Consider the following 57,671-nt stretch of genomic DNA (forward strand, 5'->3'; position numbering starts at 1 on the left):
GATATGGAGAGCTTGGTTGCGATCCCGGTGGTCTTTGCCGCTTGGTGCCGCTACCTGCTAGGAGTCGCCGACGACGGCGAGGCCTTCGAACCTTCCTCCGACCCGCTCCTGGAAGAACTCCAGGCGCTGCTTAAGGATGTCAAGCTGGGCCAGCCCGTGGATGCCCACGCGGTACTTCAGCCCATCCTCTCTAATGCCAATATCTTTGGCCTGGATCTCTACACCACTCCACTCGCGAGCAAGGTAGAGGCCCTGTTTACTCGCATGGTCGCCGGCCCCGGCGCTGTTCGCGCAACTATTCACGAGGAGATTAGCAAGTAATGAAAATGACGTTCCGTTGGTACGGTGAAGGAAACGACCCGATTCCGCTCCAGTACATCAAGCAGATCCCCGGTGTTTCCGGCATTATGGGAACTCTCGCCTACAAAGAAGCAGGTGAGAACTGGGAAAAGGACGAAATCAAGAAGCTGGTAGACGGCGTCCATGCCGCGGGCCTGGAATGCGAAGTTATCGAATCCGTCAACGTTCACGAAGATATTAAGCTCGGGCTTCCCAGCCGCGATGAATATATCGAGAACTATAAGACGACGATCGAAAATCTGGCCGAATTTGGCGTAAAGGTTATCGTCTACAACTTCATGCCCGTTTTCGACTGGCTGCGTACCGATCTGGCCCACGTGGATCCGGAAGATGGCTCCAATTCGCTCTTCTATGATGAAGACGAAATCCAGGGCATGACTCCGCATGACATTGTGGCCAAGACGGCGGAAGGCTCCGGCGGGCTCACCTTGCCGGGTTGGGAACCCGAACGTCTTTCCCACCTCGATGAGGTTATGGAAAAGTACCAGGGCATGACGGGGGAGAAGCTTCTAGAAAACTGGAAGTACTTCCTGGATGCCATTATTCCGACCTGTGAAAAGGTCGGTATCCGCATGGCTTGCCATCCTGACGATCCGGCATGGGATCTGTTTGGGATTCCGCGGGTGTACAAGAGCCTGGAAGATATTGATCGGATTCTCGATCTCAACGATTCGCCGGCGCACGGCCTGTGCGTTTGCATTGGCTCGCTGGGTTCGAATGTAAATAACGATGTGGCTGCGATCCTGCGTCATGTGGGTAAGCGTGGCCGGCTCGTCGCTTCGCACTTGCGTAATGTGAAGCACTTCTCGGAGCGTACCTTCAAGGAAGCTCCGCACCTTTCGCGTACCGGTGACCTTCCGATGGAAGAAGCCGTGGAAGCGATTTACGACGTCGAGAAGGCTGCGGCCGACGCTGGGCAACCCTATGAGGTGTACGTGCGGCCCGACCACGGCCGCATGATCTGGGGCGAAGAAGGCCGTCCGGGCTACCCGCTCTACGATCGTGCGCTCGGCACCCAGTACCTACTCGGGCTCTGGGACGCCACCAAGAAGCAAAAGGAGAAGGCGAGCAACTAATTATGGCGAAAAAACAACTTCCTGACGTACTACCGTTCTTGGAGGCCAATCCGGTTATCCCCGTCGTCGTCATCGATAATGCGGACGACGCCGTCGCCACCGGTGAGGCACTAGTTGCTGGCGGTATTCACTGCGCCGAGGTCACTTTCCGGACCGAAGCTGGCCGCGAAGCCGTCCAGAAAATGTCTGAAGTTGCGGGCATGACGGTGGGAGCCGGCACGGTTCTCAACCGGGAATGGGCCGAGGAAGCGGCCGATCTGGGGGCGAAGTTCTTCGTTAGCCCAGGTTGGAGCGAAGCCGTGGCCGAGGTTGCCATCGAACGCAATATTCCCTATCTTCCGGGCTTGCAGACAGCCACGGAAATCATGGCGGCTCTGGAATACGGCACGCGTGCCGTCAAGTTCTTCCCCGGTGGGGAAGCTGGTGGCCTGAAGATGGTTCGGGCCTTGCGCGGACCGTTCCCTGAGCTTCTCTTCGTCCCTTCGGGCGGAGTGAATGCCAACAACATCACCGAGTGGATTTCGGATCCGGCCATCGCGTCCGTTTCCGGATCCTGGACGGTCAAGCGCGCCCTCATCAACGAACACAAATTTGAGGAGATCACGCGCCTTTCTAAAGAAGCAATTGATAAAGTCAAGGAGACTGCGCAGTGAGCGAAGAACTTAAGGTTAAATCCGCTGAGGAGACGACTTATGACGTCGTCTCGCTTGGCGAGGTGATGCTGCGGCTAGATCCGGGCGATTACCGGATTCGTACGGCTCGCACTTTTGCGGCCTCCGAAGGTGGCGGCGAGTACAACGTGGCTCGCGGCTTCCGCCGGGCATTCCGCAAACGGGGTGCGATCCTCACGGCACTGGTCCGCAACGAAGTGGGCCTGCTGCTCGAAGATCTCATCCTGCAAGGTGGTCTGGATACCCAATTCATCCACTGGGTGGAAGACGATGGTATCGGCCAGGCCGCCCGTAATGGCCTGAACTTCACGGAACGTGGCTTCGGGGTCCGCGGGGCAGTGGGTTGCTCCGATCGCGGCCACACCGCGATTTCCCAGGCCAAGCCAGAAGATTTCGATCTGGATTACCTTTTCGGAGAACTGGGTGTACGGTGGCTACACACCGGCGGTATTTACACCGCTCTTTCGGAACAGACCGCCCAGACGGCCCGCGCTGTAATGGCCAAGGCGAAGGAATACGGAACGGTGATCTCTTATGATCTGAACTTCCGTTCTTCCCTGTGGAAGGACCACGGTGGCAAGGCCCGTGCCCAAGAGGTAAACCGGGATCTGGCCCAGTACGTAGACGTCATGATCGGCAACGAGGAAGACTTCACGGCTTCCCTCGGCCTGGAGATCGAAGGCGCCAACGAAAACCTGGATAACCTGCAGGTGGAATCCTTCCGCAAGATGATCGAGAAGGCCACGCAAACCTTCCCGAACTTCAAGGCAATTGGGACCACCATGCGTCAGGTACGTACCGCCTCCATCAATGATTGGGGAGCGGTGGCCTGGATGCAGGGCCAAGGCTTCGTGCAGGCACGCCAGCGCGACGGCCTGGAAATCTTTGACCGGGTAGGCGGCGGTGATTCCTTCGCTTCCGGCCTTATCTACGGGATCATGGAAACCGGCGATATCGAAAAGGCAGTAAACCTGGGCGCGGCCCACGGTGCGCTGGCTATGACCACGCCGGGTGACACCACGATGGCCTCCCTCGAGGAAATCGAAAACCTGGCAGCCGGTGGCTCGGCGCGCGTGAAGCGCTAGACTGTAGCTACCATATTTCCCAGCGGTGGGGTGTGAGGGCTACCTGCCCTCACACCCCACCGCCTATACTTTTGCCATGTTCACGGAACTTCGTAAGTAGACATAAAGGAGTGGCGATGACTTTTGTGAATATCTGTGCCCTGTCTTATCCGCAAGGTGCCGAGAAGATGATCGAGGAACGTTTCGCTCACCGGGCCGAAATGGTAGACACTATGGAAGGCTTCCGGGCGTTCAAGTTGTTGCGCCCGGTAGAAGGCGAAAACCGCTATTACGTGGTAACCGAATGGGAGAGCGAAGAGGCCTTCAATAAATACATGGAATGGCGCGATACTCGCCCAGATCCAGCAAAACAGCCGCAGAATACCGGCATGGAAATAACGCTCATGAATTTCGAGACCGTCGAAGATACGGAAGTGGCCGGCAAGTAACCCTGCCGGCGCGCGCTTTTGTTAGCTGCGTGGTTTTGTTTGCCGTACGGTTTCGTTAGCCGCGTGGTTTAGCCAGCCGTGTGGTTTTATCGGCAGAATAAAACCGCCTGCTTTACCAAATCTTTTCTCCCACTTTGTACCGCCGCCCCGAATTTTCTCACCACTGAGAATTAATTCGGAGCGGGTACCAAGTGAGCTGATCTGCAAAGCAGGCGGTGCTGACTATATTTCTAGTTAGCGTTGTATTTATTTTTGCAAGGGATAGTCACACCGGGACCGGATCCTCGAAATCACGCAACTTTGCGTGCGCGCAATACCTCGGAGTACGGTGTTGTTATTTATGCGTGCTCGTCAGCCCATTCCATAATGAGAGTGAGGAATCCGGGAGTTCCTTCCGGAGACTGCTGGGCAAGCTTCTCTACGTACGCCGCCGTGAGCGGAGTATCGCGTTCGAAGCGCGCCTGCGCATCCTCATCTACACTATCGGGAGCATTTGCCTGCAAGGCGTGGTACTGAGCGGTTTGGCCGGCAACCAGAGTGACCACGAAAGAGGCAACATCCTGGTCAAAACCATCATCCATCAAATTAGCGATGGCCGGTTCAATCGCATTGCAAGACCAAACCACGAGGCGGGGATCACCCACTAGCTCGTCTGCCAAGCCTTCATATTCGTCGAAGAGCTTGGTGTATTCTTTACTCAGTTCAATCAGTGTGGTCTTGTAATCCAAACCGCTTTCTACCGGCTGTAGTTGCCGAAGTGCGTGCTGAATTGCCACTTCTACGACTTCCTGACGGCCGGAGAAAATACGGTAAACGGCAGGTGCTGCCACGCCGATCTTCCCTGCAATGTCATTCATCGTGAACTCATGTACGCCAATCTCAAGAGCAGCCTTGACGACGTCGTCCGCATTAAAACGCTGCTTGCGGCCTACCTTTTTAGGTCTTGAATCTTTCACGCGTTCCATCCTAGCTATTTTTTCGGTTTTATAAGGTCTAACCTGCGCTATTTGAGAAAAATAGACAATCTCTCTCAGCATCTTCACAGGAAAACGATCTCGCGTCTCTATTCCCTTCTTTCTGCAGATTTTAGCCGAAATCGTTTATGGAAGATAGTTTTATTCAACCAGGAAAATAGATATCTTGATAGCGTAAATACCCCCGCAACGCTCGAAAAACTCTCCGTTTTGAAGCGTTGCGGGGGTGGCTACCGTATTCGCGGTAAGTGAAGGAGCTCTAGCCGGTATTGCGCATGCCAGCGGCAATACCGTTAATCGTGGTTAGGAGCGCCCGCGTATGGTACTGAACTTCTTCCGAATCCGGGTTTTCGTTGGCACGTACTCGCTTGAGCATTGCCACCTGCATGAAGTGGATCGGGTTGAGGTACCGATTTCGTACATCCAGGGTGCGCCGCAGCACGGGCTGGTTGCTCAGAAGCTTATTTTCGGATACGAGCCACTCGATTTGTTCCACGGTTAGCTCGTATTCCGCCCGAATCTTATCGAAGATATGGTGCAGTTTCGGATCGACCAAGGATTCTACGTAGTAACTCGTAATATCCAAATCGGTTTTCTTCAGCGTCATTTCGATATTCGAAATGGTGGCCGCGAAGAACACCCATTCGTCCTGCATTTTTCGCAGGGCGTCTCCATATCCGGCTTCTCGTGCGGCCTTGATACCAGATCCGGCCCCGTACCACCCGGGCACAATCTGCCGGGATTGCGTCCATCCGAATACCCAGGGGATAGCCCGCAGGCCATCCAGCCCTTTCTCCGACGTCGTCCGTTTGGAAGGTCGCGAACCGATCTTCATATCCCCGAGCTGTTCCACCGGGGTGGATTGCACGAAGTATTCCGGCAGGTCCGGATCTTGTGCCAGCTCCTGGTAGGCCTTGTATGCTTCATCGCTCACGTATTGCATGATTTCCGTATTGGAATCTTGCCGGGAGCGGGAGAGCCGGGCCGTCTTGTGAATGGTCGAACCTTCCATAACGGCGGCCACGGAAAGCGAAAGGTTTTCCAGTGCCAACTCGGGAAGCGTGTACTTATCCGAAATCACTTCACCTTGTTCGGTGAACTTGATCGTCCCGTCCAGTACACCCGCCGGTTCACCCAAGATGGATTCATATGTAGGCCCGCCACCGCGGCCCACGGAGCCACCGCGACCGTGGAAGAGGCGCAACTGGATTCCGTAACGCGCGGCAACATCACGCAGTTCGCGCTGCGCCCGGTGAATCTCCCATTGGGAGGTCACCACGCCGGCGTCCTTATTAGAATCCGAGTAGCCGAGCATGATTTCCTGCACGTCTCCGCGCATCCGCACAATCTCCCGATATTGCGGATTTTCTAGCAGTTCGGTGAGGATTTCTCCCGCGGCCTGCAGTTCCGGAATTTCTTCGAGGAGCGGCACGAAACCAATATCGGCATGCTTGCGGTCACCTTCCAAGCTCACCAGCCCAGCTTCCCGGGCAAGCAGGGCGACGGCGAGGATATCGTCTGCGCCGTGCGTCATGGAAACGATGTAGCTTTCGATGCAGTCCTTACCGTAGATTTCCTGGGATTCCTTAATCACCTGGAAAACTTCGAAAGTCTTGCGTGCTTCGGCTGAAATCGGGCTGTCTTCGCGGCCGATAGTGGAAGGTACGAGCGGGCGGCAGGTTGCCAATTCGTTTGCCAGGAATTCTGTACGTTCCTTGCGGGTTAGCTTCCCGTAAGGCTTGTCTTCCGGAGAAATGAACCGGTCGCATAGTTCTGCCAGCAAATCGTGATGCTTTTCAGAATGCTCCCGAATATCCAGCGTGACCAAGGAAAGGCCCATGCCTTCCGTGACTTGCTGGGCTACCAAAAGCTCCGAATCGGCGATCCGGTGGCCACCGTGGCGGCGTAAAGCATCCCGAATCAGCTGGAAATCAGCTTTAATTTCCGCGCCTTCGGCATAGTCATAGCCGGGCTCGTGCGGAGTTCCTTCGCGGATACGCTTGCCGGTGCGGCGCAGTTTTTCCCGCATAACGCCAAGCTTGATCCGGTACGGCTCTTCTTCATACATATCCCGCTGGATGGTATCAACCAGGCCCGGATATTCGTAATCCTTTTCCAAGGAAGCTCGCAGCTCCGGATCATCACCCGTCAAGGTCGAGGAAACCGAAAGCATCAGCATGGAACGATTGATCAGCTCAATCGCAATATCGATTGCGGTGATGGACTGCAGTTGCAAAACTTCCCGCGTAACCTGCGGGGTCACATACGGGTTGCCGTCTCGATCGCCGCCGATCCAGGATCCGAAACGTACCGGCTGGGCACCATCAGCTAATTGCACGCCGTATTTGGCAAGCTCATCGCGCAAGATCGTGAGCAGTTTCGGGAGCGTATCCAAGTACAGGCTCCGCAAGTACCACATCACATTGCGGGCTTCGTCCATCGGAGTGGGTTGGAAGCGGCGCAGTTCGTCCGTAAGCCAGATACTTTCAATCAGCGTGGCTAGTTCGCGGTCTTGCCGCATACGTGCTTCTGATTCCGGTTCCGTAGTCTCACCCACGATTTCGGAAATTCGCCGCAGCTTCGTAAGCAAAGCTCGGCGTTGTGCTTCAGTGGGGTGGGCGGTAAATACCAACCGCACGTCTAGTTTTTCGACGACGTCTTGCAGGGCTTCGGTTCCGCATTGCTCCACAATGCGGCGCACCGCCCGCGGAATCCAGGATTCCGGATCGTCTTGATCCGGAATGGAACGGACACGCATTACCTGTTCTGCGGCATTAGCGAACAGGAAATACTGCGAGAACGCACGGGTCAGGATAATCACTTGGTCTAGTGGCAAGGCATCGATCCCGCGCTGGAGCTCGGAGGCGGCTTCGTCCGCATCCAGATCCCGCGAAGCTGAACGTACCCGTTCCACTAGATTCAGTACGTCAACACCATGTTGCTCTTCGATTTCTTCGCCGAGAAGCGTAGTGAGCCGCCGTACCGCTGCGCGCAACGGGGCATCTACATCTTCTTCATTCTCGGAACTACCAAACGAAGTAACACTCATGAGCACCTCCTAGATATCTGACTTGTTCACCTTACCGCCCGAGCCAGAATTTTTTCTGGGCCGTCTCAGAAAAAAGTATCGTTCAGGCAAGCTTTAAGCCTCTAAATCTATTAATGGCGGCGGTGATTTCCAATACCCGCGGGCGGGCGAGGTTTCCCGGGTGGCCGCGATGGTTTGCAAGCGCGTCCAGGCCGCGTTCCGCAATGAGTTCTTCTACCTTTTCCGCAGCTTCCCGAATGGTCAGCTCGCCATCGGCTTTGTCCGCAATCAGGGTGATTGCGCGAGCAATTGCCTCGGTTTGGGAAGAATCGACCAGTTGGGTGAGGGCCGAAAGGTCAATCGTGATCTTTCCCATCTGGATGGCATCGAGGCCGCGTGCCCGCGGGGGCCGGGGCTTTCCGCCCGTGGCATAGGGCAAGGAATGCCGGCCCAACTTGCGCGGGTGCGAATCTCGCACGGGAGCCCCGTTTCCTGCGGATCCTGAAACGGAGAGCCCGCCGTCAGTATCCGGGCGCAGGGTGGTGGGGGAAGAGCCGCTAATTTCGTGGGCGCGGGCAGTTACGTCGGTCGGCCGGTAGGCATCCATGGCAATTACCACATCGGCGACGTCGAAGAAGGCTCCAGATCCACCGGCCACCAAAACTGTGGAAACGCCGCTGCGCGCATACAATTCGCGCACGCGAGCCACGAAAGGCGTGATCGGCTCCCGATTATCGGGAATCAGTTCGCGCATTCTTTCATCCCGAATCATGAAATTAGTGGCCGAAGTATCTTCGTCAATAAGCAGGGCACTGGCCCCGGCTTCTACCGCTTCCGCCAAGTTCGCGGCCTGGGAAGTAGAACCGGAGGCGTTCGGCGTCGAAAAATGTTTCGTATCGGCCCCGCTGGGCAGATTGTTGATAAACATCGAAATATCGGTACCGGTGGTGGCACGGCCATCTTCAGCGCGGATCGCCGCCGCATCGGCGCGGGTGATGACCCATTCGCGCCCATCGCCGGCAACGTGGGCATAAACGCCGCGTTCCAGGGCACGCAAGAGGGTCGATTTGCCGTGATAACCCCCGCCTACAATCAGCGTGATTCCTTCCGGTATGCCCATGCCGGTAACGGTGCCGCCAGAAGGAAGCTCGAAACTAACGCGTAAAGATTCCGGGCTGGCAAAGGCAATCGCTCCCGCATCGGCGGGTAAAGGTAGATCGGAGGCGCCAGACCAGCGCGGTAAAATCGCCCCATCACCCACAAAGGCTACGAGTTGGCGGGAAGCGAGCTGATCGCGTACAGCTTCCTGATCGCGATACAAAGTAACAGCGTGGCGCAGGGCAGCGCCGTCGATCCGGTCGTAGCGCAGAAAATCTTCGGCCAGATCCGGAAGATCTTCGGCGAGCAGGCGCGCCGCTTCCCGCCCGCGTACGCGCCGCCCGGAGGCCGGCAAACCTACATAGAGGCGGGCTTCCACCGCGCCCGCGGGCGTGATTACCAGGCTTGCTCTTTCGAGAACTTCTTGGCCGGGCCGGTCAATTTCTACTTTTCCGGAGCTTCCGGTGCCGCTGGGCCGGTCAAAACCGGCGCGCCGAATCCCCTCCCAGAAAGAGCGCGTGAGGAAATCGGCTGTGGCTACCCGCCCGCGCCGGTCACTTATGAGTTCGGCAGGGATTTGTGCTACTTCGGGCGTCAGGCAGATCCTCACGGGGGAAGGGGGAGCGAATGGGTCCCGCTGTGCCTTGTCTAGGCAGATCGTCACCCCGCCTCCGACGTCGTACCGGCCTACCGCATCCCGGTAGGCACCGTATGGTTTGCCATCAATAAGGCGTAGGGTATCTGCAAGGTCATGAGCTCTGGGCATGAGTCTATTGTAGGGGTGCCGGCCCGCCCCAAAAACAGAAAACCCGCAGGTGTGAAAATAGGTACCGCAGGATTTTTATCGGTGCCGCAAGATGCGGGTAGCGGTGGGGCGGTCCGTAACGAGGTGCGTAGCGAGCCCCATTTTTAGTGCCGTGTATATCGCTTCCACCTTGCGCATCCCACCGGCCACCAAGAGCCGTAGCGGTCGTTTAGCAAGTTCCTCCAAGGTGATCCCCACCGTTACCTTGTCAATCGAAGGCACGGCTATTTCGCCGGTGCGAGTGTAGAAACGTGAACAGGCATCCCCGACCGCGCGGCTAAGCAGTTCTTCTTTTTGTTTCTCCGTAAAGTAGCCCAGATTTAGAAGCAAAGACGAAGGCTGCACCGATCCCACAGTGAAAACTACGAGGTCTGTGTTGCGGCCCATATCGAGGATTTCGGCAATGTGCCGGTCTGCTTCCACAACGTTTTTCGTGCGTACGTCATCGAAAACTACGGGGAGGGGGAGAGGGTGGGCGGTGCCGTTCAGGGCCTGGCAAAACAGGTACAGGGTTTCGAAATCTAGAGTGGAGTGATCGGAGTGAGACGATCCGCCTTTTAGTTGCACGACGTCGATATCACAGAGTGTGCGCGGTTTGAGATGCTCGGCAATCGAGTACATGGTTTGGCCCCAGGAAATCCCCACGGACATTCCATCGCGGACCAGGTGGGAGAGTAGCTCAGCTCCGGCCCGCCCAATCTCTTCCAACACGTCTGCGCAGGCCGTAGTGGAACGGTACGTGACCACGGCTTCTTGCAACCCGAATCTTTCCTGCAAACGATCACCGAGTTCAGAGCTGGTTTCACGCGGATCATGAATTTCAATCGAAACGAAACCTTTGGCTCTACCGTGTTGAATAAGTTTGGCAACAGTGGGCCGGGAGACCCCGAGTTCTTTCGCAACTTGAGCCTGACTCAACCCGTTCCGGTAGTAAAGCTTTACAGCCTCAAGCGCATCTTCATCACGCTTATCCACGTATCGTTCCCCTCCGACACCGCCCATAACGTTCTCTTCGAAATGGCACCACCTCGTTGAGGCGCCGATCTTGTTTTAAAGACAATGTGCTTTAGGGATAATCTTACCGGTTTCCCTAGGGAAACCGGGGATCTGCTCTGTATTTGATCCACCACTAATTCCGGTGCTTGGTCGGGCTAGCGGGATTTGAACCCACGACCCCTTGACCCCCAGTCAAGTGCGCTACCAAACTGCGCCATAGCCCGTCTTCTTTTGACCACCTGAGATTACACCACCGGCCCGAGCTTTTTCAAACTTCTCAGGCTTCAGAGAGCCGGCTCACACGGCATGCCGAGTTCGTTGCTAGAGTTCGGCGCCGTTTCGTTATAAGATCGTTATCGAAAAATTAGCGATAGCTCGCGGGCTCACCGCCCGCAATCTACAGGCATACACGCAGGGAGAGCGAGGAGGCATCATGGTGGAACAGTTCGATCCCCGTTCAACCGGGGGAGATCCTAAGGAAACAACTCAGTTCTCAGCCATTGGAGCGCAACTCGAACAACCTCTAGCTGATCGCACCTTGCGCACCGAAGAACTAGCGGCCATTCAAGCCCTCCCGGCAGGGTCGGCACTTTTGATTTCGCAGTCTGGCCCAAATTCGGGGGCCCGCTTCCTGCTGGATGCAGAGGTCACAAATGCGGGGCGTCACCAGCGTTCCGATATTTTCTTGGACGATGTAACCGTATCGCGGCGGCACGCCCAGTTCTTGCGCATTCCTGGCGGATACAAGGTCCGTGATTCGGGATCTTTGAACGGCACTTATGTAAATCGTGAACGCGTGGATGAGGCCGTGCTACAGGTAGGGGATGAAATCCAGATCGGAAAATTCCGGCTTACCTATTACACCTCGCCCGCCACCGCCTAGCGTTACCGGTACATTGGTGAACGTAACGCCCGCGGGGCGACGACGCGAGATTGGCGCCGCCCCAATAGGTCAATAGGGACGCAGCCCAATAGGGACGCAGCCCAATAGGGATGCAGCCCAATAGGGATGCAGTCCAATAGGGGTGCCAGTCGGGCAATCCGGGGACCGGTAGGGCGACAATCACGACGCGGTACGCCGCCATCGCCATTGCGGAACTTTAAACTATTTGGTGTTTAAAACTAGGACGTACGTACTCACATTTACCCCAGACGCTGTGTATATAATTTCTTGAGTCCGCGAATTTGCGCTTTGACGTGGGGTTTTACCTCCGAAATAACGCCGCGCAAAAAAGCCGCACAAATGCCAGGCGTAATGCCAAAGGCTGGGTGGAATGCCCGGAACGAGGCAGGCACCAAGCCACAAGAGGTGTAGCGGGAGTGGTAACTGAGAAGTGATCTGCGTAGCAGGGGGCAATATGGCAATCCAGAGTAGCGCCGCACATGCGGCGCGGCGAAGCGACCATCGCCTTGCACCCGCGCCAGCCACGCCCGCATCGGGTGCACCCGTTTCGGGCGCGGCCCCACGCGCAGAGACCGGTACGCAATGGCCGCACGATCTTTCGCAAAAGCCACAGTTCCGGATAGGGGAGGTGCGGCGCTTGCTCGCTGCAGAATTCCCTATGCTCTCGGTTTCGAAGATCCGTCACTACGAATCTATTGATCTCTTGCATCCGCATCGCACGGCCACGAACCAGCGGCTCTTTTCCCAATCGGATGTGGAGCGCTTGCGTTTTATTTTGCGTGAACAGCGCGACCGCTACTTACCGCTGGACCAAATCCGGGAAGAACTGCGCCAGCTGGACGCGGGTTTGATCGAACACCATCCGCAAAAGATGCACGCGGTGGCCGATAATGAAACGCGCCGTCCGCAGCCGGGAGAGCGGCTTACGGCTTCTCAAGTAGTAAATATTACGGGCACTGATGTTGCCACGGTGGATGCTTTGGTAGATGCCGGGATTTTGCAAACCGATGCGCGCGGCCGGCTCTCGGCCCAAGCACCGGAGATTGTGCGCTACTCGGTACTGCTTTTGGAGGCCGGGTTTGACCTGCATTCCATTAAAACCATACGCACTTCGGCGCGCTCACACGCCCATACCGTGCTGGCCCAACTCGGCCCGCAGCTGGCAAAGAAAACGCCGGCAGCCCGCGAACGCGCGATTGCCCGAACCGATGATGCCACCCAGAAAATCTGCCATCTTTACCGTGCTTTGCTAACCGAAAATATCGAGGTCGAGCTGCGCTAATATCGCTCCGCCGCCAAAATACGCGTAGCTGGAGTATCTCGTTGCTAAAACCTAAAAGCTACGGTTCCAAAAAAGGCTGCGGTTCCAAAAAGGCTACGGTTTCCGAAAGGCCGTGGTTCCAAAAAGGCCGTGGTTCCAAAAAGGCTACGGTTTCCAGGTGCTGATTCGCTAAGCTAAACACATAACGGATAACGGCTGGATCTACACTCTGTTTAGTAGAGGAGATATACACATGGAGATTTCACCCTTCGTACGTGACCTACCGAAGGTGGAACTGCACCTACATATTGAAGGAACTTTGGAACCCGATTTGAAGTTCAAGCTCGCAGAGCGCAACAGGGTAGAGATTCCTTACAAAACCGAACAAGAAGTCAAAGATTCCTATCAGTTTACCGACCTAGCGAGTTTCTTGGATGCCTACTACGAAGGCATGCGGGTGCTTCTCACGCCCCAAGATTTTTATGACCTCGCCATGGCATATTTCGAACGCGTAGCCGCCCAAAACGTGCGTTACGTGGAAATGTTCTTTGATCCGCAAGCCCACACGGCCCGCGGGGTACCTTTCCACACCGTAATTTCCGGCCTGCACCGGGCGCAATTGGAAGCTGACCGCCGGTTCGGAATTAAATCCGGGCTCATCATGTGCTTCCTGCGTGATTTCCAAGCAGAATTTGCTATGGCCACCCTCCTGGAAGCCCTGCCGTACCGGGACTGGATTATCGGCGTCGGCCTAGATTCTGACGAAACCGGAAACCCACCGGAAAAGTTTGCGGAAGTTTTCGCGCGGGCCCGCGCAGAAGGTTTCCTCCTCACTATGCACTGCGACGTCGATATCAAAAACTCGGTGAACCACATCCGGCAAGTTATAGAAACGATCGGGGTGGACCGAATTGACCACGGCACGAACATCGTCGAGGCGCCCGAACTGGTAGCCGAGGTGAAGAAACGGGGAATTGGCCTTACTTCTTGCCCGATTTCTAATACGTGGGTTTCAGATTCTTCGAAGGTCGAGCTAATCAAGCAGCTCGTGGCCGATGGCGTAGAGATTTCTGTGCACTCGGACGATCCGGCATACTTTGGCGGCTATATAGCCGAAAACTACCAGCGTGTGGCCGATGAGGGAGAAGTGGATAACGCCTTCCTTGCCAATTTGGCGCGCAATGCGGTGCGCAGTTCGTGGGCCACGCCGATGCTGAAGCAGGAAATCCTGGCAGAGATTGATGCCACAGAAAAACGGTATCAACAGGAAGCTTAAGCACTAAACGCCGCGCGAGCTCGCGCGGCGGAGCAAGAAGCGCTACACGGCGGACCAAAAACGGAACCGCGTTTGAGCGGAGGGTTATACCCAGGTCCAGGTATAAAAGTAGGTAGACTGGCGGAGGTTTTAGGAAACTTGCCAGAACACCTAGAGATACCTTCAAGTCGAACTTGAGGTTTCGACACGCCGCACGATGGTCCGCCGTGTTCTTTCTGCCTGTTGTACGGTTGAGGCAGTCTTACGGTAGGCCCGGTGGGAACCGCCGATGATGGCCGTAAGTTTCCACGCGATGAAACGGAGTAGATGATGAGTGACGCCAGAGCACACCAGGAGCCGAATATGCGCACCCAACCTATGCTCTTTGGCGATCCACTTCCGCATCTCGATAGTGAAACCGGCTATCGGGGGCCGGTGGCGGGGAAGGCCGCGGGCATTACCTACCGGCAACTAGATTATTGGGATCGAACCGGGCTGGTTTCACCGTCGATTCAAAACGCTTCCGGTTCCGGCAGCCAACGTTTGTATTCCTTCCGGGACATCCTCGTTCTAAAGGTAGTTAAGCGGCTTTTGGATACCGGGGTTTCTCTGCAGCAAATCCGCAAGGCCATTAGCCAGCTCAAAGAACGCGGTGTAGAAGAGCTTTCGAACATTACCCTGATGTCTGACGGTGCTTCCGTGTATGAATGCACCTCCGATGAGGAAGTAATTGACCTGGTAAAGGGCGGTCAGGGTGTTTTTGGGATCGCCGTGGGCAAGGTCTGGAATGAAGTGGAAGGCACCCTCGCGGAACTTCCTACCGAACGGGCCGAACATGAATCTGCCACCCTCGTAGAAGACGAACTCGCAAAGAAACGCGCTGAAAAAGCTCGCCGCAAGGCATAGAAGCTTCACGGAAAGCATAGAAGCTTCACGGGAGGCATAGAAGCTTCACGAAAAACATAGAAGCTTCACTGAAACACCAAGATCAAAAACCCCGCGGGGCACCGGAGGCCTGCGGAGATACTGAGGCTTGCGGAGATACCAAGAACCCGGAAGAACTATTTTGTTCTCCCGGGTTCTTTTCATATCTACCAGCTTTAGCGGCGGTTTACCGCTGGGGTAGCGGTCCCATCTCCGTTCCAATCACCCACGTAGAAGGAATCGGTGGGGTTGCCATAACTGTAAGTAGCGTCCGCGCGGCCACTTCCCAGCTCGTTCTTGAGGAAGAAAGTATTGCCGCGGCGTACCGCAATCGAATCCTTGCCGGTTCCATTCCAATCACCCAGATAGAAGGAATCGGTGGGATTGCCGTAGTAGAAGTCTGTGTGGGCGCGGCTATCGGCCAGATCGCCTTGCACGAACACACGGTTTCCGCGTACAGCCACCAGTTCGCTGGCTGGATCGTCATCCAGGTTGCCGGCGAGCAAAGTATCTCCTGGGTTACCGTAAGCGTAAACCGCGTCGGCAACACCGCTCGTCAGCGTATTGTGGGCGTACACCTTATTGCCGCGCACTACCGCGATCGAGTCCCGGCCATCGCCGTCCCAATCGCCCACGAGTACTTGATCGTCCGCATCTCCGTAGAAGAAGGAGAATTCGGCTACGCCGGTACGGCTATTCGTACCCAAGAACTGGTTCCCGCGGCGCACCAATGGGGTATCGGTACCATCTCCGTCCCAATCGCCGAAGAACATTTCGTCGCCAGGAATCCCGTAGGGCGCTATTTCATCCGCAGCGGGCTGGCCCCACGCATTGGCGTAGAAGACGCCGTGCGCTGGTTGCGGCTTCGGTGCGGTCAGAGTGGCGCTTGGTTCAGCACTCGGCTCGGTGCTAGGCGCAGCACTCGGTTCTGCGGTGGGCGAGGGGTCGGCACCCGGCGTCGTACCCGTGGTGGGTTCCGCACTCGGTGCTGCCGACGCATCCGCGGAAGGCTCCGCGGTAAGCTCCGCACTCGCATTCGGTGCCGGCACATCACATTGCTTCAGGCAGAAGGCGTGCGAAACGTAGGTTTCCGTATTCGCATCCCGCGTGAAACCGGGCAGGGTCTTACCACTTGGCGTAGTGGAAGCTTCACCCAGCCCCTTGGTTACCACCAGCTCGATAACGTAACGGCCCGGCGCTGCATGTTGCACGGTAACGTCGTTCTTCGCCTGCACGTAAGTGCCGTCCCAGAACAGCTCGGTAGCCTTCGGCGTCCGCCCGTTACCATCGTGACGGAGAATCACATTGTAAGGAGAAATCGGTTCGCCCTTCGTGCCATCCTCGTTAGCATGGTAAACCCGTGCTTCCACGGTCTTTGCCGGAGAATCGAGATGGTATTCAAGGGTCGGATAGTTCCCGGTGGCCTTATCGAGCGTGTACACGTAATCGCCATTATCGGGCGAATAGTCGTATTCGGCCTTTTCGTCGTAGCAGAAACCATCGCGCATCAGTTCAGCTTGCGGGCACTTGGAAAGTACCTTCAAAGCCGGCGTGAAGTAGAGGGTATCGGCATATTGCGGATTGGCTTTAGCCAAGGCCGGATTCACATCTGCCACCGTCCACGTGGTGTGCAAGAACTGCAAATCGTTTTCGTAGTCCCCAAACAGCCCGGCAAAAGGCACGCGGCTCACCGAACCGTCGTTACCCGCAACCACTACGTAGCCGCCATAAATGCTGCCCTTTGGCACATTCGTCGGTTCCGTAATCGAAACTGTTACCGTGCCTGTTTGGCCCGGCTGCACTACCACTTCGTGCGGGAAGGCAGAAACCTTCGCGTCCGTTCCCTGCACGGTAGCGGGAGTATCCGGATAACCATAAGTGGCGACGGCGGCGCTCACCCCACCAATCGTGTAGGTAACAGCCTTATCGCTGGCATTGTGCAAGCTGAGGGTAGTGGGCGGATTCTTATCGGAATCGCCAAGAGAAATCTTTGATGGGGTGACGTAGGACGCCTGCGCTTGCGTGCCGGAAGCACCGTTTGCTTGGGCAGCCTTGATTGCGGCCGGAAGATCTAGCAAACCGGCACCTTGGCGATGCACGGCGGATTTCACGCTCGCCGGCTGCCCATCCACCGTCTGCACTTGTGCCGTATTTTGCATCACCGCACGGACTTGTTCCGGATCGAGGTTCGGATTAGCTTGCAAGAGAACGGCTGCGGCACCGGCCACATGCGGGGCCGCCATAGACGTTCCCGAAATCGATGCCCACGTGGGACTTTCCGCAGAATCAAGCGGATAGGAGGAATAGATATTGCCGCCCGGTGCCAGCACATCTGGTTTCAAACTCAGATCTGCCGCCAAACCCCAGGAGGAGAAATCGGAAATCTGCCCACCCGTGGGGCTCTTGGTTTTCACCTGCTGATTATCCTGCCAAGTGAGAGTTGCCTTGCCGGCCGCCACCGCAGCTTCAAAAGCTTTGCCTTGTTCTGCAGTTACGGCTACCACGGGAATCGTGACTTCCGGTTCACCAGCCGGGGGAGCAGCGGTAGCGCCCAGGAATCCAGCCGTATTGTTGTAGAGAATCACGGCTGCCGCGCCATCTTTTTGGGCGGCGATTGCCTTCTGATAGAAAGTGGACTGGCCGCGTTCGATCAGCACGGCTTTACCTTCGAAAGGTGTGCCGTCCAGATCTACCGCGCCCGTCTTTTGCCCTTCCGGATAAGCCGCAACTTCAAGGGAACCTGAAGTGGGTGCGGCCGGCACGCCTTCTACCGGCAAGAAGCCTTCCGCTTTCTCATCGAAAAGCAAAGACTTTTGCATTACGTAGGTGTTATCTACCGAGCCGACCGAAATTACGTTCTGTGCCACGGCCGGAGCGCCTCCGGAAAAGATCCCGTTAGCCCCCGAGTTTCCTTGCGAAACCGTTACCGTAACGCCACTGTTCGCCAAGTTTTGGGCGGCGACGGCGGTGGGGTAGTTAGGCCAGGTGGCAAAAGAGGCACCAATGGACATATTCACCACGTCCATTTTGTCTTTCGCGGCCTGTTCCATGGCGTCGAGCATAATGTCAGAATCCGTGGAACCCTCGCAGCCAAACACACGATAAGCGCCGATTACCGCATCCGGAGCAACCCCGGAAAAGCCGCTGGCCGGATCGTTCCCGGCGGCAATACCGGCAACGTGCGTGCCGTGCCCGTTCAGACCGCAATCATTGGGGATCGCATCCGGAGTTTTCACCGGATTATATTTCACGCTCCCTGGATCACCGTTATAGGCATCGCCCACAAAGTCATAACCGGCCACCACTTTGGCATTCGGGAACTGCGCGGTTCCGGCCACGCCCGTACCGCCAAAAGCCGGATGGTCCAGAGTAATACCCGAATCGATAATGCCGATGCGCACGCCCTTGCCCGTATAACCAGTTTCGTGGGCGAGGCGCGCTCCGGTAGCATCCAGTGCCGAGAACATATCCGGAGTTTCACCCGGCCGGTTCATTTCAGCTTTCGATTCCACCGGGGCTGGGCGGTCTACGGTGACAACGGGGTAGATGGCGCGCACGCCCGAATCTTCCGCAATAGCCGCGATCTGCGCCGAATCAGCCTGTACCGTAACCCCGTTCCAAATCTGCTGGAAAGTATTTTCGACTTCCGCTCCATCAGATTCAGCCTTTTGACTCAAGGAGCTTTGCTCATTGCGGATCACGCCCGGGTTACCACCGCGCACCACCGGCTGCGAGCCGAGTTCTACAAACCATTTTCCGGTGAACCGCGGATTACCATCCGCTTCTTGAATTTGCGTTTTAACGTCAATTCGCTTTTGCGTTTCCGTGGCATCAGAAGGTTCTGTAGCGGACGCAGAAGGGATAAACCCACTCCAGCCACTCAGCACCACCGCCACGGTAGCGCCCGCAGCAAGCCAATGCCGCGAAATATTTTTGGTCATACTTTCACTTCCTTAACATCGAAGAAGGTAGTGAAAGATTAGTAGAAAGCTGGATCACATCCGGGTGGCGTCTCAGCATGTTTTGCACAGCGGGAACTTTCGTCGTTTTCCGCCGGCGGGCAGTTTTTGTTGCCTTCGGCTTTGCAGGCTTTGCGGGCAAGTCCAGACCGCAACAGGTAAAGTCCAGACCGCAACAGGTAGAATGCAGCAGGAAAGATTTTCTTGTTTGTAGCCGATTTCCGGCAGATTTTGGCCGAGAGTGGTTTTTGCGGAAACGAAATACTTCAGGGAAGTGGTTAGGACGATATCTGAGAAGTTGTTACAGCCGTTTTTCGGACAGATCTAGCGGCTGCCTTCCACCTCGAGCGAATTTGACATAATATACATTATCGGCGGTTAGGGCGTGGTGGTGGCAATTCCGTCAAGCCCGTTTTATTGGCTTATGACAGCCATTTTGCGAGTGCGGGAACAAAAATACTGCCCCTTACCGTTTAACCTTGTGGGTAGGTAAACCATGACCCGGCGAAATCAGCCAGAAAGTGAGGATGGATGGCGGAGAGATCTTTGCGCGGGATGCGCATCGGCACAAGTTCGCTGGAAACCGACAAGAATGTTGCCTTCGCAGAGCGCAAGACGGTGAAATACCGGTGCTCGGAAGGCCACCTTTTCCAGGTGGCGCTTGCGGCCGAAGCTGAAGTGCCGGTGGCCTGGACGTGCCGGTGCGGTGAAGAAGGCGAGCTTGTGGAAGGCGAAGGCGTAGACGATCGCAAGCCGGCAAAGCCCCCGCGGACGCACTGGGACATGTTGCTCGAGCGCCGCAAGATCGAAGATCTACAAGTTCTACTCGATGAGCGTTTGGAGCTTTTGCGGACCGGCCAATTGCATATTGGCGTGGGCCGGCATCGCTAAACCGCTACTAAATAGGCTAGCCACTACCAAATAGGTACTACCAAATAGGTACTAGCAAGCGATTTTCCGCTGGGCGGCTTTCGCCAGGCGGCTTCCGCAAAAATTCTAGGCTCCCGGAGTGAATCTGGTTTCCAGAACTACCACTCCGGGAGCCTTCTTACTCCGGAAACTATCTCTAACCGCCACCTCGGAAGTTAAACCATTTCGGAAGTTATTAACTTCTGCTAACTACTGCTCTGGGAGCTAAAAAGCATCTCAGAAGTTTTCTGTTGGGTAGAGCTCGGAAGCCCTGGAGCCCTATTTGCGGAAGCCTATTTACGGAAGTCTATTTGCGGAAGCGCTCCCCTAGCTTTTCGCGTGCATTGTTAAGTGCATTTGTTAGTTGTTTTCCGCGCCGTTTGACGCCCATCGCCGTCGTACGCTTAAAAGACTCGGTAAATACCGCACCGGAAAGCTTTGATTCGCCAGCTTCCCGCTCCGAAAACGTGATGGGCATTTCTACGATATGCCCACCTGCGCGATGCACATGATCCGTCATATCGGTTTGGAAGAAGTATCCGCGTGCTTCTACGCGGTCCAGGTCAAGCTTGCGCAAAGCATCCAGGCGATACACCCGGAAACCTGCCGTCGCATCAGAAGCCGGTAGGCCGAGCATGAGGCGAATATAAGCATTTCCGGCGCGGGAAAGTGCGAGCCGCGGCGCGGACCAACCATCAATTTTGCCGCCTCGCACATACCGCGAACCGATCACCAGATCCGGGGCATCGCTCATCGCTGCCCGTTCCAAAAGCAGCGGTAACTGTTCGGGATGATGGGAACCGTCCGCATCCATTTCCACTACGTGCGTATAGTCGCGCGCCTGCGCCCAACGAAAGCCAGCAATATAGGCCCGGCCCAGGCCATCTTTTTCCGTTCGGTGCATTACCTGCACGGTTTCGTGTTGGGCGGCAAGTTCGTCCGCGATCTGGCCGGTGCCGTCCGGAGAGTTATCGTCCACAATCAAAATGTCTGCTTCGGGCACGGAGGCCAGCGTGCGCGCCACGATTTTTTCTAGGTTCTCAGCCTCGTTATAGGTGGGGATAATGACCAGGGTTTTCATAATATTGGCGAGTTTTCGTGACCGAGAAGTGTTATTCGTATCCATACGTTTCTCCTGCGCTACTGTTGCGAGCTGGGGCGGGCGCGCCCGTGGCGGTATCTCCCCCATGCTACAACGAATATCACGCCCCCTAGCAGGTATACTCCGGCGCGAATCCACACGCTAAAACGCGCCGCGAACGTTACGTGGGTGCGCAGGCCTACCGTGGCCTGCTGGGCTTCTTCGGTCCACGTATCGGTGGTGTGGTGTACTACCCCATCGGGTTCGACGACGCCGGAGACCCCGACGGTAGAAACCTGGATAGCGGTGCGGCCCAGCTCCACCGCGCGGAAAGCCGTCATTTCAAATTGTTGCCGCGATTCGGCAGAATTCCCAAATGACGCATTATTGGTAGGCACCACCAGTAGTTGTGCACCGTCCCGCACTGCGGTCGCAGAGATTTCTCCGTACGCTACCTCGAAACAAATCGGGGTGGCGATGCGTACCGTGCGGCCAGCTACCGGCACGTCCACATAGGCCGGGGTTTGCCCGGGAACCATATCGGTACCCACCAGGTCTACCGCAGCGGAAAACTTGCGGAAAAAATCTCGGTAAGGGATATATTCGCCAAAAGGTACCGGGTGTTGTTTGCTGTAACTGGCGCTCACGCCTTCCTCTGGCGTCCATACCACATAGTCATTCGTGCGCCGGCGCACGGAAAAACCGTCCGTGGCAGCCGGATCGTCCCAATATTCTTGGGTGCCGAAAAGTAGCGGTACGCCGAGCCGGGTGCCGGCTGCAGTAACAATGGCCCGGGCTTCTGCGTCTTGCCGGGCGTCGAGATCGGAGGCAGATTCGGGCCATAGCATCAGGTCTATACTGCCCGGATCTATGCTGTTTGCGGTGGCGCGGGCCAGGTTTTGGGTTACTCGCAGAGCCCGTTCGCGCCCGTCTAGCGGCTGCGAAGCTGGTGCCACTTCCCCTTGGGCGAAGCCAATCCGCAAGTTTTCTGATGCGGCGCTACTAACCGGCACCGCGATTGGGGCCACGAAAATCGCGAGGCTGGAAAGAATAGCCAGTACTCCCCCAAGCCCGCGCCCGCCGCGCAGGCAGCGCGCCGCCCAATACAGGAAAAGCCCGCTACACACCACCGCGAAACTAACGAGCGGGGTGGAACCAATATGAGCGAGCCGCAATAGCGGGGTTTGGGTTTGTGAAAAAGCGAGCGTGCCCCACGGGAGGCCACCAAAAGGCCACTGCCCGCGCAATTGTTCCCAGGCCACCCAGAGGATCGCCCCACCAGCCGCGAAAACTACCGCGGGTTTTATTTCCGCGAGAATTCCTTCTTGCTGGGGCGCGGGAATGTTGCCGGCAACATTGCGCTTCGATGCTTGGCGGTTGGAAGCTTGGCGGTTAGAAGCTTTGCGGTTAGCTGGCCGGCGATTGAATACCTTGCGGTTGGTGTTGTGATTGGGGTTGCGGTTGGTAGCGCGCGATGCGCGTAGGGCGCCTTCCAGCATTCGCCAGCCCAGGGCTGCTGGGGCAATGAATAAGGCTTCGGCAGCGGCTAAGGCAATATGCGGTAGGCGTTCCCCGGTAGAGATACCCGTCCAGGAAAGCAGCGGCAAAAAGAAGGCCAGGCCGGCCACATAACCCCAGCCCCAGGCAGCGGGCAGACTGCGGCCCGCCACTACCCCGGCAAGCAGCGCAATACCGAAGATGGCGGCCGGCCCCCAAGCAAGCGGCGCGAAACTTGCATATAGCAACAAGCCAGCCCCGATCGCACCGACCAAGCGTGCCAAGAAACGAAGCAAACCAGAAAAACCTCCCCGGCCCGTGCGGTGGGCACTATGCGTGGAATTTGCGGCAGGCTTCGGGGGCGCCGGTTTTTGGCGTGTTGGTTTCTGGGGCGCCGGTTTTTGGCTTGCCGATTTCTGGCGTGCTGCCTTTTGGCGTGCAGATTGTTTCCGCGCGCCTTGCCGGGCGCGGTTGTTTCTGGTGCCGGACTTGCGATTCAAGAAGGATCCTCCTGGCGGGGCTACATGAGCTCGCGGCGGCGTACGGCCTCGCGCGCACGGTGCGCAATATCCGCCACCCAGGTATCTTTCCCGGCAATCATGAGCTGGCCGAGCAGGTCGATAAGCCGGCGCGCCGCGCCCACAAAATCACCGACCGGTAGCCGGGACATATCCAAACAGGTTTGCAGGCTCGCTCCCCCAGCCCAAGCCGCAAAAGCATCCGCGCAGCCGGGCGTAATATCCGGGGTGCGGGAAATCCCGTGGCGTTCTTCTACCGCACGTAAATGGTCCGCTTCCCGCCGCGCAACCCGCGCCAAATCAAACAGTTCGCGAGTACGTGGCGGGTAGAGGCCGAGCCTGTCGTCGCCCAAAAACATGGAAGCCCAACCGGCCATTCCCGCCGGATCCAAACACTTTTCCGGCAATGCTAGCAGGCAAGAATAGATAAGCAGATCGCCTTCGGCGTGGATTTCGCGCAGCCTTTCCGCCCCGATTCCGAGCCGTACTTTCTGGCCGGTTTGCTCCCCCGGCGTGCTTTCTGCTTCCGTATCTCTTTGCAGAACGCCAAGCTCAAGCAGTACTTGCGCGGTTGCATCAAAATCCCGGCCCGCCGAATCTTCATAACCTTGCGCGATCCGGTTGAGTTGCTCATGTGCGGTATGCAAAGAAAGCAGTTCCTGACCTTCCCGCATATGTACACCCAAACGCGGGCAAGAAGCACACGGATGGTGGGCTACTCGCACATCCCGCGGCGGAGCGTAACGGGACCATGAAAGCAACAGGTCGCGGTCGATTCCCAGATCGGCCCGTTCGGCCACGATATCGAGAATCGAATCGGCTACTTGGTCGCGGGCTACCGGGTCGCGCATGGAAAGGCCGTGCGGCATCGTAATTGGCTCAATGGGCCGCATTTCAGAAGCCAAATCTTCTGCGTAAAGCCAGTACATATTGCCGTCCCAGTCCACGACCCGCGCGCGCAGCCCATCGGAGGAAGTAACCACTCCATAAAACAGCTCGGTTTGGAGCGAATAGGCGTAGACCATTCCGGGCCGTACCTGTTCAAAAGAATCGTAGATACGTTCCTGGTATTCGCGTTTTGCCTTGCGCCGGGCAGCTTTCCGCGCCCGCCCTAACCGGGAACGCAAGCGCATATATTCAGCTAGATCCCCGCAGTCACAGTGGAGTTTCTTTTCTTCTTCCGCGATCCGGCGCCGAATTCTTTCCATTCTGGCCACCACACCGCCCAGCTCCGCATTACGTTGATATTGCGCAAATGACCGGTTCACCAAATCCCGTGCCGCCGCATAAGAACGGTCCGCGAGCAGGTTGACAACCGTGTTATAAGAAGTTTGGAAAGCGGAAAGTAAGGGTTCGACTTTCCCAGAACCAAGGTCTGCTAAATGGTAGGGGTCGGTGTCTGCGTTAGCGACGACGACGGCGTACCCCACCTTGTCTTTCCCGCGCCGGCCTGCCCGGCCAATCAACTGGGTGTATTCGGTGGCCGTCAAATCCACAAATTCTGAACCGTTCCACCGGTGAAGTTCTTCGAGGACGACGCTACGCACCGGCATATCAATCCCGAGCGCCAAAGTGCCCGTGGCATAAACAATGCGCAGCAAACCCCGTTCCATAAGTTTTTCGGTGAGCTCTTTCAAAGGTGGATACACCCCGGCATGGTGGGCACCATAACCGCGGATCAGAGCGCGCACGGCCCGGTCAAAACCAACCGCCTGCAAGTCTGATTCGCTCAAGCTTGCCCGTAATTCTCGAGCCGCCGCCCGAATTTCGGATTGTTCGTGCGGCGTCGTAAGCGTAATATCGCGGCGCACTAGAGCTTCCACGGCTGCATCGCACCCTTTGCGGGAGAAAATAAACTCAATCGCCGGGAGCATTCCGCGTTCTTCCAACATGGAAATAATGCGCCGTCGGTCGCGTGCTTCCAACCGGCGCGGACGTTCCCCAGCGCGGCGGCGTTGCCCCAAGGAGCTAACGAGCGCGTTGGAAGGCTGGGGCGTTTCCGCGGCGGCGGCAGGCGCGGAAGCATCAGTGGATTCACCAGTGGAATCACCTGGAGAATCACCAGTGGAAGCATCCGCAGAAGTATCCGTAGGAGCATCTGCAGCTGCGGTGCCGCCTGCAAGCCGCGGCGCGGTACCTTTGGCGTACAGCGGCAGGAGGCGCGTACCTGTGGAAACATATTGTTCGAGCGGCACGGGCCGAGTCTCGGAAACTATAAGTTCTGTGGGCCCGCGCACGGAACGCATCCAGGAAGCTAATTCTTCCGCATTCGCAATCGTGGCAGATAGGGAAGCCAGGCGAATATGCTCCGGCAAGGAAAGAATTGTTTCTTCCCATACCGGGCCGCGGTCCGGATCTGCCAAGTAGTGGACTTCATCCAAAATGGCGTACCCGAAATCTTCAATTTCCGGATCGGCATGCAAAAGCATATTGCGAAGAACTTCCGTGGTTACCACAATGATTTGAGCTTCCCGGTTGATAGCTTGATCGCCGGTGAGTAGCCCCACGTGTTCTGCGCCCAGCGTTTCTTTCAGCTCGGCATATTTCTGGTTTGAGAGGGCCTTGATCGGAGCGGTGTAAACGCAACGTTTTTCTGCGGCGAGTGCCAAATAGACCGCGCAGTGGGCGATCACGGTTTTCCCGGACCCCGTAGGTGCACACACCAAAACGTCACGGCCGCGCGCTAAAGCTTGGCAGGCTTCTACCTGAAAATCGTCGAGGGTTATACCGCGCGCCGCGTATCCTTCCACATAATCCTTGATTAGTAAGGATTGATTTGCCACCGGTTTTTCCTCAGCTTTCTTCATTTCGTGTATTTGGTGCGTCGCCATACCCTGACGTACCTCCAGAATCCGGCGCGGGCGCCGGGCTTGCCAGCTCGCCGGGCCCGGGCACGTTTCCCGCCATTCGGGCAAACCTCGCGGCAACTTCGCGGGCCACCCAGGCCGGCTGGATTTCTACCAAAGCCTCCCCTACCTGCGCTAGGAAAGTCATGAGCCAGGCGAGGGAACGCGCCCTAAAGGCTATCGTGGTTTTCCCTTCCCCGGCGGCGGTGGCACGCGCCCCCGCCAAGGCCTGTACAGCCCACCGGCCTGCCGCCGTTACCGTGATGACAATATCAAGACCTTCCGGCTCCCACCCCTCACCGGCTTGCGGGGCCGCTTTTTCCCGCGCCCACTGGGCTATTTCTCGACTTTCTTGCAGCTCACGCACCGTGGCAGCAGAGCGTGAGCGCGGCTGGGCAATTCGGTCCAACCGGAAATAGCCTACTTGCCACTCGCCCGCCTCGGGCGTTGCGGCTACCGGGCATCGATCCTCGGCTAGCGTTTCCCCTGCCGATTGCGGTTCACGAAATGCCGCGCACAGCAACGGATTCACGCCGGCCACAATCTGTGCGGGAATAGCGTAAATACGCCGCGCCCGTGCTCCTTCGGTAGCCGTTGCCGCCGTCATATAGGAAAATTCGACGCCGGCGCAGGCACTTTTCGGATCTGCGGGCACCTGTTCGGAATCGATATCCGCCAAAGCTTCGTTGAGCACGGTAATTACTTCCGGGGCGGCCACCAGATGCGGCTCATCCCAAACAGCGTCCGCAAAACCCGCCTGCGCCAAAGCCTGCGTAATTTGCTGCCGGGTATCCCGCAGGGCCGTACCCACCGCACTTTCCGGCGTTATTTCTAGCAAGGAATCAATGAGTGCCACAATAATTAGCGCCTCATCCAACCCGAAATACAATCTTTGCGGTTCTCCGCGCAAAGACACATACGACTCCGCACTCGCTTTCCGAAATTCCTCTACTTCCGCGGATACTTCCGCGGAACTTTCCAGCGGATCGGGTAAATCCAGGTAGAAAGGAATAATCATATTGACCGGTTCGGCCATATTCGCTTTCCACAACAGATTCAAAGCCCGCTTCCAAGAAATCCCGAAGCGTTGCCCAAGTTCTGCCAAAGTAGCAGGCCCGTGCGAACCCAAATAAGTGAGCATGGACGTCATGAGCACCAAATTATTGATTCGCGGGGTGCGGCGCGGTTTACTCACTTTCTGCCTCCTCACCCGCAAAACCATTTTTGCCTGCAGCGCTGCCCTTAGCGCTGGCCGCACAGACTTGCGCTACGTGAGCGAGCCGCGCCTCCCATTCTTGCCGTACCTCTTGCGGCCGCAGAATCTGCACATCCGGCCCGTAAAAAACTAGGTCCTCAAATAGACTATTGCGCGGCAAAGCCGCGTATTCATAAGCTTCCCAGATTTGCGTCTCTGCCGTACCAGCGCCCATTTCAAATCCGTGCCCGGAAGCAGTTTGAGGTGCCGTATCTGGCGCGGCTGCTGAGAATTGCCGCAGGTAGGTGCCGCGGGCGGCAAGCGGCGCGGCACAACCGCGCCGGATCGCTAATTCTACTTTTGTGCCCGTGGAAAGCGCGCTATCTACCTGAGCGCGCCGATGTACGGCCGGGCCTATCACCCGCACACTTCCCGTCACAATCCGATCCACGCGGAAAGTACGCGACTGAAACTTACGGGACTGCGGCCCCGGTTTATCTGCCGCTTCCCGATCCGCATAGCGCGCCACCCCAGAAACATAGAAAGCGTCATAGTGTTCCTCAATACTCCACGGTTCGAACTCGTAACTGCGATATTGGCCAGGCGCGCGCTCATACTCAAAACTCACGCGCCGTTCGGTTTGCAAAGCGCGCGCCAAACTCAACACTTCATCTCCACTAGGAATACTCGCCTGCGTGAACCAACCCGCTGCCGTACCCGCACCTGGCGCCTGGCCCGCACGGGCTGGCGCGGTGGGCGTAGTCTCCTGCGCCTCGGAAAGCATTTTGGTAAGGCCGGTGCGGGCCGCACCGGCTCGCACATCGTGGCCAGGCAGGGCAGAAATCAACGCCCGAATAATACCGGCACCGAGCACTCCCACATCGGCAACCACCGGCGTCGTACGCGAAAGTTCGTAACGATCATCCTCCACGATCACCGCATACCCGCTATTCCGCAAGGTTTCCACGTCACGCTCAAACATGCGTTGCCGGCTTTCCCCAGCCGGCCGGGACCGATAGGCAGGTATTTTTTCCAAAAGCTGCGCGCGGGTAATCCCAGGATGCGCGGAAATAGACTCCAGGAGCGCTAACTGGCGCTCCCCCGCCTCACGCTGGCCTCGACTCATACCGCCCAGCTTAGGCCATACGTTCCCGATTGTGCCGCGCCGCCGCACGCGGTGGAAGGGCCCGCTCCCAATCACATAGAGTTAGCCCGTGATGAAGTGGCGTGAAGGTACGGTTTTACGGTTACGAGGCACGTGGTCGCAGTGCGCCGAATACGAGGTGGCACTTACCGCGCCGCCCGCTACGGAAGACGCCGCCCGCGGGCGGGCATTAGCCTATCTGCCTCTCGTGGGCAAGCCCGAACCTGGAGACCGCGTGCTCTTACAGGTTTCAGCTTATGAACGCGAGCTGGGCACCGGCGGGTACATGTTTATTTGTGCCATCCCGGACCGGCTCCCGGCCGATCCACCCAATTCACCCGGCCATATTGTGAAGGCCCGCTATACGCCCATGCAGTACTTGACGCTCGGCGTCGACGAACAAGAATCTCCCTACCACGAACTGTTACGGGACGCCGATTCGCTAGAGGGAATGCCGGTAATCGTGGCTGATTTGCATTCTGCGCTACCGGCCGCCGTAGCCACTTTGCGGGCGGCGCGGCCCACTGCGCGTATTGCTTACGTGATGGACGACGGCGGCGCCCTTCCCGCTTGGTTTTCCCAAACCGCCACAAGGCTGCAGGAAAACGGCCAGATTTTAGGCACGATTTCGTGCGGGCAAGCTTTCGGTGGAGATCTGGAAGCCGTCAATATTTACACCGGGCTTTTGGCCGCAAAATGGGTGTGGCAGGCAGACGTTGCCATAATCTCGCAAGGTCCGGGAAATTTGGGGACCGATACCCGGTGGGGTTTTTCGGGTACCAGCGCCGGCGAAGCAATCAACGCCGTAAACGCACTGGGCGGGCAAGCAATTGGCCTGTTGCGCATGTCTAGCGCCGATCCGCGCGAACGCCACTTGGGCCTTTCCCACCACACTTTGACTACGCTCACGCGGATAGCGCTCACCCCGGCTCTCTGCCCGGTGCCGCAACTAGACGATAGCGAACTATGCCAGCTGGTTGGCCCGCGCGCCCGGGAACTAGCCCGGGAACGTTTAGGGCTCCTCTTCGCCCATCCGCGCCTGCAAAGAGTAGACGTGCCGGTAGCAAAACTCCTCGGCCCGCTAGAAACTTCCCCGGTACCTTTGCGGACTATGGGCCGCGGGCTACACGAAGATCCCCTAAATTTCTTGGCCGCCGGCGCGGCCGGGCAGGTTGCCGCCGAACTGTTAGAGATAGATAGATAGACAGATAGATAGGCGGCAAAACGGGCCGCAAACCTGCCGGCCGGGCGTCATGTGGTGGCACTGCGCTTCCCTGGTGGCACAGTGCTCCCCCGGTGGTACTGTGCTCCCCTGGCGGCACAGTGCTCCCCCGGTGGTACTGCGCTTCCCTGGTGGCACCGGCCTTACGCGGTACCAGCAGGCCTCATGCGGTGGCACCGGGCGTCATGCGGTGGCACCGGGCGTCAGGCGGTGGCAACTGGCTCCGGCGTCGTTCCCGGGCGCTGCACGGTCACGTACTTGCGGAAAACGACCACCAAGACCACGGCCAGCAAACTGACAGCGGCCATGAACCAGAACATATTGGACGAGGCAGCTTCCGCGCCCGGTTCTACCCCGAAGATCCCGCCGGCCTGGAAAGTATCAGAGCTGATCAGCGCCGAATACACCGCCAAGCCCAGCGAGGAAGAAATGTTGAGCATCAGGTCCAAAATACCAATGCCCCGCCCATTCTCACTGACTGGTAGGGCATCTGAAGCGGCGTCGTAAATAGGCGTGTAGCAGGCCGTGACTCCCGCAATAAACACGCAGGCCAGCACGGTGAGCACCACGAAACCGCGGCCAATCAGCACCGCCGACCCCGCAAAACCAACTACCATGCACAGCGCGGAAAGCAGCAGGGTACGGTAGCGGCCAAAAATGTTCACCAAAGGTCCGGAAATTATTCCGATCAGCGTGGCTACCACGTACACCACCGTCAAATAAATCGAGATTTGCCGCAGGTCAAGCCCGTACAGGTTCTCCCCAATTACGTTGTATATAGGTACGGCCGCAAAATTGAAGAAGAAGAACACGAACTGTAACAGCAGCACCGCCATAAAAGCTTTGTTGCGCAAGAAATCTTTCCCAATAAAGGGATGTGGCGCCTTGGCAATCCAAATCCCCAAAAGTACCCCGCAAATTGCGGTGGCAAGGAGCAGCCACGGATTTTGGAAGGAGAAGAAGATCGCGATTAGACCGGCGAAAATTGCGAACAGGGTAATGCCGGCAACGTCGATCTTTTCGCCCATTCCCGCAACGTCTGGCGTGTTGCGAATGAGCGTCGGAAGGAAGGCGACGGCGATGAGCGGGACCAGGAACAAATATTTCCAGTGGAAGGAAGTAATAAAGCCGCCCGCAAACACCCCGATCGCGGCCGCCAAATAGTAGATGGCATTGTAAATCCCCAGGTAAACAGCCTTTTCCCGCGCGGGTAGGAACTTTACCGACATCACCACGAACACGGAACCGGAAACCTGGGCGCCGGCTACCTGGATCATGCGGCCAATGAGCACCATCCAGAAACTGCTGGCGCCGAAAAAGCCCAGCAGGCTACCTAAGATGAGCGCGCCCATGCCAAACATCGTCATGCGTTTCGGGGATACAAAATCGCACAAAGTGCCGTACAACATGCACACGATTCCGAGCACAATGCCCGGCAAAGTGGAAATCAAGGAAGCGCTTTGGGCCATGCTCAGAGAGTCCCCAATATTTTGGAAGACCAAATTAAAAGCTTGAATAAGTAGGCTGCCCAGGGTAAAAACCGTGAGCAAAGCCGGCAAAGCACGCCGGGTTTTGCGGCGATTAATCTCTAACTCGCTGGGAGCATGTGGGCGTTCAGGAACTGAGTTTGACGCCGCGGCGCCCGTTTCCATAACCATATTTTTTCCTTCTCACGAACGGGAAAGACGTAGTTCTTTTGGGGAATTGGTTTTTACGCTGGTGTTGGTTTTTGCGCTGGTATTGGTTTTTACACGTAGATCCTCCGCGCCCGAGCTATTGGGGGCTCGCAGCGGCTAGGCCGGTCGCGTGCACCAGCCGGCCTAGCCGGGCCTGGCGGCACGCCCGGCTTGTGCGCGGTACATAACCCGCCTAGTGCGCGGCACATAACCTGCCTAGTGCGCGGCAGCCAAAGCAAGCAGGCGTTGCATAAAGTGCCTGACGAAGTAACGTTCATCGACGTCCAGAGCCACTCGCGTGGTGGACGGCTGGCCTGCGCGCCCCGGATCGCCAATGGTCCGGCCGCGGCTCGGACCTTCAGTTTCGCAAAGCACGTTAATCGGGAAGCACCACACCACATCTTCGTCCAGGGCCACCGCGGCGGCGAGCGGGTCGTGCAGATTGCAGCCTTCCAAACCGCCCGGATCGTCACTTTCGGTGACGTTGATATAAAACTCAGTCATTTCTGCCAAAAAATTACCCGCGGGAGTGCCGAGTTCGCGCAGGGCCGCCAAATGTTCTCTTCCCATCCGAGCTCGCGTGGTTACATCTAGGCCAACCATGGTGATATCGGCACCGCTATCGAAAACCTGGGCGCTCGCTTCCGGATCTTGAGCCATATTTGCTTCCGCAAAAGGCCCGGTATTGCCCTGCAAAGTAAGCGAACCTCCCATCATTACCACTTTGATTTTCGCGATAATATCGGGAGCTTTCGCAAAGGCCAAAGCAAGATTAGTGGAAGGCCCGGTAGGTACATAAACGAGCGACCCGTCAGTATCAGCCCGAACCGATTCGATAATGAAATCCACGGCCGAAGTTTCTTCTACCTGCCGCGTAGCGGATACGGGTACGTGCGCTCCCCCAAGCCCGTTCGCACCGTGATACCGTCCAGAACTTTCCGGAACCGTAAAGGAAGCACTTTCCAAAGGATGGCTCTGCCCGGCATAAACCGGAATGTCTGCCCGCCCAAACAGCGCCAATACGTCTAAAGTATTCTTCACGCTTTGCTCTAGCAGCACATTTCCGTAGGTTGCGGTGACGCCGAGCAGGTTCGCATCGGGCGATCCCAAGATGTACGCAAGCGCGAGCGTATCGTCAATACCGGTGTCCAGGTCCAGAATAATATTCTTCATCGAATGCCCCTATTTCGAGTTCGAACCCCGTCTTTACGAAGTCTAGTATTACACACCACATTCCGCTTTAGGGCAGCGTCTGCTACCCGGCTGCTGGCTACTTCTTTAGCGGGTTAACTTGGCATCTACTGGACGGAAACCACTTGCGCGCAGGTGGAACTGATATATAAGACAAAGGAAAGGGAGGTAATCCTGCAGGCAGGTAAACCTCCGGGATAATCGCGAGAGGAAAGTGCATTGCCAAATAATTCAAATGGCATCACCGTAGTGCCCTACCATCCGCGCTATAAGAAAGACTTCCAGGAGCTGAACAAAGCGTGGATCACGGAAATGTTCACGATGGAACCGCAAGATTACGTGGACCTGGAGAATTTCGAAAACCTTCTAGATCAGGGCGGCCAGATTTTCTTTGCCCTCGACGCTGCTCCCGCTCCCGCTTCCGCAAACGAAGCTGCTCCCGCTCCCGCGAACGGGGTTTCTACCGTGCACGCCGCCACCACGGGCACGGGCACCGCGGAAATACCCGGTACAGTTTTGGCTTGCTGCATGATCGCGCCCATGGCCGATGGCGATTGGGAAATCATGAAGTTTGCGGCCCGCGGTATGGCTTCCGGCAGAGGCGCCGGTTCGGCGTGTTTGCAGGCATGTCTAGATTACGCCCGGGACTGCAGAGTTGACCGCGTAATCAATGTTTCAAACCGGAAATGCGCGGCCGCAATTCATATTTATCGCAAATTCGGATTCGAAGAAATCCCGGTAGATAAGGAAAAGTTCCCCTTCGAACGCGGTGATATTGCCTTCGAACTGCAACTCTAGGCAATCTTTGCCACCATTGCGAAAACAGGAGGGCTACAAGGTTCCAGTAATAGCAATAAACCGGGCCGGCCGTAGCGCCAGTTTTGATGCTACGCCGGCCCGGTTTCCCGCTTGCCCGGTTTCCCGCTTGCCTGGTTCTCAGGTTCCCGGTTTTTAGCTTTACGGGTTTATGGGTTTACGGCCCGCACGGTTTGCCGCGGAACCGTTTCTGGGCCGCACTTTAAAGGTTTTAGTCCTGCACTAGTTCTCGGTAAGCGCCGTCGGCAGCTACCGGTTGGCTGAGCACATAGGTGTTCATAAACTCCACCATGGCCTGCCATTTTGCTTCATCTTGGGAACCGAATGTGCGCGAACCGGTATACAGCTGCAAAGTGCGTTGCAAAACTTCGCGTGCGGCTTCGCGGTTTTCTGGTTCGGTCAGGGCGGGAACTTCCTTTGCGGTAATGTCGAGAGTTTCGTCCGGATTTTCAGCCGCGAAACTGACGGCCTTATCCAAAGCACTCAAAATCTTGCGGAATTCCGCTTCGTGCTTTTCTAGCGTGGGCGCTAAAGAACCAAAACCAACGCTTACCAGCGGCAACCCGCCTTCCATCATTTGTATCTCTCGCACCGGCTGGCCTTGCCGGGTAATTGCGGGTACGTCCGAGTTTAGGAAACCAACTACCGCATCAACTTTTCCGGTACTCAAAGCCGACTGTTGAGTGTAGCCAATGTATTGCACATCGACTTTATCGGTAAGGTCATAGGCTTGCAGCATTGCTTGCAAGGCGTAATAGTTTGAGCCATAGGGGCCAGGTAGCCCTACGGACCGGCCGGCCAGATCTGCCGGCGAGTGAATCGGCGAATCTTCCGGCACGATGAGAACTACCGGGTATTGCTGGTACATCGTGGCCCAGTTGACGACGTCGGTCCCGTTCGACCGACCCTCCAACATTTCGTCGGCGCCCGCGAAGACGACGTCTTCACTCCCGCCCTGCAAAGCAGTAAGCAACCCTTCCTGGGCACCGTGATGGCGCAACTCAATATTCAGACCCTGCTCTGCAAAATAGCCTTTCTCTTCTGCTACATAGAGCGGAGCGAACTGGACATCAGGCACATAGGTGAGACCGATCGTGATCTTCTCCCCCGCCGCCGCGGCCTGCCCGGCGCTAGCAGTGTTTCCCTGCCCGCCTTTCGCCGCTTCCGCGTTACTGCTCCCGGAAGTGTTTCCACACGCACCCAGGAAAAGCGCGGCGGCAGTAACCAGTGCCATGAGCCGTTTTTTCATTACCGTCCCTTTCTGTGACCTTTGCGTGCCCGCGGCTCCGAAATTCCGGTAGCCAGCGCAGCACGGCGCTCCAGGACGTAAAGGGAGCCATAAATTGCCATTGCCGCAACTGCCATTACGAGCACCACGGCAAACATGCCGCGAATATCAGCGGCACCTTGTGCGCGAGTTAGTTCTGTGCCTAAACCGTTTCCGCCAATAATCATTTCCCCGACGACGGCACCGGTGATTGAGAGCGTGAAACCTGTTTTTAGGCCACCCACAATCGAGGGGAAAGCCAAAGGCAGTTCGATATGCCATAAGAGCGTAAGCCCGTGTGCGCCGTCGAGCCGGGCCGCTCCCACAACATCACTATCGATACCCGCCATACCAACGGAGGTGGAGATAATAATCGGGAAAACAACCATGATTACGCACAAAACCACCACGGAAGTGAAACCGTAACCGATCCACACTACAAGCATGGGGGCTATCGCCACCGCGGGTATCGCTTGCGATGCCGCTAAATAGGGTTGGATCGCGGCGCTAATAACCTTGGTTTTGGCGATAATCACGCCCACGGGAATACCGATTAAGGCACCGAAGAAGCACCCGGCCAGCGCTTCTGCCAAGGTTTGGCCGAGCGCCGTGGCTAAATAGCCGGGCCGGATACCGGCCCCTGCCCCGGTGGGATCGTTTTCTACTAGGCCGCGCACGGTTCTTTGCAATACCGCGCCGGGACTGGGCAAAAAGGCAGGATTGACCCAAGCAAAATAGGTAGCCGCCCACCACAATCCGAGCAGGCATACACCTAAGACGAGCGCGGGAAGCCAGTTACCCTTTCGCACAGCCGATGGCCTTTCACTCACGCCTCGAGGTATCGCATTTGCAAGGGTATGGCAAAGGCTCGCGAACCAGTTTCCCACTCCCCTGGCCGGCCGGCCAGGTTCGGTATCTAAAAATCGCGAGCCGGTGCGCCTCCCATCCGGACTATTACCGTCGGTCGAGGATTTTCACCTCGTCAACCGCTTGCGCGGGTCGCGGACTATCACCGCCGGTTCAGACTTGCACTGACCCCGGAGCACCTTATCTAATTGACGGGTGCCAGTATACATGTTTTCCGGGTGCGCGATACCACGGCACGGATGTGCGCGCTGGTAGGAGCATGGTTAGGCGCGTAGCCAGGTACCACGCGGAAGACCGCGAGCAACACCGCAAGGTACCTAGCCAGCCGAGGTTTTAGCAAGGCGGTGTGTGGCCCGGTTTTGCCGGGTATTCCGCGCACGCTTTGGTAGCCAACTGGCGGAGTGCTTCTACTTCTGCGTGGGCGTCTGCGGCTTTGAATACCGCGGAGCCGGCCACGAAATTATTGGCCCCGGCACGGGCCGCTTCCTCGATAGTGGCCCGGGAGATCCCGCCGTCTACTTGCACCCACACGTCGAGCCCGGCGCGGTCAATTGCTTCCCGGGTGCGCCGCACTTTCGGCATCATTTGGGAAATGAATTTTTGACCGCCAAACCCGGGTTCAACCGTCATGATGAGAATCATGTCGAACTCATCCAAAATATCGATATAGGGCGTGATATCGGTGGCCGGGCGTAAAGCGAGACCGGCGCGGGCTCCTTGGGCGCGGATTTCCCGCGCGAGCCGCAGCGGGGCTTTACAAGCTTCCGCATGGAAGGTAACCGATGCGGCACCGGCTTCCACATATTGCGGTGCCCACTGATCTGGATCTTCAATCATCAGATGCGCATCTACCGGCACCTTCGTATTTTCCACCACTTTTTCCAGGAGCGGCACACCGAAAGAAAGGTTGGGAACGAAGTGGTTATCCATCACGTCGAAATGCACGAAATCGGCGTTATCAATCTGGCTGAGTTCGCGGGCTAGATGCCCAAAATCGCAGTTGAGGATCGAAGGTGAAATCTGAACACTCATTGTGCTTTCCGTTCGTTTGTAGCTTTGTAGTTGCTTGGTTTGGCTGTTATTCGGTTTTGAGGATACGGGCCATATACATGGCATCCGCCTGGTGTAAATCTGGCCAGAGTTGCACTGTGCGGCCTTTGGCGGCGACCGGGAATTTGGCGCGCCGGTTTGCTTCGAGAGTACAGTCTCCCAGCTCCGCACCGGCAGTACGCGCCAGGAATGCTTCCACTACTTCTTTGGTTTCGGCGAGCACTGGCGAACAGGTGGTGTACAGCAAGATTCCGCCCGGGCGCACTGCTTGGTAGGCAGAGTCGAGAAGTTCGCCTTGCAGTTGCACCAAATCGGTTACGTCTGCCGGGGATTTACGCCAGCGGGCTTCCGGCCGGCGCCGCAAAGAACCCAACCCGCTACAGGGTGCATCCACCAGTACGCGATCATAACTATTCGGCTCTTGGGCGCCGATTTCACGGCCATCCCCTTCGCGCAGCGCCACAATATCGGCAAAGGGCCGCACGGCGTCAGCAACAAGATCGAGCCGGTGCGGGTGGGGTTCATTCGCAAAAATCCGGACGCCGCGCTGGGCGGCAAAAGACGCTAGGGTTGCGGTTTTTCCGCCCGGCCCGGCGCACATATCCAGCCACTTCTCGTCAGTTCCCGGATCGATCTTAAGGTTCGCGAAAACTTCGCAAATCAGTTGCGAGCCTTCATCTTGCACGCCTGCCTGGCCATCTTGCACCGGCCACAGCCGGCCCGGATCACCATGTTCCAACAGGGTTGCCGCTTCCACCAGATAGGGTTCGCTCCATTCCATCCCGGCGCGTTCGATTCTTTCGCGCAAAGCCGCCACGCTCATATCCCGGGCCCGCAAAGCCACCTTCGCGGCTTCGTTATTGGCGGCGAGCACGGCTTCTAACGCTTCGGCGCGGTTGCGGGCGTGCAAGGCGGCCCCAAATTCTTGCACGATCCAGCGCGGGTGGGAATACCAGGTGGATAAGAATTGTTCTTCGTTGGCGCTGGAATTACGTAAGATTTCTTCCCAGTTGCCACGCTCCGAAACCCGGCGCAAGATGGCGTTCACGAAACCGCCGGTCCCTTGGCCCAGCTCGTTGCGGGCCAAGGTCACGGTCTCGTTGATTGCCGCGTGCGGCGGCGTTTTCAGTTCGACGAGCTGGTGGCATCCCAGGCGCAATAGATCGAGTACTGGCGCATCGATTTCGTTGAGCGCCCGATCCTGGGAACAGCGCGCAATAATCGCATCGTAACGGCCGGATAGCCGCAAAGTACCGTAGGTGAGGTTGGTAGCGAAGGATGCGTCGAGCTTATTGAGCCGGGCCCGGCTAATAGCTGCGGGTAGTACGAGGTTCGCGTAAGCGCCCTCGGCATTTACTTCGCGAATGGTTTGGAATGCGACCAGGCGGGCCCGGTCGCTCCGTTTACGGCCCGGAACCCAACCTTTATTGCGCTCTCTGCTCACTAATGCTGTCCTTCCTCTTGGTTGCTTTGCTGGTTGTGCTGTTTGCGGTGTCTGTAGTGGGTGAAGTGAAACGCGTGCCGGGTGCGAGCCGGGCGCCGCGCAACCAATCCCGGGCGTCCATGTGTGATTTACCGGCCGGGGCAAGCCGGGTGAGCCGCACTGGTTCGGTGGCCGTTCCTACGTATCCATCTTCCCCGATTTCTCCGGGTGCAAGGGCGGGGGTTTGCGATTCTGAACCCGTGGCTGGGGTTTGCGTAGAGCCAGCTGACGCCGAAGATTCAGAAAGCGAGGATGCTACTTCTACGGGTGCGATTTTGACGCGTTGCCCTTCGAGTAACGTCCAGGCGCCCGGAACCGGAGTGGCCGCGCGAATCCGTGCCGCAATTTCGGCGGCACTGGTCTCCCAGTTAATTTGTGCCCACGCACTGCGGAATTGTGGTGCCAGGGTGGGGGTACCAGTTTGCGGTGTGGCATGGGCGGTGCCGGCCAATATGTCTTGTAGGGTGCGCGAAAGTAGTGTGGCCCCGCTGTGGGCGAGCCGTGCTAGGAGTTCTCCCGCGGTTTCTTGCGCACCGATGGGTGTTTCTTCCTGTGCGAATATTGGCCCGGTGTCCAAACCTTTTTCAATCTGGAAAATGCTCAAACCGGTTTTTGTGTCTCCGGCGGCGATTGCGTAGTTGACCGGTGCGGCCCCGCGCCACCGCGGCAGGAGCGAAAAATGCAGGTTGACCCAGCCGTGGGTAGGAACCGCGAGTAAAGATTCGGGAATTATGAGTCCGTAGGCCACCACCGCCACCGCTTGCGGTGCCAATTCCGAAATCTGTGCCTGTATTTCTGGGGTACGCAAAGATTTAGGGGTAAGTACCGGGATGCCGAGCTCTGCCGCGGCTTCATGCACAGCTGAGGGGGTAAGGACGCGTTTTCGGCCCACTGGTGCCGGGGCTCGCGTGAGCACGGCAGCAATTTCAAATCCGTCTTCTATCAGCCGGTGCAAAGAAGGCACCGCAGTTTGAGGAGTTCCAGCAAAAAGTATTCGCACCTGCTCATTCTAGCGATTTCTGGTCCCTATTTTTCTGGTGCTTGCACCCTGCGGCCTACATCGGAGGATCGACTTCTAACCGCAAGGGCATTCCCGAAGATCCACCAGCATAAGAACCATAGCTACGCCGTGCCTGTGCCATAACGTGCCGGGCACTGGCCAATTTGGTGCGTAGATAGACCGTCATTTCCTCGGGCTGCCGGGCCGGTACCGGGCCCAGTATTTCTACGCCGGGCACCAAATGATGCACTCCGCCTACCAACAGCGAAGGAGAGGTACTAGCGTCGCTGGTTGTAGCACTTGCCTCGCTGGTTGTAGCACTGGCGTCGCTGGACAATGCGCTCGGGTCGCTGCTCGAGCCGCTTGCGTTTGTTTGCGTAATGCTCGCGGTTGCGGCCGTGGTGTCCGGGTTTATTTGCGTAGCGCCCGGGTTTGTGGTGCCCGCGGCTGTGCCACCCGCGGTTGTGGCCGTGGCGCCCGTGATTTGCGGGTTTGGGAGCGGGTGGCTGCGCAGAGCGGCGCGAAGTATCCCCAGGAAGTTTCTAATATCACGACGCCGGCCGGTTACTGCCAACCAGCGCCAGGCCGGGGGTAGTTTGAGTTGGCTGCGTTCGGCCAGGGAGATTTCGGCTCTTTCTCCGTGGGCCCAGCGTGCCAGTGCGGAGACTAGTTGCAGTTCGGCGCGCCCGGCCAGCATTACTTTTCCGCCGGCTCCGGCACTGCGCACCCGTGAAATAACCCGCGCGATGGCCCGGATGAACCGGGTATCGGCGTCGAGCCCTTCTCCGAGCAAGTAGCGCGAATCGAGAACCACTGCCGCTGCATATCCGCCTGCCGCGCGTGGTTCGGCACCCGGCGTGGCTACCACGATCCGAGATTTACCGTCCACTTCCGGAATAATGCCTTCGGGGAGTCCGGCCCCGGAAAGAATCATGCCGACGCCGGGAAAGGCCCGCCCAATTTCTTCTGCGGTACGGTAGGAACCAATTTTCATGGCCCGCAGGTGGCCGTACCCGCACTGTGCGCATCGCCATTGGTTGATACGGGTGCCACACCGGGTACAGTGGGGCCTTTCACCTTTGCTTGGAATGGCCAGTTTGCCTCCGCATTCGGCGCAGCGTGCCGGTTCCCAGCAGTTCCCGCACGCCACTTCCGGAATGTAACCGGAGCGCGGCACCGTGAAAAGCACCGGCCCGCGCGGGAGTGCTTGGCGTACAAGTTGGAAAGCCGGGCTCGGGATACGGAAGGAATCATCCGTATTCCATTGTTCTGCGGCGCTAACTTGCGGCAAGATCTGTTTTTTGGCACGAGTTTCGCCTTCCAGCAGGAGCGCTCCTTCCCGAATGGCCTGCGCAGAACGCTCGGAAACATATGGTCCGTAAGCCAAAAATGCGGCTTCTTCCAGGCGGGCGCGCAACCGGAGCACCTCGCTTGCTTCCGCATAGGGGGCACGGGGTTCGCGCAAGGAAGTGGCGGCATCGTCAATGACTACCGCTAGCCCCAGTTTTTTTACGGGCCACCAGGTAGCGGCGCGCGAACCGACGACGATCCCCGCCCGGCCCGTGAGCGCGCCCAAGAAATTCCGGTACCGCGTTTCGTGTGGGTCTTCTGCCGCGGCGAACGCGATTTTTTCGCCCAAGGTTTTTTCGAGGTATCGCGCCAAACTGCGGGCCAAGCGGGTGTTTGGTACCACTACGAGCACGCCGCGCCCCGACTGCCGGGTACTAGCAACAGCTTCGGCGAGGAGGTTCCGCCCGCCTGCCTCCCCGGGAAGGGTGGCCACAATAGCGTGCGGCGATTTGCCTTCCGCCAAGCAGGTAGCAAAAGCAACTCCCCCGGCATAGTTCTCCCAGGTTTGCGGCTCCAACCGCAGCCCTGGTTCTGCTAGCGGAGTATCTGCGGCGAAGAATTCTTTTTCGGCCCGGGCATGCCGTTCGGGGATGGCCAAGCGTAATACTTCGGCCACGCTACAGGCCCACCGGTCTGCTACTTCACGAGCTAATTCGTATATTTCCGAGGTCAGCACGGGCACGGCAGAAACTACGCGGCGTATTTCTTTGAGATCGGTACCGGCACGCGAATCGGCGTCCCGCGCCACAATAAACCCGTTGACGCGCCGCGAACCGATATCAACAACCACCCGGCATCCCACTTGGGCCTGCGCGGCAAATTTTTGCGGCACCAGGTAGTCAAAAACATGGTCGAGCTGCGGATGGGTGACCAGTGGCCGCACATGGGCCACCGGATCGGGCACACTGGATTTTATCCGCGCCGCCAAGCGCGGAATATCAAGCAGGCTTCCCTGCTCACCAAAATCGGGAATCTCCCCGAATCCTGCAATCTCCTCCATGCCTACAGGCTATCGCGCCCCTCCGACACAGTTGTTACATCCGGCTTCATGTTTCCAGAACGCCCTGCCAATCCACATTCCGGAGTGCTTTTCTGGCACGCTTTTCGAGCCCGCTTTTCCAAGTAGCTTCCGCTTTTCCAAGTGGCTTCCGCTTTTCCAAGTGGCTTCGCAGCCCACATTCCGGAGACTTTCTGGCCCGCGAGTTTTATAGCGCGCGCAGAAGCTCTTCTACCCGGTCGGTCTTCTCCCAAGTAAACTCTGGCAGTTCCCGGCCAAAATGCCCATAAGCGGCGGTCTTGGCGAAGATGGGCCGCTTCAAGCCCAAAGTGTCGATAATGGCGGCCGGGCGCAGGTCGAAAACTTTTGCTACCGCATTGCGGATCCGGTCTACCGGCTGGGTTTCAGTACCTTGGGTGTCAACCCGCAAGGATACCGGGTGTGCCCGGCCAATCGCGTAGGCCACCTGGATTTCGCAGCGGCTCGCCAAACCGGCTGCCACCACGTTTTTGGCCACCCAGCGCGCCGCATAAGCCCCGGAGCGGTCTACTTTCGAAGCATCTTTACCGGAGAAGGCCCCACCTCCGTGCCGTGCAAAGCCCCCGTAGGTATCCACGATGATTTTCCGGCCGGTAAGTCCGGCGTCGCCCATCGGGCCTCCCACCACAAACCTTCCCGAAGGGTTAACAAGGACCTTCATCTCGGAAGTATCCAGATCCAAGCCTTCACTTTCCAGCACGGTATCCAGAACGTGGTTTTCCAGGGTTTGCGCCAACCAGTCCAGTTGCGCACTCTCATCATGTTGCGTGGAAATCACCACGGTTTGGAGCTGCACGGGTTTATTGCCGTCATACCCAATAGTTACCTGGGTTTTGCCGTCCGGGCGCAGGAAAGGTACCGCACCGGTTTTGCGCACCTTCGCGAGCTGTTCGGCTAATCGGTGGGCGAGCTGAATCGGGGCGGGCATGAGCGTTTTCGTCTCATTGGTGGCATAGCCAAACATCATGCCTTGATCGCCGGCACCTTGCCGCGAATAGCGTTCCACATCAGTCATTTCCCGCGATTCCAGAGATTTGGCCACGCTCGCGGCAATATCTGGGGATTGCTGCCCAATCGAGGTGGTTACCCCGCAGGAAGCACCATCAAAGCCGACGGCGGAAGACGTGTAACCAATATTCGATATTTGTTCGCGTACGATGTGCGGGATTTCCACATAGGACTTTGTGGTAACTTCCCCAGCCACATGCACCAATCCGGTGGTGACCATGGTCTCCACGGCCACATGCGAATCCGGGTCTTGTTCCAGCATGGCGTCCAGGATCGTATCGGAAATAATGTCACACACTTTATCCGGGTGGCCTTCCGTCACCGATTCGGACGTGAATGGTTGCAGATACACCATTATTAGCTCCTTGTAGCTTTTCTTTGCGGGTAACTTCTAGCCCTCTCGCGGGCCCCACCCGGAAACCTCTTAACACTGTGTTTTCTTGGTTTTATTACCCAGTGTTTTCCAGCCCAGCGCTTTCTTATCCTGTGCTTTCCTGCCCTGTGCTTTCCTGCCCTGTGCTTTCCTGCCCTGTGCTTTCCTGCCCTGTGCTTTCCTGCTCTGTGGCATCCAACCAAGTGGCATCCAGTGCGCGGCGCCCAGATCCTGTGCCTGACTGAATTCTCATTCTACCGGGTATTTGATAGACCCGCGATAGTGTCAATAATCTTGTGTGCCATCTGTGTCTTGCTTCCTTGACCTTCCGCCATGATGGTTCCGGCCCGGTCAATGATAGTGATAGCCGTTTCGACCTCACCAAAGCCGCGTTCAGTGCCGACCTCATTAATCACCATGAGATCGGCGCCTTTTCGTGCGGCTTTCGCCCGTCCGTATTCGAGCACACTGGCTTCAGCATCCCCGGTTTCCGCGGCAAAACCGATAATGATTTGCCCTTCGCGGCGGCGCGTGTGCGTTAGTTCGGCTAAAATATCCGGGTTTTCTACCAGTTCAATAGTTTTGCGCCCGGTACCATCTTTTTTCTGCTTAGTAGCGGTGCGATTGGCAGGCCGGTAATCGGCGACGGCGGCTGACATTACGATCACGTCCGCACTGGCCGCGGTTTCAAGCATGGCCGTCTGCAATTCTTGGGCAGATTCCACTCGAACTAGTTCGATATCCGTGTGCTCGAGTGTATTCAAGATTTGCCCATCAATATTGGCGGCAACCAGGGTGACATGTGCACCGGCTGCTTGGGCCGCACGGGCAATTTCCACTCCGAAACGTCCCGAGGACCGATTGCCAATAAAACGCACTGGATCAATAGCTTCTCGGGTGCCACCAGCCGAAATAACAATCTGCCGGCCGCGCAAAGCCGCCGCAAAGGTCCCGCGATTCGCGCCGGCTTCCGCCGCGCTAGTTTCTGCTCGCGCAGTTTCTTCAACGTTTTCTTCACCGCGTTCTTCACCGTGCGCAGCGTTATCTGTAATGCCGAGGATAGCGAAGGCACGGGCCGCGATTTCTTCCGGTTCTGGCATCCGCCCTTTGCCGGAATCTTTGCCGGTGAGCCGGCCCGCGGCCGGTTCCATTACTTCTACTCCGCGGGCGCGCAATATCTGCACGTTTTCCACTGTGGCCGGGTTTTCCCACATTTGGGTATGCATGGCAGGCACCATAAGAATTGGGCATTCGGCTACCAACAAAGTATTGGTAAGCAGATTGTCTGCCATGCCGGCCCGCATTTTGGCAAGAGTGTTCGCGGTAGCCGGAGCAACGACTACCAGATCAGCTTCTGTCCCCAGCCGCACATGCGTCACATGCGGGGCATCTTCCGGCGTCTGCGTGTACACCGGTTTCCCCGTCAGTGCTTCCCAAGTGGTTTTACCAACCATTTCTAAGGAAGCAGAAGTGGGGATAACCGTTACATCCAGATTTTTCTTGATCAGCAGACGCACCAGGATCGCCGTTTTATAAGCAGCGATCCCGGCGGTCACGCCCACTACTACCCGTGGCCGTGTCTGCGTAGCGGCAGCCCGCTTTTCACTCATTGCGCTTCGTCAGCAACCTCGGGGGCGTCCGCTTCGGTAGCGGCCGTTTCCACTTCCGCAGCGGTATCAGTTGGCGCCGGTGCGTTAGCCGCTTCACTTGCGTCCGCGACCGCTGCCCCACCGGCAGCAAGTTCTGCTTCCGGGACGATATCTTGCGGCCCGTGGCCATCAATCGTCCAATCCAGCTTGCCGTCTACGAGCTCGCGCAAGGCGATGGAAAGCGGCTTTTCTTCCGGATCGGCCGCCACGAGGGCACCGTAGCTCGTAATATTCGCGTCCCCGCGCGCCATTTCTTGGCGGTAGGTATTAATCTGCTGAGCCCGCTGCGAAGAGACAACGCACAGCGCGTACTTCGAGGGGATCTTGGCGAGCAAATCATCGATTGGCGGCCGTGTGATACCTTCTGGTTCCGGAACAGTTCCGAACATTAACTTCCCTTCGTCATAGCCAGCTAGCTAGCTCGCTAACTGTTAGCTCCAGCCGTCCATTCTAACCTTCCAGGCCCATAATTTGAAGGATCTGGCCGGTGGCGCGAGCCACGGTGTCATTAACAACCACAATGTCAAATTCCGGTTCGGCCGCTAATTCACTCTGCGCCGTTTGCAGGCGCCGGGCAATTTGTGTTTCAGTTTCCGTGCCCCGGCCGCGCAAACGCCGCTCTAGTTCCTCCCATGATGGCGGGGCAATAAAAATCTGCACGGCTTCCGGAGCTGAGGTGCGGACTTGCCGCGCACCGGCGACGTCGATTTCCAACACCGGCACCTTCCCCGCCCGCAGTGCCTCCTCGATTGGTGCCCGCGGTGTACCGTACTTGGCGTTGCCGTGCACCACGGCCCATTCGAGCATTTGCCCGGTGGCGACCATGCGGTCAAATTCCTGATCGGTCACGAAAAAATACGACTCGCCGTCTACTTCGTGCGGCCGCGGCGCGCGCGTGGTGGCCGAAATAGAAACCCAAATTTTCGGGGATCGTGCTGCCATCGCTTTCACAATCGTCCCCTTGCCCACGCCCGAAGGCCCGGCAATCACAAAAATCTTTGCGTGCTCTTCCTCCATAAGCCCATGTTGCCACAATTTCGGTTGCGTTTAACCTTGCTTTACCTGCTCGGTTTACGACGCCGAAAAAAAACGCCGGTTGGATCCTCCTCCCCCAACCGGCGATATTTTCCCGAGTTACGCGCACTAACCGAAGCGTTCAATAAGCGCGGCCGCTTGCTTCTTTCCAAGACCGGCTACCCGGCGCGTTTCCGCAATTGACACCTGCTCCATGATCGCTTGCGCCTTCGATTCCCCAATACCGGGGATAGACATGAGCAACGCGCGCACCCGCAACCGTCCCGCCACCGGATCCGTTTTGGCCCGAGCAATTACCTCGGAAACCTTAACAGTGCCCTCTTTGACGTCTTTCTTTAGCTGTGCTCGGTCCCGACGAATCCGTGCAGCCTTTGCCAGCGCCTCATCGCGCTCTTCATCGCTCAGATTTGGAAGACCCACCTCGGCTCCTTTTCTTGATTTCTTTCTCTCCGCCGGTTCTGCACTACAATGTGCCTCCTTTGACCGTTACAACAGCCAGAATACCCCGAATTTACGCCGTTTGTAGATGATTAAGTCGCCTTACATTTCTCTCGTCAGAAAAAGCTTATTACTGAATGAAGTATTTTTTACGGTCTACCTGCACCATTACCGTTGCTGATTTACAAATGTGCGAAAAGCGATGCAAAATGTTCCAACTCGTTGGGCGTGTCACACATCCACCCGCTAAAGTCACTTAAGGAAATATAGATCCGTTATTCTACGCGATACACATTTCAGGACTTGTTATTTACCACCGCTCACAATCATTTGCCCCTAAACCAACGCAGTTTTTGTTCTGGTCGTGTTCACGCTCTGCCCTGGCCCTCCCCAGGTTTCATCGCAGACTCGCTAAGCTGGCGCCATGGACAGCGTAAGGGTTGATGTGTGGCTGTGGAGCGTGCGGCAGTGCAAAACGCGTTCTTTAGCGACGGCAGAATGCAAGGCCGGCCATGTACGTATAAATGACGAACCGGCCAAACCCGCCTCGAAAGTGCGGGTGGGCGATACGGTGCGCTACCGCGTAGAAGGATTTGATCGAGTATTGCGCGTTACCGGTTTGCTCAAGAAACGCGTCTCTGCACCCTTGGCCCGGGAAAACTATGAAGACCTCACCCCGGCTCGGCCCCGGCCCCTGCTTCCCATTGCTCGGCGGGACCCTGGTACCGGCCGGCCCACCAAGAAAGAACGGCGAGAACTCGATCGCCTCTTCGGCCGAGATGCTAACTTTGGCCGCCGCCGGAACTAGCTGGGCGAAAAGTCTGCGGGCACCCGGCCCGCTGCCGCCGGCTCCATCCTGCCCGCTGCCGCCGGCTCCACCCTGCGGCAGGGTTACCTCAAGAATGGTTTGCCTCAAGATCGGTTTACCTCGAGAATCGTTTGCCTCAAGATCGGAGCCGCCGGCGCCTGGGGACCGGTCCAAAAACAGCAAGCGGCGGTAGGAATCCTCTCGGGATTCCTACCGCCGCTTGCTATGCACTTGCCTGAACGCTTTTTGGCCCGAGCTTTGCGTGCCGAAGCTATCGCGGCACTAGGTAGCGCTTACTTCGTTTCCGTTTCTGCCGACTGGTCTTCCGAGCGCGGCTCAGCTTCCGGCGCCACTTCCGCGTCAGTTTCTACTGGCTCGACTTCCAGCTTGGCCTCGGCTTCTGCTGGCGCAGATTCCGAGCGCGGCTCAGCTACCGAGCACAGCTCGGCTTCCGGCGTGGAAAATGGCTCAGCTTCCGGCTCGCCTGCGGCCGCTGTATCCGCGGAGCTGGCGCTCGGCGCGCTTACTTCCGCGCCCGCGCCAATTGTTTCCCCGCGTGCTTCGGCGTCGAGAATCGAACCCTTGGCCTGGTTGGCCAGTTCGCGTTCGCGAATATCAGCCATCCGATTCATCACGCCCATTACGAATCCCACTGACCTATCCGTGGAAAGCGAGCGTGCCAGATCCGCCCATTCCGGCACCACCACGGCCCGCGGCGTATCCATATAGGTGAGCTCGGCGGCCGCGCCCCGCAAAATATTGCGATCCACAGAATTCATGCGGTGCAAAGGCCAATCTTCCGAAGCCGCCTCAATGAGCGTATTGAGATTCAGGATGTGGCCCGCGTAATGTTCCACAATTTCGGAGCCAAATTCGCCGATTGGCACTTGCGCCGTCGAAACCTTTTGCCGCTCTGCAAGCAAATCGCGGATACCTTGCTCGGTGGCAATACCTTTCTCATCAGCTTCGAAAAGCACATCCAGAGCACGATGCCGCTGGGTAGAGCGACCCTTTTGCTTCGCGTATTTACGTCTCTTCGCGTGTTGTCTCCGAGCCATAATCACCTAGTCATTCGCACGGGAAATGTATTCCCCGGTGCGGGTATCAATCTTCAGCCGGTCGCCTTCGTTAATAAACAGCGGTACCTGCACTTCATAACCGGTTTCCACCGTAGCCGGCTTGGTACCAGCGCTCGAACGGTTACCCTGCACGCCCGGTTCAGTGTGCGTTACGGTCAGTTCCACCGAGGCCGGCATTTCCACAAAGAGCACGCGCCCATCCGTGGAAGCGATCGTGGCATCGTCATTTTCGAGGAGGAAATTCTTCGCATCCCCCACGATTTCCGGGCTAATCGGAATCTGGTCGAAAGTGTCCTTATCCATAAAGATATAGTCAGTGCCGTCATTGTAGAGGTACTGCATATCCCGGCGGTCAATGGTTGCCGTTTCCACCTTGATCCCCGCGTTGAGCGTACGATCGAGGGTCTTACCCGTCATCACATTGCGCAACTTGGTGCGCACAAAGGCCGGGCCTTTTCCGGGCTTGACGTGCAGGAATTCCACTACCTGCCACATCTGGTTGTCAAGCACCAGAATCATGCCGTTCTTCAGATCATTCGTAGTTGTCACTTTGCTTCCTTTCGCAATTAGCCGCGTACCAGGATACAGCGCATTTTCGCGTAGCTCTATCAAAAAGGCACGCGCTTCGCACACACCTTTTCTTTACGGTCTAGTTGTCTTTTTCCGCATTGGTTTCTTGTGCTTCTGCTTCCTGGAGTTTTTCCAAAGCTTGCACGACGACGCCGCGCACTGGTTCCGGCCCAGATTGTACGCGAATCGTTGCCACTTCTTCGTATAGCGGGGCCCGTTCTACAGTCAGGCGCGCCAAATTCTCTTCCGGATTGTTTTCCAGCAGCGGGCGTTTCGTGCGCGAATTGGTGACGCGGCGCAAGAGTTCTGCTTGCGGAGCCTCAATCAAAATCGTGTGATGGCCACGCAGATTTTGGCGAGTTTGCGGGGAAAGAATCGCTCCACCGCCCAGGGAAAGCACGCCTCCGAACTCGCGCAAAGCCCGCGCAATTTCTCTTTCCTCAATCTGGCGGAAGCCCGCCTCGCCGTCGTCGGCAAAAATATCGGGAATTGAACGCCCAGTTGCCTCCACAATCAGCTGATCAGAATCGGCAAAAGGAACGCCAAGTTCGCGCGCCAACAGGCGCCCCACCGTAGATTTACCGGCACCGGGAAGTCCGATGATTACTGCGCGTACCGTCATTTACGTACCTCCGGAATGGACTGCAGGAAACCATGCAAGTTTCGTTTCATTTCTGCGGCAGAATCGCCACCAAGTTTTTCGGTCAAAGCACCGGCCAAAGTGAGTGCGGCCATTGCTTCCCCAATAACTGCACCGGGAACCACCGCGGATGTATCGGAACGCTGATGCAAAGCGCTGGCGGCTTCCCCGGTCTGCGTATCGATAGTACGCAAAGAACGCGGCACCGTGGAAATTGGTTTGAAGGCCAGGCGGATCCGGAGCGCTTCCCCGTTAGACATTCCCCCTTCAATCCCGCCGGCCCGGTTAGTAACCCGATGCGTGTGGCCAGCTTCGCGCACGATCTCATCATGTGCTTGCGAGCCGCGGCGCCGCGCGGTAGCAAAACCGTCCCCAATTTCCACGCCTTTAACCGCTTGGATAGACATCATCGCTTGCGCTAAGGAAGCGTCCAACCTCCCGTACGGGGTGGTGTAGCTTCCCAAGCCTTGCGGCACCCCATAGGCAATTACTTCGACGACGCCGCCCAGCGTATCCCCGTCCTTTTTCGCTGCGTCCAGGGCGGTCATCATCGCCTGCGCGGCCGGTTCTTGCAAACACCGCACCGGAGAAGCATCCAAAGCGGCAGCGTCGGACGGCCCGGGCAAGATCCCCGAATCGTCAGCGGCTTCGCCAATGCTAATCACGTGGGAAATAATTTCGATCCCCGCAACTTGCTGCAGGAGTTGCCGGGCTACCTCGCCCGCGGCTACCCGGGCCGCGGTTTCCCGGGCCGAGGCCCGTTCCAGCACGTTGCGCGCATCGGTAAAACCGAATTTATTCATGCCGGTGAGATCGGCGTGGCCGGGCCGCGGTTTGGTGAGTTTGTGGTTCCGGGCAATTTCTTGGGAATCACCTTTACCGGCGTCTTTGCGCAAAGCTTCGGGCGGTACCGGGTCAACAGCCATTACCGCTTCCCATTTCGGCCACTCGGAATTGCCGATCACCATGGCGATCGGGGAACCCAAAGTGCGGCCATGCCGGATACCGGAAAGCACGGAGAGTTCGTCTTGTTCAAACTTTTGGCGCGCGCCCCGGCCGTATCCGAGCCGGCGGCGCGCCAAGGCCGCCCGAATATCCTCACTGGTAATGGATACCCCTGCGGGCACCCCTTCAACTAGCGCAACGAGTGCTTGCCCGTGCGATTCTCCTGCCGTTGACCACGAAAACATGATCGCATTCTCTCATGAACCCGGCTTTTGCTCGACTCCTAATCACCATACGTACGTAAACACACCTGTAGCCCGCCCAGCGGGACTGCCCGACGGTACCGAGCGCGGCTACGACACCGCGCCCAGCGGGACTGTCACACTATATTCAGCGAGACTGCTGCTTCCCGCCCAGTGAGACTACAACTCCCGCCCGGCGGGGTGGTGCACGTGGCCGCTAGCACGAGGGCCAGGGACGCGTGGCTGCTCGTACGAGGGCCAGGGGCGCGTGCCCGATAACACGAGCGCCAGGGAGGCGCATGCCCCCGCTCGCACGAGCACCAGGGGCGCGTACCCGCTAACACAGCGCCACCCAGACGAGGAAGCCGGCTGTAAAGAGCCACGGTCCGAAAGCCAGGGTGTACTGGCTGGTGATCCCGTACACGCCATAATCAGCCACGATGGCAGCAAGGGATAGGCCCGCCGCGCCTATAACGGCAATACCGCAGGCCAGGGCGGCGCCAACCGGCCCGAGCCACAGGCCTAGCACGCCCATGAATTTTGCGTCGCCGCGGCCAAAAACCGTGACTTTATTGAGCAGATAACCAAGGCCCGCAAAGCCAATACCGGCCGCAATGTTTTCCGGGTGTCTACCAGCCAGGGCGGCCATGGCCGCGCCCGCGCCGGCTAAAGCTAGGAGTGGGTCGGGCAGGATATGCAGGGTTTGGTCGATATAGGCGGCAACTGCTAGGCAGGCGAGCACGGCGCACCCGGCCAGTATTTCGATTCCCTGCGCGAAAGGCTCTTCCGTACTGCCGCGGTGCGTAATATTTTGTGCTATCGCGCTGGGCGCCTGCCAGGTGTTACGTATTTCCCAGGTACCTGTGCCCGATGCTGGCAAGTTGAGGGGCGGCACGAAAATGAGCGCGAGGAAAGCCGCGGCGGCCGTGGCGAGCCCGCCCCCAAGGGCCCGCCAGCCCGTGAGTACACCGCGCAATATCCGTTCTCGAGACCAAAAAGGCATGCGGCCAGGCTAGGTGGGGCCCGTGAAAAAGGCGAAAGCCTATCCACAGGCCCGCCAGCCGTTCGCGCTCGGCCACGGGTGCCAGGTTTCCCACGAATACCCCGGCGGCCGTTTTACAGGCTCCTCCGCCCGTTTCCACAGGGCACCTAGCTAGCTATTTTTTCAAATAGTCCGGGTGTTCTTTAATCCACGCGTCCAGTTCGGCCTTGAATTGCTGTTGTTCCTCGTAGCTGGCCGTAAACTTCGTTTCCCCGGTTTCTAAATTGACGGTGGTGAAGTAGAGCCAGTCCCCCGGTTCGGGATGCATGACGGCAGTAATTGCTTCTGGCCGCGGTACCCCGATTGGCGAGGGTGGCAAACCTTCGTTCTTGTAAGTGTTGTACGGGTTATCATTCGCCAGATCCGCCGAGGTGGGGATGCCGCCCGTTTTCCCTACCCCGTAGAGCACCGTGGAATCCATTTGCAAACGGCCCAGTACTTCTCCGGTATGGTCCACCAAACGGTTCTCGATTACGCGTGCCACCTTGGCGTAGTCGCTTTGCGCAATCGCTTCGCGTTCCACAATCGAAGCCTTGGTAAGCACTTCTTCCCACTGGTCTTCGGGAACTTTCAGTTGCTTGAGGGTATCGATCTGCTTGCTCACCATTTGGGCGAGAGCTTCCCGCGGCGTCGTATCCGGCGCGAAACTGTAAGTGGCGGGCGCGAGCCAACCTTCCACGTTCCCACCCGCGACCTTCGGTAAGCCCAAAGCTTGCGTATCTGCCATCGCGGCTTCCACGTCTGCTTCCGAATACTCCATGAGGTTCACGAGCCGGGCCGCAACCTGCGATTTTGTCCACGCTTCCGGAATGGTAACGCGTACCGACGCCAGATTTGCGGGGTCTAAAAGCGCCAGCAGGGCCGCATTGGAACTCATTTCCTTGCGCAGGTTATAAACCCCGGGTTGGATACCGGTAGATCGCGGATCTTCCGTAAAAGCAGTAATGAACGGTTTTTCGGAGGCTATCACGCCTTCTTCCGTCAAGATTCGCGCCATTTCGGTTCCCGTGGCGCTTTCCGGAATAGTTATCTGCACGGTGCCGGTTCCGGTGCCCTCATAATCCGAAACGTGTTTTTCCACGCCCGAAAGTTTGCTGATAACTACCACCGCCGCAGCCGAGAGGAAAATAACTAAAATGAAAGTAATAAGCGCGGTGGTAATACGCCGGCGGCGGCGTAACCGTGCCCGTTCGGTTCGTTTCGCCTCGTTTGGGGTTCGGGGCCGGGCATGAAATTCGTCAAAAACATCAGACATTACGAAGGGCCCTCCTCGGTAGTGCCAGTCTGAGGAGGCTCGGTAGTGCTCACCTTTTCGGCAAGGACCACGAGTTCCCCCGGTTTTTCTCCGCTCACCCGTTCCATTTCTAGAGCGGTTTCTAAGATAACGACGGCGGCTGCTTGGTCCACCAAGCCGCGATGTTTCCGCGTAGATAGCCCGGAAGCAGAAAGTTGGGCATGGGCGGAAACAGTAGACAGGCGTTCATCTACCAGCCGTACCGGAGTGGGTGCAATCCGGCGTGCTAACCGGCGGGCCCAGCGCCGCGCATATTTTGCTGCGCTACCCTCGCTGCCGTCCATGTTACGTGGCAATCCCACGATTACTTCCAGAGCCTCGAGTTCGCGTGCGGTTTGCGCGGTTATGCGCAGATCGGCGCCGTTGGCAGGCAGGGTACGCACGGGCAGGGCCATGATCCCCGCGGAATCACTCTTTGCGAGCCCCGTCCGTGCTTTGCCTACATCAACGCCGAGTCTGATCCCCCGCCGCATTGTGTTTACTGTGCCTCCAGTTCGCGGCGCACGGCCCGCATAGCTTCGGCAATCTTCGTGGGATCTTGGCCGCCGCCCTGAGCAATATCGGGCTTGCCGCCACCGCCGCCGCCCAAGATCTTGGCGATCAGGGAAACGAGCTTACCGGCCTGCAAACCTTCTGCACGTGCACCATCCGTGGTTGCTACCACGACATTCGGTTTGCCGCCGATTATACCGGTAACTATTACTGCTGCCGGTGCCGAAGGGGCTAGCCGGCCGCGTACGTCAAGCGCGAAGGTGCGCACATCGTTCGCGGTTTCCAGCTCTCCCAGATCTGCGTGGTATAGCTGATATTCGCCTACCTTTTCGGGCGTGTCTACCACATCTTGCACCTGGGAAAGCAGGCGTTCGTGGCGCAAATGCGCTACCTGCTTTTCCGCCGCCTTCAGCCGCGCCAGCAGGTTATCGATGCGCTCCGGAAGTTGTTCGGGCCGGGTTTGTAGCGTCGTCGTCAGTTGCGAAAGGAGGGCACGCTCCCGGGCACCCTTTTCGTAGGCGCCTTCACCCACTAGGGCGTCAATGCGCCGCACCCCGGAACCAATCGAGGACTCACCCACAATGGTTACCAAACCGATCTCACCGGTTTGCGCCACGTGGGTACCGCCGCAGAACTCGCGCGACCACGCATCGTCGATGGAAACTACGCGCACAATATTGCCGTATTTTTCCCCGAAGAGCATTTGCGCGCCCATCTTCTTCGCTTCTTCGATGGGGAACTCGGCGGCCGTTACTTCCAGGTTTTCCTGCAAGCGTTCGTTCACGCGCGCTTCCATTTCCGTCATCGTATCGGCCGGGATTTGCGAGCCGTGGCGGAAATCAAAACGCAAACGAGAAGGTGCATCTTCGGAACCGGCCTGCCTGGCCTGCTCCCCCAAGTATTCGTGGAGCACCTTGTGCACCATGTGGGTAGCGGTATGGGACTGAGCGATACGCTGGCGGCGCACTTCGTCGATTTGTGCGTGCGCGGTATCGCCTACCACGATCGTGCCTTCGGTTACGACGCCGCGGTGCACGGAAAGTCCCTTCACCGGGGCTTGCACATCGTCAACGCGGACCATGCCGCCCCCGGCTACCGAAATGGTGCCCTGATCGGCTAGCTGCCCGCCCGCTTCCGCATAGAAGGGGGTGACGTCTAGCACGACGTCGACCTCGGCGCCCGCCGAAGCCGCCGGTTGTTCCACCCCGTTTTCCAAGATGGCCACAACCTTCGATTCGGAGGCCTTATCGGTATAGCCAAGGAAGGTCGTTTTTCCGGATGCGGCGAGAAGTTCGTGATAGACCCGCGAATCCACATGCCCTGTTTTCTTGGCGGCCGCATCGGCTCGGGCGCGTTCCCGCTGTTCGTCCATGAGGCTGCGGAAGCCCTTTTCGTCTACCTGCACGCCCTGTTCTTCGGCCATTTCCAAGGTCAGGTCGATCGGGAATCCGTAGGTATCGTGCAAAGCAAAGGCCGTATTACCGGTAATTACTGGGCTGGTACCATGCGCGCTCTGCTTGGCTTTGGCCACCGCGGTATCGAAGATTTCGGTACCGGTTTGCAGGGTGCGGCGGAAAGCGTCTTCTTCATCCACCGTTACCTGGTAGGTTTGCGCGAAATTAGTTTCTAGATCCGGGTAGGCCTCTTTCATGGAGTCTTTGGAGACGGTAACTAGTTCGCCCAGCACCGGTTTTTCCACGCCGAGGAGGCGCATGGAACGAACCGCGCGGCGCAGCAAACGGCGCAGCACATAGCCACGGCCGTCATTCCCGGGCCGTACCGAATCGTTTATAAGCATCATGGAGGAGCGCACGTGGTCGGCAACCACCCGGAAACGTACGTCGTCTTCCGCATCTGCCCCGTACTTTTTACCGCTGAGTTCCTCCGCCTTTTGAATAACCGGGAAAACCTCATCGGTTTCGTACATATTGTTTTTGTTCTGCAGCAGGAAGGCAATACGTTCCAGGCCCGCCCCGGTATCGATAGCAGTCTGATCAAGTTCGCCCAGAAGCGGGTAGTCACTGCCGCTACCTTCCCCGCGCCGATACTGGTCGAAAACGAGGTTCCAGATTTCCAGGTAGCGATCGCCGCCCGGATCTACCGTGCCACCCACTGCCTCCGGCCCAAATTCGGGGCCGCGATCATAGTGGATTTCACAGCACGGACCGGCGGGGCCGGGCTGGCCGGTAGACCAGAAGATTTCTTCCCGGGTGAGTTTGACAATCTGCTTCGGGTTCACCCCAATATTGACGAGGGAACGATAGGCAACATCGTCTTCTTTCCAGATAGTTGCCCACATGCGATCCATTTCCAGGCCGTAGCCCCCTTCGTCTTGCGGGGCGCAAAGCAGGCCGAAGGCAAGTTCAATGGCGCCTTCTTTGAAGTAGTCCCCGAAGGAGAAGTTTCCGCACATTTCGAAGAAAGTGCCGTGCCGAGTAGTTTTCCCAACGTTTTCAATATCGTTGGTGCGGATGCATTTTTGCACGGAGGCGACGCGCGGCCACGGTGCCTTTTCAGTTCCTACGATATACGGAATGAAAGGCACCATTCCCGCAATCGTGAACAAGATAGACGGATCGGGGCTCACCAAAGAAACCGAAGGTTCAATGTGATGGTCGTGCTTGGCGAAGTAATCAAGCCACCGGCGGCGAATCTCAGCGCTACGCATCTAGTTTATTCTCCTCAAAATTGACGCCTGCGCGTTTGCAACAAAGCGGTTACTCCCAGGTTTTCCCACCCGGGCTAACTCTATGTTACGCACGCGCATACGGAGTGAGTTTACCCGCCTGGAGGCAGGTTTTCTCCAGGGGCACGGGTAATAGGGACCAAAAACACGGCGGCGGGCACCCCTCGGGCACCCGCCGCCGCAATAACAACTCTTAGCGCGAGTAGTATTCAACGATGAGCTGGACGTCAGCTTCAACCGGAACCTCTGCGCGCTTCGGGCGGCGCAACAGGGTGAACTTCAGCTTCTCCAGTTCCACATCCAAGTATTCCGGAACCTTCGGCAAAACGTCACGGTGTGCGCCCTGGGCGGCCACCATGAACAGCGGCGAAGCAGCAGACTTCGGCCGTACCTGCACTACCTGCCCCGGCTTGACCCGGTAGGACGGCAGGTTTACCTTCTTGCCATCAACGAGCAGGTGCGAGTGGGAAACCACTTGCCGGGCCTGCAGGATCGTGCGCGCAAAACCAGCGCGCAACACGAGCGCATCGAGGCGCATTTCCAGCAGTTCCACGAGGTTTTCACCGGCCAGGCCGTCTTCGCGGCGAGCCTCATTCCACACGCGGCGCATCTGCGATTCGCGAATACCGTACTGGGCGCGCAGACGCTGCTTTTCCTTCAGACGTACCGAGTAATCGGAATCCTTCGTGCGGCCACGGCCGTGTTCACCCGGACGGTAGGGGCGGCGCTGCATGTAGCGTTCTGCCTTCGGGGTGAGGGCAATGCCCAAGGCGCGCGACTGGCGCACCATCTTGCGCGACTTATTACCAGATGCCATGTTTTGTATTTCTCCTTTATACCTGTAAATATGCACACCCGCACACGGCGGGGCGGGGCCAACTCATGCGGCTAAGACCCCAGGTGTAGCTCTTCTGGCACCCGGCGCGCACGCAAGGCGCACGGCCGGCACGAAAAGCAACCCGAGAATAGTATCAGTTTTCCGGGTGGAGAATCGAGCGAATATACTCCATTCGCTTTGTGACTTGTGCTTCATACCCGCGTTGGGTTGGTTTGTAATACTCCGTGCCTTCCAGGCCTTCCGGCATAAATTCCATTGGGGCTACCCCTTCCGGATAATCGTGCGCGTAGCGGTAACCTTCCCCATAATTCATTTCCGTAGCGCCCCGGAAGGACGGATTGCGCAAAGCCAGAGGTACCGGCCCGGCTTTACCTGCCCGCACGTCCGCAATTGCGGCATTAATCGCCTGGTAGGCACGGTTTGATTTCGGCGCGGTAGCCAGGTGAGCTACGGCTTCCGCCAAAATAATTCGGGCTTCCGGCATCCCCACCATTGCTACCGACTGCGCCGCTGCGGTAGCGGTTTGCAGGGCGGAAGGATCTGCCATTCCCACATCTTCCGCCGCGGAAATCATCAGCCGGCGGGCTATAAACCGCGGATCTTCCCCAGCTTCTAACATGCGTGCTAAATAATGCATGGCCGCATCCACATCCGAACCGCGGATCGATTTAATGAAGGCAGAAATCACCTGGTAGTGTTCATCGCCGTCGCGATCATAACGAATAGTGGCACCATCGGCAGCGCGGCTAACGTCTGCCACCGTAATCTTTGTTTGCCCACGTTGCTGGGCACCAGCGGCCGCCGCTTCTAGCAAAGTGAGGGAACGCCGCCCATCTTGGCCGGCCAGGCGCACCAAGTTTTCTTTTGCCTCCGCGCTAATTTCGTATTTACCATCCAGCCCCCGTTCTTCGCGCAATGCCCGCTCAATCAGATCGGAAATCGCTTCCGCCGCCAAGGGTTGCAAAGTAACCAGCAGGGAACGGGAAAGCAAGGGAGAGACCACGGAAAATGCCGGGTTTTCGGTGGTGGCAGCCACGAGGATTACCCACCCGTTTTCCACGGCCGGAAGCAACGCGTCTTGCTGGGTTTTCGAAAACCGGTGCACCTCATCAATAAAAAGCACGGTTTCGGTACCGTCTGCAACCAGGGCGCGCCGTGCTTCCTCGATCGCCGTGCGCACGTCCTTCACCCCGGCTGAAGTGGCGGAAAGCTCCACGAAGCGCCGGTTTCCCGCATGAGCAATCAGGTAGGCGATCGTCGTCTTGCCCACCCCGGGAGGCCCCCACAAGAAGACAGAAGAAGGTACGGACTGCTCCCCCGGTTCCAGTAGCCGCCGCAGCGGGGAACCCGGTTGCAAAGCTTCTTCTTGCCCCACCACTTCTGCAAGGGTGCGCGGCCGCATCCGCACGGCTAGCGGCCCGCGATTTGCCAGGGGCACACCTTTCGCATCGGTTTGTGCACTTTCAAAAAGATCGACGTCCATTCCCACACGTCCACCATAGTTCAGCTTGGTTTTCGTAGCACCGCCACCGGAAGCACCTGCGTTTTCAGTTCGCCGCA

Annotated in this window: 46 protein-coding genes, 1 tRNA gene and 1 riboswitch (1 of these 48 only partly in view); of the genes, 13 read left to right on the plus strand and 34 right to left on the minus strand. The window is 57.6% G+C overall.

Translation table 11 applies throughout. The features are described from left to right. From BLT47_RS04465 to BLT47_RS04485, 5 genes are all read left to right on the plus strand, one after another. Positions 1-321, plus strand: the 3' end of a protein-coding gene (locus BLT47_RS04465) for a mannitol dehydrogenase family protein (protein WP_074662114.1). Its footprint begins 1,284 nt before the window's first position; only the last 321 of its 1,605 coding nucleotides appear in the window; its start codon lies off the left edge, out of view; the stop codon is at positions 319-321. Continuing rightward, complete coding sequence (locus BLT47_RS04470; RefSeq protein WP_049619091.1) at positions 321-1,436, plus strand: mannonate dehydratase; 1,116 nt, start codon at positions 321-323, stop codon at positions 1,434-1,436. The genes BLT47_RS04465 and BLT47_RS04470 overlap by 1 nt, the downstream gene beginning before the upstream one ends. 2 nt (positions 1,437-1,438) lie before the next feature. After that, positions 1,439-2,089 (plus strand): bifunctional 4-hydroxy-2-oxoglutarate aldolase/2-dehydro-3-deoxy-phosphogluconate aldolase, encoded by a 651-nt coding sequence (locus BLT47_RS04475; RefSeq protein ID WP_049619090.1) that lies wholly within the window; start codon positions 1,439-1,441, stop codon positions 2,087-2,089. Next, complete coding sequence (locus tag BLT47_RS04480; RefSeq protein WP_049619089.1) at positions 2,086-3,192, plus strand: sugar kinase; 1,107 nt, start codon at positions 2,086-2,088, stop codon at positions 3,190-3,192. The genes BLT47_RS04475 and BLT47_RS04480 overlap by 4 nt, the downstream gene beginning before the upstream one ends. A 116-nt stretch (positions 3,193-3,308) precedes the next feature. Continuing rightward, the gene (locus BLT47_RS04485; RefSeq protein ID WP_053093589.1) at positions 3,309-3,620 is read left to right on the plus strand and encodes an antibiotic biosynthesis monooxygenase family protein; all 312 of its coding nucleotides are present in this window, start codon (positions 3,309-3,311) and stop codon (positions 3,618-3,620) included. Positions 3,621-3,958: 338 nt separating this feature from the next. Here BLT47_RS04485 and BLT47_RS04490 read toward each other — a convergent pair whose 3' ends face one another. The 5 genes from BLT47_RS04490 to BLT47_RS04510 form a co-directional block, all read right to left on the minus strand. After that, a complete protein-coding gene (locus BLT47_RS04490) occupies positions 3,959-4,576 on the minus strand; it encodes a TetR/AcrR family transcriptional regulator (protein ID WP_176700787.1) in 618 nt (205 codons plus the stop codon). Positions 4,577-4,853: 277 nt separating this feature from the next. Beyond that, positions 4,854-7,643 carry a phosphoenolpyruvate carboxylase gene (ppc, locus tag BLT47_RS04495; protein WP_074662118.1) on the minus strand — a complete coding sequence of 930 codons (2,790 nt, stop codon included), beginning with the start codon at positions 7,641-7,643 and terminating at the stop codon, positions 4,854-4,856. Between the two features lie 82 nt (positions 7,644-7,725). Beyond that, positions 7,726-9,486, minus strand: a complete 1,761-nt coding sequence (locus tag BLT47_RS04500) for an ABC-ATPase domain-containing protein (protein WP_074662122.1) — start codon at positions 9,484-9,486, stop codon at positions 7,726-7,728. Positions 9,487-9,561: 75 nt separating this feature from the next. Then, positions 9,562-10,527 (minus strand): sugar-binding transcriptional regulator, encoded by a 966-nt coding sequence (locus tag BLT47_RS04505; protein WP_256332524.1) that lies wholly within the window; start codon positions 10,525-10,527, stop codon positions 9,562-9,564. Positions 10,528-10,668: 141 nt separating this feature from the next. Next, positions 10,669-10,745 (minus strand) — tRNA-Pro (locus BLT47_RS04510). A 209-nt stretch (positions 10,746-10,954) separates the two neighbouring features. Here BLT47_RS04510 and BLT47_RS04515 point away from each other — a divergent pair. The 4 genes from BLT47_RS04515 to BLT47_RS04530 all read left to right on the plus strand — a co-directional run bounded on the left by BLT47_RS04515 (position 10,955) and on the right by BLT47_RS04530 (position 14,847). Next, positions 10,955-11,404: an FHA domain-containing protein gene (locus tag BLT47_RS04515; protein ID WP_074662125.1), complete on the plus strand. Its 450-nt coding sequence runs from the start codon at positions 10,955-10,957 to the stop codon at positions 11,402-11,404. A 475-nt stretch (positions 11,405-11,879) separates the two neighbouring features. Next, the gene (ftsR, locus tag BLT47_RS04520) at positions 11,880-12,707 is read left to right on the plus strand and encodes a transcriptional regulator FtsR (RefSeq protein ID WP_083330065.1); all 828 of its coding nucleotides are present in this window, start codon (positions 11,880-11,882) and stop codon (positions 12,705-12,707) included. A gap of 232 nt (positions 12,708-12,939) precedes the next feature. Continuing rightward, positions 12,940-13,962 (plus strand): adenosine deaminase, encoded by a 1,023-nt coding sequence (add, locus tag BLT47_RS04525; protein WP_074662129.1) that lies wholly within the window; start codon positions 12,940-12,942, stop codon positions 13,960-13,962. A gap of 357 nt (positions 13,963-14,319) precedes the next feature. Beyond that, on the plus strand, positions 14,320-14,847 hold the full coding sequence (locus BLT47_RS04530; RefSeq protein WP_049619192.1) for a MerR family transcriptional regulator: 528 nt from the start codon (positions 14,320-14,322) through the stop codon (positions 14,845-14,847). 194 nt (positions 14,848-15,041) lie between these two features. On the opposite strand, the gene BLT47_RS04535 is transcribed toward BLT47_RS04530, so the two are convergent. After that, positions 15,042-18,806: a S8 family serine peptidase gene (locus BLT47_RS04535; protein WP_074662132.1), complete on the minus strand. Its 3,765-nt coding sequence runs from the start codon at positions 18,804-18,806 to the stop codon at positions 15,042-15,044. 549 nt (positions 18,807-19,355) lie between these two features. Here BLT47_RS04535 and BLT47_RS04540 point away from each other — a divergent pair. Then, positions 19,356-19,715, plus strand: coding sequence for an RNA polymerase-binding protein RbpA (locus BLT47_RS04540; protein WP_074662135.1), 360 nt, complete (start codon positions 19,356-19,358; stop codon positions 19,713-19,715). A 325-nt stretch (positions 19,716-20,040) separates the two neighbouring features. Here the strand turns inward: BLT47_RS04540 and BLT47_RS04545 are convergent, their stop codons facing one another. The 5 genes from BLT47_RS04545 to BLT47_RS04565 form a co-directional block, all read right to left on the minus strand. Then, on the minus strand, positions 20,041-20,859 hold the full coding sequence (locus BLT47_RS04545) for a polyprenol monophosphomannose synthase (RefSeq protein WP_407706101.1): 819 nt from the start codon (positions 20,857-20,859) through the stop codon (positions 20,041-20,043). A 14-nt stretch (positions 20,860-20,873) separates the two neighbouring features. Continuing rightward, positions 20,874-22,595, minus strand: a complete 1,722-nt coding sequence (lnt, locus tag BLT47_RS04550) for an apolipoprotein N-acyltransferase (RefSeq protein WP_143021767.1) — start codon at positions 22,593-22,595, stop codon at positions 20,874-20,876. Between the two features lie 236 nt (positions 22,596-22,831). After that, entirely contained in the window at positions 22,832-25,636 is a 2,805-nt protein-coding gene (locus BLT47_RS04555) for a DEAD/DEAH box helicase (protein WP_256332525.1), read from the minus strand. Then, positions 25,623-26,870, minus strand: coding sequence for a WCX domain-containing protein (locus BLT47_RS04560; protein ID WP_074662145.1), 1,248 nt, complete (start codon positions 26,868-26,870; stop codon positions 25,623-25,625). Before BLT47_RS04560 ends, BLT47_RS04555 begins: the two co-directional genes overlap by 14 nt. Continuing rightward, complete coding sequence (locus BLT47_RS04565) at positions 26,863-27,996, minus strand: helix-turn-helix transcriptional regulator (protein WP_143021768.1); 1,134 nt, start codon at positions 27,994-27,996, stop codon at positions 26,863-26,865. The genes BLT47_RS04560 and BLT47_RS04565 overlap by 8 nt, the downstream gene beginning before the upstream one ends. Positions 27,997-28,087: 91 nt before the next feature. On the opposite strand from BLT47_RS04565, the gene BLT47_RS04570 reads away from it, so the two are divergent. Then, positions 28,088-29,218 (plus strand): DUF3866 family protein, encoded by a 1,131-nt coding sequence (locus BLT47_RS04570; RefSeq protein ID WP_074662152.1) that lies wholly within the window; start codon positions 28,088-28,090, stop codon positions 29,216-29,218. Between the two features lie 221 nt (positions 29,219-29,439). Here BLT47_RS04570 and BLT47_RS04575 read toward each other — a convergent pair whose 3' ends face one another. Both BLT47_RS04575 and BLT47_RS04580 read right to left on the minus strand, forming a co-directional pair. Next, complete coding sequence (locus tag BLT47_RS04575; RefSeq protein WP_074662156.1) at positions 29,440-30,894, minus strand: MFS transporter; 1,455 nt, start codon at positions 30,892-30,894, stop codon at positions 29,440-29,442. Between the two features lie 234 nt (positions 30,895-31,128). Further along, entirely contained in the window at positions 31,129-32,085 is a 957-nt protein-coding gene (locus BLT47_RS04580; RefSeq protein ID WP_074662159.1) for a nucleoside hydrolase, read from the minus strand. A gap of 237 nt (positions 32,086-32,322) precedes the next feature. On the opposite strand from BLT47_RS04580, the gene BLT47_RS04585 reads away from it, so the two are divergent. Next, positions 32,323-32,901, plus strand: a complete 579-nt coding sequence (locus BLT47_RS04585) for a GNAT family N-acetyltransferase (RefSeq protein ID WP_218122541.1) — start codon at positions 32,323-32,325, stop codon at positions 32,899-32,901. Between the two features lie 229 nt (positions 32,902-33,130). On the opposite strand, the gene BLT47_RS04590 is transcribed toward BLT47_RS04585, so the two are convergent. The 11 genes from BLT47_RS04590 to mihF all read right to left on the minus strand — a co-directional run bounded on the left by BLT47_RS04590 (position 33,131) and on the right by mihF (position 45,457). After that, complete coding sequence (locus BLT47_RS04590) at positions 33,131-34,168, minus strand: ABC transporter substrate-binding protein (protein ID WP_074662162.1); 1,038 nt, start codon at positions 34,166-34,168, stop codon at positions 33,131-33,133. Then, complete coding sequence (locus BLT47_RS04595) at positions 34,168-34,995, minus strand: ABC transporter permease (RefSeq protein WP_074662166.1); 828 nt, start codon at positions 34,993-34,995, stop codon at positions 34,168-34,170. Before BLT47_RS04595 ends, BLT47_RS04590 begins: the two co-directional genes overlap by 1 nt. Positions 34,996-35,116: 121 nt before the next feature. Further along, positions 35,117-35,235: riboswitch (FMN riboswitch) on the minus strand. A 151-nt stretch (positions 35,236-35,386) separates the two neighbouring features. After that, on the minus strand, positions 35,387-36,085 hold the full coding sequence (gene rpe / locus BLT47_RS04600) for a ribulose-phosphate 3-epimerase (RefSeq protein WP_074662169.1): 699 nt from the start codon (positions 36,083-36,085) through the stop codon (positions 35,387-35,389). A 46-nt stretch (positions 36,086-36,131) separates the two neighbouring features. Beyond that, positions 36,132-37,547 carry a transcription antitermination factor NusB gene (locus tag BLT47_RS04605; RefSeq protein WP_074662173.1) on the minus strand — a complete coding sequence of 472 codons (1,416 nt, stop codon included), beginning with the start codon at positions 37,545-37,547 and terminating at the stop codon, positions 36,132-36,134. Further along, positions 37,528-38,586 (minus strand): methionyl-tRNA formyltransferase, encoded by a 1,059-nt coding sequence (gene fmt, locus BLT47_RS04610; protein ID WP_074662176.1) that lies wholly within the window; start codon positions 38,584-38,586, stop codon positions 37,528-37,530. Before fmt ends, BLT47_RS04605 begins: the two co-directional genes overlap by 20 nt. A gap of 55 nt (positions 38,587-38,641) precedes the next feature. After that, on the minus strand, positions 38,642-40,936 hold the full coding sequence (locus tag BLT47_RS04615; RefSeq protein ID WP_074662179.1) for a primosomal protein N' family DNA-binding protein: 2,295 nt from the start codon (positions 40,934-40,936) through the stop codon (positions 38,642-38,644). Positions 40,937-41,141: 205 nt separating this feature from the next. Continuing rightward, positions 41,142-42,335 (minus strand): methionine adenosyltransferase, encoded by a 1,194-nt coding sequence (gene metK, locus BLT47_RS04620; protein WP_049619173.1) that lies wholly within the window; start codon positions 42,333-42,335, stop codon positions 41,142-41,144. A 272-nt stretch (positions 42,336-42,607) separates the two neighbouring features. Continuing rightward, on the minus strand, positions 42,608-43,963 hold the full coding sequence (locus BLT47_RS04625) for a bifunctional phosphopantothenoylcysteine decarboxylase/phosphopantothenate synthase (RefSeq protein WP_074662183.1): 1,356 nt from the start codon (positions 43,961-43,963) through the stop codon (positions 42,608-42,610). Then, a complete protein-coding gene (rpoZ, locus tag BLT47_RS08925) occupies positions 43,960-44,391 on the minus strand; it encodes a DNA-directed RNA polymerase subunit omega (protein WP_083330068.1) in 432 nt (143 codons plus the stop codon). Before rpoZ ends, BLT47_RS04625 begins: the two co-directional genes overlap by 4 nt. Positions 44,392-44,452: 61 nt before the next feature. Further along, on the minus strand, positions 44,453-45,019 hold the full coding sequence (gene gmk, locus BLT47_RS04635; RefSeq protein WP_065415320.1) for a guanylate kinase: 567 nt from the start codon (positions 45,017-45,019) through the stop codon (positions 44,453-44,455). A 126-nt stretch (positions 45,020-45,145) separates the two neighbouring features. Continuing rightward, a complete protein-coding gene (gene mihF, locus BLT47_RS04640) occupies positions 45,146-45,457 on the minus strand; it encodes an integration host factor, actinobacterial type (protein WP_049619176.1) in 312 nt (103 codons plus the stop codon). A 442-nt stretch (positions 45,458-45,899) separates the two neighbouring features. Between mihF and BLT47_RS04645 the strand changes: the two genes are divergently transcribed. Beyond that, the gene (locus BLT47_RS04645) at positions 45,900-46,283 is read left to right on the plus strand and encodes an RNA-binding S4 domain-containing protein (RefSeq protein ID WP_049619177.1); all 384 of its coding nucleotides are present in this window, start codon (positions 45,900-45,902) and stop codon (positions 46,281-46,283) included. A gap of 293 nt (positions 46,284-46,576) precedes the next feature. Here the strand turns inward: BLT47_RS04645 and BLT47_RS08930 are convergent, their stop codons facing one another. The 10 genes from BLT47_RS08930 to BLT47_RS04695 all read right to left on the minus strand — a co-directional run bounded on the left by BLT47_RS08930 (position 46,577) and on the right by BLT47_RS04695 (position 57,594). Beyond that, positions 46,577-47,341, minus strand: coding sequence for a transcription antitermination protein NusB (locus BLT47_RS08930; RefSeq protein ID WP_083078697.1), 765 nt, complete (start codon positions 47,339-47,341; stop codon positions 46,577-46,579). 6 nt (positions 47,342-47,347) lie between these two features. Beyond that, positions 47,348-47,911, minus strand: a complete 564-nt coding sequence (efp, locus tag BLT47_RS04655; protein WP_049619198.1) for an elongation factor P — start codon at positions 47,909-47,911, stop codon at positions 47,348-47,350. Between the two features lie 100 nt (positions 47,912-48,011). Further along, positions 48,012-48,554 carry a shikimate kinase gene (locus BLT47_RS04660; RefSeq protein WP_074662187.1) on the minus strand — a complete coding sequence of 181 codons (543 nt, stop codon included), beginning with the start codon at positions 48,552-48,554 and terminating at the stop codon, positions 48,012-48,014. After that, on the minus strand, positions 48,551-49,762 hold the full coding sequence (gene aroC, locus BLT47_RS04665) for a chorismate synthase (protein WP_074662190.1): 1,212 nt from the start codon (positions 49,760-49,762) through the stop codon (positions 48,551-48,553). The genes BLT47_RS04660 and aroC overlap by 4 nt, the downstream gene beginning before the upstream one ends. Positions 49,763-50,096: 334 nt before the next feature. Continuing rightward, complete coding sequence (locus BLT47_RS04670; protein WP_083330069.1) at positions 50,097-50,762, minus strand: prepilin peptidase; 666 nt, start codon at positions 50,760-50,762, stop codon at positions 50,097-50,099. 154 nt (positions 50,763-50,916) lie between these two features. Beyond that, on the minus strand, positions 50,917-52,056 hold the full coding sequence (mltG, locus tag BLT47_RS04675) for an endolytic transglycosylase MltG (RefSeq protein ID WP_049619181.1): 1,140 nt from the start codon (positions 52,054-52,056) through the stop codon (positions 50,917-50,919). Next, entirely contained in the window at positions 52,056-52,568 is a 513-nt protein-coding gene (ruvX, locus tag BLT47_RS04680) for a Holliday junction resolvase RuvX (RefSeq protein ID WP_049619182.1), read from the minus strand. The genes mltG and ruvX overlap by 1 nt, the downstream gene beginning before the upstream one ends. 5 nt (positions 52,569-52,573) lie before the next feature. Further along, positions 52,574-55,255 carry an alanine--tRNA ligase gene (gene alaS / locus BLT47_RS04685; RefSeq protein ID WP_074662197.1) on the minus strand — a complete coding sequence of 894 codons (2,682 nt, stop codon included), beginning with the start codon at positions 55,253-55,255 and terminating at the stop codon, positions 52,574-52,576. Between the two features lie 211 nt (positions 55,256-55,466). Then, positions 55,467-56,090 carry a 30S ribosomal protein S4 gene (gene rpsD / locus BLT47_RS04690; protein WP_049619184.1) on the minus strand — a complete coding sequence of 208 codons (624 nt, stop codon included), beginning with the start codon at positions 56,088-56,090 and terminating at the stop codon, positions 55,467-55,469. A gap of 154 nt (positions 56,091-56,244) precedes the next feature. Further along, positions 56,245-57,594, minus strand: coding sequence for a replication-associated recombination protein A (locus BLT47_RS04695; protein WP_074662201.1), 1,350 nt, complete (start codon positions 57,592-57,594; stop codon positions 56,245-56,247). Between the last annotated feature and the right edge of the window lie 77 nt (positions 57,595-57,671).

Origin of the sequence: Actinobaculum suis (genome assembly GCF_900102025.1) — a bacterium.
Taxonomy (GTDB): Bacteria; Actinomycetota; Actinomycetes; order Actinomycetales; family Actinomycetaceae; genus Actinobaculum; species Actinobaculum suis.

Bases quoted from the DNA above. Each gene is read 5' to 3' on its own strand.
- aroC (WP_074662190.1), bottom strand. From the start codon at position 49,762: ATGTTTTCGTGGTCAACGGCAGGAGAATCGCACGGGCAAGCACTCGTT.
- BLT47_RS04625 (WP_074662183.1), bottom strand. From the start codon at position 43,963: ATGAGTGAAAAGCGGGCTGCCGCTACGCAGACACGGCCACGGGTAGTA.
- BLT47_RS04545 (WP_407706101.1), bottom strand. From the start codon at position 20,859: ATGGATACGAATAACACTTCTCGGTCACGAAAACTCGCCAATATTATG.
- add (WP_074662129.1), top strand. From the start codon at position 12,940: ATGGAGATTTCACCCTTCGTACGTGACCTACCGAAGGTGGAACTGCAC.
- ruvX (WP_049619182.1), bottom strand. From the start codon at position 52,568: ATGCGGCGGGGGATCAGACTCGGCGTTGATGTAGGCAAAGCACGGACG.
- BLT47_RS04670 (WP_083330069.1), bottom strand. From the start codon at position 50,762: ATGCCTTTTTGGTCTCGAGAACGGATATTGCGCGGTGTACTCACGGGC.
- BLT47_RS04530 (WP_049619192.1), top strand. From the start codon at position 14,320: ATGCTCTTTGGCGATCCACTTCCGCATCTCGATAGTGAAACCGGCTAT.
- BLT47_RS04580 (WP_074662159.1), bottom strand. From the start codon at position 32,085: ATGAAGAATATTATTCTGGACCTGGACACCGGTATTGACGATACGCTC.
- BLT47_RS04565 (WP_143021768.1), bottom strand. From the start codon at position 27,996: ATGAGTCGAGGCCAGCGTGAGGCGGGGGAGCGCCAGTTAGCGCTCCTG.
- gmk (WP_065415320.1), bottom strand. From the start codon at position 45,019: ATGGAGGAAGAGCACGCAAAGATTTTTGTGATTGCCGGGCCTTCGGGC.
- metK (WP_049619173.1), bottom strand. From the start codon at position 42,335: ATGGTGTATCTGCAACCATTCACGTCCGAATCGGTGACGGAAGGCCAC.
- ftsR (WP_083330065.1), top strand. From the start codon at position 11,880: ATGGCAATCCAGAGTAGCGCCGCACATGCGGCGCGGCGAAGCGACCAT.
- BLT47_RS04660 (WP_074662187.1), bottom strand. From the start codon at position 48,554: ATGACGGTACGCGCAGTAATCATCGGACTTCCCGGTGCCGGTAAATCT.
- BLT47_RS08930 (WP_083078697.1), bottom strand. From the start codon at position 47,341: ATGGCTCGGAGACAACACGCGAAGAGACGTAAATACGCGAAGCAAAAG.
- BLT47_RS04555 (WP_256332525.1), bottom strand. From the start codon at position 25,636: ATGAAGAAAGCTGAGGAAAAACCGGTGGCAAATCAATCCTTACTAATC.
- BLT47_RS04575 (WP_074662156.1), bottom strand. From the start codon at position 30,894: ATGGTTATGGAAACGGGCGCCGCGGCGTCAAACTCAGTTCCTGAACGC.
- mltG (WP_049619181.1), bottom strand. From the start codon at position 52,056: ATGTCTGATGTTTTTGACGAATTTCATGCCCGGCCCCGAACCCCAAAC.
- BLT47_RS04505 (WP_256332524.1), bottom strand. From the start codon at position 10,527: ATGGGCGGTGTCGGAGGGGAACGATACGTGGATAAGCGTGATGAAGAT.
- BLT47_RS04590 (WP_074662162.1), bottom strand. From the start codon at position 34,168: ATGAAAAAACGGCTCATGGCACTGGTTACTGCCGCCGCGCTTTTCCTG.
- BLT47_RS04645 (WP_049619177.1), top strand. From the start codon at position 45,900: ATGGACAGCGTAAGGGTTGATGTGTGGCTGTGGAGCGTGCGGCAGTGC.
- rpoZ (WP_083330068.1), bottom strand. From the start codon at position 44,391: ATGTTCGGAACTGTTCCGGAACCAGAAGGTATCACACGGCCGCCAATC.
- BLT47_RS04470 (WP_049619091.1), top strand. From the start codon at position 321: ATGAAAATGACGTTCCGTTGGTACGGTGAAGGAAACGACCCGATTCCG.
- BLT47_RS04695 (WP_074662201.1), bottom strand. From the start codon at position 57,594: ATGGACGTCGATCTTTTTGAAAGTGCACAAACCGATGCGAAAGGTGTG.
- BLT47_RS04570 (WP_074662152.1), top strand. From the start codon at position 28,088: ATGAAGTGGCGTGAAGGTACGGTTTTACGGTTACGAGGCACGTGGTCG.
- alaS (WP_074662197.1), bottom strand. From the start codon at position 55,255: ATGCGTAGCGCTGAGATTCGCCGCCGGTGGCTTGATTACTTCGCCAAG.
- BLT47_RS04535 (WP_074662132.1), bottom strand. From the start codon at position 18,806: ATGACCAAAAATATTTCGCGGCATTGGCTTGCTGCGGGCGCTACCGTG.
- ppc (WP_074662118.1), bottom strand. From the start codon at position 7,643: ATGAGTGTTACTTCGTTTGGTAGTTCCGAGAATGAAGAAGATGTAGAT.
- rpsD (WP_049619184.1), bottom strand. From the start codon at position 56,090: ATGGCATCTGGTAATAAGTCGCGCAAGATGGTGCGCCAGTCGCGCGCC.
- BLT47_RS04475 (WP_049619090.1), top strand. From the start codon at position 1,439: ATGGCGAAAAAACAACTTCCTGACGTACTACCGTTCTTGGAGGCCAAT.
- rpe (WP_074662169.1), bottom strand. From the start codon at position 36,085: ATGAGTGTTCAGATTTCACCTTCGATCCTCAACTGCGATTTTGGGCAT.
- BLT47_RS04515 (WP_074662125.1), top strand. From the start codon at position 10,955: ATGGTGGAACAGTTCGATCCCCGTTCAACCGGGGGAGATCCTAAGGAA.
- BLT47_RS04485 (WP_053093589.1), top strand. From the start codon at position 3,309: ATGACTTTTGTGAATATCTGTGCCCTGTCTTATCCGCAAGGTGCCGAG.
- BLT47_RS04500 (WP_074662122.1), bottom strand. From the start codon at position 9,486: ATGCCCAGAGCTCATGACCTTGCAGATACCCTACGCCTTATTGATGGC.
- BLT47_RS04540 (WP_074662135.1), top strand. From the start codon at position 19,356: ATGGCGGAGAGATCTTTGCGCGGGATGCGCATCGGCACAAGTTCGCTG.
- BLT47_RS04615 (WP_074662179.1), bottom strand. From the start codon at position 40,936: ATGGAGGAGATTGCAGGATTCGGGGAGATTCCCGATTTTGGTGAGCAG.